Source organism: Gardnerella sp. c12Ub_1, from assembly GCF_055804375.1.
Genome location: NZ_JANUZC010000001.1, coordinates 1095755 through 1153425 on the forward strand (window position 1 = coordinate 1095755; position 57671 = coordinate 1153425).

Here is a 57671-nt window from a genome sequence, read left to right on the forward strand (position 1 = left end):
TACGCTCTTGTGTGATGAATTGATTGTTTCGGTAAATTAGAGGGGGTCAGATGGGCCGCGGACGACAGAAGGCAAAGCAACAGAAAATTGCCCGTAAGCTCAAATACCTGACGACCGATACGGATTACGACGAGCTTGCTAAAGAGCTTAATACTCACGAGCCTGGTCAAGGATCCTTCGATCCGTTTGAATCTGATAGCTACAAGAATGAGGATTATCTAGATAATCAAGATGATTCCGAAAGCTTATCTGTAGAAGATGATTCTAAATACACCAACACTAATGCTGGTAATGATAGTGTTGGTAGCTTGCATGATTCCGTTTCGAGTGGAGATGACGATTTAGACGACTACGCCGAGTGGGCTGCTCAGTCTGCCGCTCAGGCCGCTACTAAAGACAAGTCGTCTAGCAATTCTGGCGTTGTTCATCATCACATTCCTATGCCTATGCCTAGTTTTATGCATAAGAACAAGTAATTTTTGCACAAGAATTTGCACAAGAACGCTTAATTCTATATGTAGATAAGCATGTAGGCAAATACCCTTAGTTAGCATTAATTATTAAAAAGAGCTTTTGTAAGTTCGGGCAGCAAATTGCTTAAATCGTCTCGCTCTCCAACTGCGCTTATATTCCCAATTTGATGCTCGTAATCCCATTTTGTTATTGCGCAAGAAAGTCGCAACCAAACATCTGGGTCAAGTTCTATAACATCTGGCGGTGTTAAATTGTGCGGATCTGAATGTGGGCCTTCTAAGATTTTTACAGCCCCCCAAGGCGCCACTCTTACCTCTACAGCGCATCCTGGAGCTATATGCTCTAGCACATAAAGCGAGTATCTAACAGCCATTGCTTCATCGTTTACGCTAACGCCTATTTCGCTTGTGTTTATGCAGCACAAATCTTTTTTATTGTTCGTAGAATCTATTTTCATAGAATTTATATAAGATTTTGCACTATTTACCCACGTTTCAAACGATTTTTTAGCGCCACTTATATCCGCTTCTCGTATAACAGCCATATTTGAATTATCTCACGAATTATCTAAGTATTATTTGCGATTTTAATGTTGTTTTATAAAAGTCATATTGTGAATAATTATTAATAAGGGTTTGGGGTTGTGGTATCATCAACAATGAAAACGTGTGCATTGCCGCGTACCGTCTTGTTAAGTGCAATTTGGCGCGGCTACAACCAGCATAATCAAGGGTTGCTATTCGCACATTTTAGGTAAATATATTATTCACGGCACAAGGAGTCAAATATGACTAAACACGTCGCGCCTAAAGCCAAGACTACTGCGGCGGCATTTGCCAAAGAACTTCAAGAAAATCTGAAGTACACCCAGGGTGTCACCCCAGAACAGGCCACTACGGCTGATGTGTATGTTGCCGCTGCTACCGCTGTCCGTCGTCATTTGATGGACTCTTGGATGCAGACACAGCATGACATGATTAACGGAAACACAAAGGCTGTTGGCTATTTGAGCGCAGAGTTCTTAATGGGCAAGCAGCTTGAAAACGCTTTGCTTAACGCTGGCCTTACCGATCAGTTCAACAAGGCTGTTACAAAGCTTGGTTTTGAGCCAAAAGATGTTATCGATGCTGAGTATGAGCCAGGTTTAGGTAACGGCGGTTTGGGTCGTCTCGCAGCCTGCTTTATTGACTCGCTCGCCTCTATCGGCGTTCCAGCATTCGGCTACGGCATCCAATATCGTTACGGCATTTTTAAGCAGCGCTTCGACGAGCAGGGCAAGCAGGTAGAAACCCCTGATTACTGGCTTAGCAACGAAGAGCCATGGGGTCACGTTGACTACGGCAGAGATCAGCGCGTTAACTTTGGCGGCAAGGTTGTTGAAGAAAATGGCAAGCGCGTGTGGAAGCCAGATTGGGCTGTTCGCGCAGTACCAGTTGACTACATGGTTCCAGGCTACAATTCTGGTCGCGTAAACACTCTTCGCTTGTGGACTTCTAAATCTTACGACGAATTTGATTTGCTCACCTTCAACAAGTCTGAGTACTTGGATGCTGTTAAGCCACAGGTTGAAGCAGAAAACATTTCTAAGATTCTTTATCCAGAAGATTCCACTCCACAGGGCAAGGCTTTGCGTCTTGAGCAGCAATACTTCTTCGTAGCTGCTTCTATTCACGACGCTATTCGCGTGTTCTATCCTGGTCAAGATAAGCCAGATCTTACAACATTCCCAAGCAAGATCAACTTCCAGTTGAACGATACTCACCCAGTTATTGGTATTCCAGAGCTTATGCGCGTTCTTATGGACGAGTACGGCTACGATTGGAACACCGCTTGGGGCATTACCACCAAGACCTTCAATTACACTTGCCACACGCTTCTTCCAGAAGCCTTGGAAGTTTGGCCAGCCAAGCTTATTGGCGAACTTTTGCCACGCCACCTTGAGATTATTCAAGGCATTAGCGAGCAGTTCCGCAACGAGCTTCGCAGCAAGGGCGTTTCCGAAGATCAGGTTGAGCGTATGCGCATTGCTACCGACGCCGACGAAAATGGCGAAGGTGCTGTAGTTCGCATGGCTTACTTGGCTACCTACGGCGGCTCTTACGTTAATGGCGTTGCTGAGCTTCACTCTGAGTTGTTGAAGGATGTTACATTAAAGGACTTCTCCAGCGTTTACCCAGATAAGTTCAAGAATGTTACTAACGGCGTAACTCCTCGTCGCTTTGTGCGTTTGAGCAACCCACGCATGTCTGCTCTTATTACTGAGGGCTTGGGCACCGACGCATGGCAGGGTGATTTGGAGCTTCTTGAAGGTTTGAAGCCATTGGCTGACGATCCATCCTTCGTGAAGAAGTTCGCTAAAGTCAAGCAGGAGAACAAGCTTGCCTTCGTTGATTTTGCAAAGCACAAGTATGGCTTTGAAATCAACCCAGACACTATGTTTAACACCATTGTTAAGCGTTTGCACGAGTACAAGCGCCAGTCCATGAAGATCCTCCAGGTTATCTCCACATACGCTGGAATCAAGAATGGCACAATCGACGTAGACAAGATGCTTCCACGCACCGTGTTCTTCGGCGCTAAGTCCGCTCCAGGCTATGCTATGGCAAAGCTTACGATTCAGCTCATCAACAATGTTGCTCGCGTTGTAAACAACGATCCAGCATGCAAGGGCAAGCTTGCAGTGTTCTTCCCAGAGAACTACAACATTGAACTTGCTATGAACTTGATTCCTGCAACCGATTTGGATGAGCAGATTTCTCAAGCTGGTAAGGAAGCTTCTGGCACTGGTAACATGAAGTTCGCTTTGAACGGTGCTTTGACTGTTGGTACTCTCGACGGTGCAAACGTTGAGATTCGTGAACGTGTTGGCGCTGAGAACTTCTTCCTCTTCGGCATGACTGTTGACGAGGTTGAGAAGCTCTACGCTGAAGGCTACGATCACGGCGGCTCCCGCAAGTACTACGAGTCCGATCCTCGCTTGAAGACCGCTGTAGACATGGTTGCTGACGGCACATTCTCCAACGGCGACAAGAGCGTGTATGAGCCACTCGTCAACGATTGGCTTACTCACGATTACTTCATGGCAATGGCTGACTTTAGCTCTTACATGGATATTCAAGCTCAAATTGAGGAAACTTACCGCGATCCTATGAAGTGGGCACGCATGGCTGTGTTGAACGTAGCCAACTCTGGTTACTTCTCTTCTGATCGCTCTATCGAAGATTACCTCGATCGCATTTGGCACACTGGCGCTCTTCCAACTGCCGAATAATTATGTAAAAGCATTTTAATATTGCTTTAATAAAAGCTGTGACTAGCGTTTGTTGGTCACAGCTTTTTTATTTATAAAAATGACTAAAAAACGACTATCAAAATAAAAATAAGGTGTGAAGTTATGCACTACGAGTGCAATACTTCACACCTTATATAGCTAAAGATTTGAGTATAAGAATTTTAATTCTAACTAAGCCTCAACTGCCTTAGCTGCTTCAGATTCTTCCTTATCTTCTTTTTCTGCGCCTATGTTAATTGGCGAAGAGCTGTTCTCCCATGGCTGCTCCCATGGATCGTAATCAGGATTATGCTGCTTGTAAACATACAATGCTGCAATACCTGCGAGCAGTGCTCCAAAGAGCAGTGCAAAGAACTTCCAACCGCCAGAGGACCTGTTCTCCATGATGGCTCCTTTCGTTAAGCTGACCTGCTCGTCCAAGTCAACGTTTGTATCGAGTTTACTCGTGTATTCACTATAATAGTGATTTTTTTTAACACTTGCATCTTTTTATTATATTTTTATGCACAAAACACCATAAATCTTACAAAACATTTTTAATGACCATTATGGTTGCTACTTATGTATGCAAATTTGTGTATGCAATTAGATAATGTTATTTTATGAACAATTTTGACATAAACACTATTGTTAAGCGCTTTAAAACTAATTGCAAAACCGCAACGTATTCAATTATCTACATTTGCGTGTTTGTGTGGATTATTGAGATGATTCTTCACACTTTTTTGCCAAGCGCATATCAACTATTTGTTGAAAATACTGCTTTTGCGCCATTTTTGATTACAAAAGCAAGCTGGACTTGGTTTACGTCTATGTTTGTTCACGCGCCAGAACTTACGCACATTCTTTTTAACATGATTTGCTTGTATTCGCTTGGCGTAGAGCTTGAGAGATTCTTTGGTAAATGGAAGTTCTTTTTCTTATACGCTATTAGTGGGCTTGGTGGATGCGTTGCAACTCTACTTTACTCAAAGCTTACACAAGACTGGGTGATTGCAGCTTATGGGGCTTCGGGAGCGATTATGGGTCTTATTGGCGCTCTTTTGGTTGCGCAATGGCGACTTGGCGAAAGTGTTAATGGAACTTTAATTTGGATTGGCCTAACGCTTGCAATGCCTCTTTTGGTTCAAAATATTGCTTGGCAAGCTCATATTGGTGGAATTGTTACTGGAATAGTTCTGTCTGCTTTACTTGGCACTAATAATCCTCTTCTTAAAAAAGCATCTTTTAATGAGCGATTTGCTGTTTACTCTTTACTAATACTTATTGTTCTTCTGGCAATAAGCGCATTCTGTTTGCAATAAATAGCGTTAAATTACACGCGTGTAGTTCTCCACAATTGTGGACATAAATGTGCATAACCTGGGTATAACATGGGTATATCTAAATAAGTTATCCACATTGTTATACACAATCGTTGATAACTCTGCATTTTTAGCCATGTTAACAAGTGTATAAAAGTTATCCACATTTTTGGAAAATTGTGACTTTCTCTAAACCTTAATCAAAAATAGAATTATGCAATCTAACAACATTCACACAAAACAACTACAAGATCAAAATCAGCAAACTATTGATTTTATTCTTCAAAATCAAAACACAAACCCAAAAGAAGCTGCACTAAAAGCGTCTAATAACCCAAACGTGAATGTTGCTTTTGCTGTTAATCAAATAAGCGGAAAGCAGATTGCAAAAACAAAACTGCCAATGTGGTATAAAAACAATCAAGTTATTTACCCATCACATATTTCTATGGAACAGTGCTCGTCGCAAGAAACCGCGCAATATAAAGCACGCATCGCAAATCGTCTTATAAAAAACAACAATATTGATAAGTGCAAAACAACTCTAATCGACTTAACTGGCGGATTTGGAGTAGATTGCGCAATTATGAGCCAAGAGTTTTGCAAAGCCATTTGCGTAGAAACTCAAGAAGAACTATCGGCCATAAGCCAGCACAATATGACTGTTATGCGCTTAAACAATGTTCAATGCGTAAACTCAACAAGCGTAGAAGTGCTAGAAAAAGTAGACTACGTAACGATTATTTACATTGATCCTGCAAGACGAGATAAAAGCGGATCTAGAACGTACGCGATTAAAGATTGCACACCTAATGTTTTAGAGCTAAAACAACGCATGCTGCAAGTAGCAAAATTTGTGATTATTAAACTATCTCCAATGCTTGATTGGAGAAAAGCTGTTTGCGATTTTTGTGGAAATGTTAGTCAAGTACACATTGTTTCACACAACAACGAGTGCAAAGAGCTGCTTTTAGTATTAGACTCAAACATGCATTCGCATATTGAAGTTTATTGCGCAAACAACGATTCAGTAACCGTTTTTAACGCAAAATACAATCCAGACTTAAATAAAGTAGAAGAAGCGCAAGAGACGCAAGAATCGCAAGAATCACACATAAAAAGCGAGCAAAACTCAAATGATTCAATAAGAGATTGGAAAAACTGCGCTAAATATGCCTATGAGCCAAATTCTTCAATTATGAAGTCGGGATGTTTTAAGATTTTAAGCTCTAAATACAACGTGTTTCAAATCGCAAGCAACAGCCACGTTTTTATATCTTGCGAATATAAATCAGATTTTCCTGGAAACATTTGGAAAATAAATAATATTTGCAGCTTAAACAAAAAAGAAATCAGTAAAGCTCTTTCTAAAATAACTTACGCAAATATTGCAACATACAATTTTCCACTAAGCGTAAACGACTTAAAGAAAAGGCTTAAGTTAAAAGACGGTGGAAACACTAGGATTATTGCAACTACCGATTCTAAAAATAATCATGTTCTTATTTGTGCAAGCAAAGCGGAGTAATAAACACACAAAGCACGCATATAAAAATGGCTGCACGCTTATTACATGCAGCCAAAATCAAATATTATCTACAAGCTATATAAAGCTATCAAGCTATATACAAACTATCTCCAGCACATTGTCATTAAGAACCCAGCCATAACCAAGCATGCTGCAATCAAAAGATTAAACGCTCCAATTCCTGGAATTGGCAAAGCAGGATTCAAGTAATAAATAACAGCCCAGAACAAGCCAACAATCATAAGCGTGCAAAATAGTGGAACAAACCATCCAGCATTAGCTTTAGTGCCCTTAATGGACTCTTCAACTCTGCGAGTATTTTCTTCTTGACGCTTCATCATGCGCTGTATTTGCGGAGACAACGACTCTTTATCGGCAGTTGCGTTCAAAACAGCTTCAACCTGTTCCATAGGAACACCATACAAGTCTTCTTTAGAAGAGTTTTGAGATTCATCCACATCGGCAGATGAAGTGGTATTCAATTTATTCAATTCTTCGTCAGCCATAACAGTAACACTCCAATCAATCGGCTACACGCTATAATAATAGTTACACTCGAACGCAAGAAGAAGAATGGGTAATATGGCAAAACAAACAGGTAAACACGGCGCTAGAAAATCGCTGTTAGGAAGCGTTGCCGTTGCCCTAGCAATTTGTTTTACTGGTTACTTATTCGTTACTAATTTGCGCATAAATCGTACTGCATTTGTAACTTCCGATACGGGGCAAATGGTGGAAAGAAATTCTCAAAGAGCAAAATCTTTGAGAGAAGAGGTTAAAGAGTTAGATTCTAAAGTTAATCTTCTAAACAAAACGTTAACAAGCAGCGCAAGCGGGTCTGATTCTTCCGACGATACTGGCGCAAGCACAATACTTCCAGCAATACAAGGACCAGGAATTACTGTAACGCTAAACGATTCGCCACTTTGGAAAACGGCCGTAAACGGGTCTGGAAGCTCCGCAAACATAAATGACTATGTAATTCACCAACAAGATATAGAAGCCGTTGTAAATGCCCTATGGAAAGGCGGAGCGGAGGCTATAACAATTCAGGGTCAAAGAATCTTGTTTAATTCAGCTGTTGTTTGTATTGGAAATGTGCTTATGTTGCAAGGCCATCAGTACTCGCCACCGTATAGAATATCTGCTATTGGTTCAATAGAAGACATGATAGAATCGTTGGATAATTCTCCAGCAATTCAAACATATAAAGACTATGTCAGTACTTTTGGACTGGGATGGAAAGTGGAAAAAAGGGGAAACTTAAAGTTCTTAGAGTCGTCTGCCCTGTTGCAGCCTCTAAGGTTTGCTTCGGTTCCAAAAGATGCCGATATTATTGGAAATATTCCCCAACACCATTCCACCAAACAATAAAGGAGTAAAATGAAGCGTTCTAACTACAAGCACGAACGTAGCGAAGCCAAAACAACAAAGGCTAGCGCACTTTGGACAATAGCTGGCGTTGTTGGAGAACTTCTTATAGCTTTTGCAGTTGTTTGCGCATTGTACATTGTCTGGCAAATGTGGTGGACGGGCGCTCAATCCGAGCATGTACAGTTTGAAACCAGAGAGGCTGTTTCGTGGAAGAATCCTGCTGCTGGTAAAAAAACCAAGATTGCTCTTCCTCAAGTAGACGATCCTCCTAAATTGCAAAAAGTAAAGTATGGAGAACTTGTTGCTCGAGCATACATTCCTAGGTTTGGTAATCAATGGGAGCGCAATATTGTTGAAGGCGTTAGCCTAGAAATATTAAATAGGCGAGGACTTGCACACTTCCCTAAAACAGAAATGCCAGGAGAAATTGGAAACTTGGCTATTAGTGGTCACCGAAATGGTTACGGTCAGCCTTTAGCAGACGTTGACCGATTCCAAAAGGGCGATCCTATTATTATTCGTACAAAAGATTATTGGTTCGTTTATAAGTACGTTACTCACAAGATTGTTAGACCAGATCAAAGTGAAGTTCTTGATCAAGACCCAATAAATCACAGCAAGAATCCTAAAAAGCGCATGATTACGCTTGTTACTTGTGAGCCAAAATATTCAACTCCTGAGTTCCGCTTTATTAGCTTTGGCGAGTTTGATTATTGGGCTAAGGTTTCCGACGGTATTCCTAAAGAGCTTTCTACGGTAGATGCAAACGGTCAAGTTAAGTTTGTAAACAACGAACAGCAGTCCTTGGCTTCTAAGCTAGATTCACTTGTGCCAATTATGCTTATTGCTATGGTTGCGTACATTATTATCTTCGCTGCAGCAGCTATAGCTTGGCAGTGGCCTCTAAGACGTCAAATTCGAGCTGGATTAAAGCCAAAGCCAGAATTTAGCATTTTTGGCGGACTTATGCGCTTGCAGCCTGGTATTTTGCCAATAAGATTAGTTCTTTGTGCACTAATCTACGTAACAGCAATTGCAATTCTTATGCAATGGATATATCCGTTTGCTTCGGCAACAATTCCATTCTTAAGAGAAATGTCTGCATACACAACAACGATTTATTAAATCGCTACTAATAAGCTAGGAATCTATTAGTTTACAGTTTACTTGCCTAATTAGTTTTCTAGCTTATTAGATTACAAGCAGCTTATAAATCATTGGTTTGCTAGCTTATTAAAACAGCTTATTAAAACACAAACCTATTAATCTTAGTAGCTTACAAGTTAAATAGCTTACAAGTTAAATACAAAAACGCCGCCTAGCACCGTTAAAACAACGGCAAGCTAGGCGGCTTCTTGTTATTTATCACTATTGCTTGTTGTTGCAGAAGATGAGTCAGATGTTGAAGTTCTTCCAGGCTTTGTAGTTGTGTCTACAGGAGGCTGAGGAGTTTTTACAGTAAGCGTTATTGTAGAGCCTTTATCTATCTTAGACCCTTCCTTTTCCGACATACTATCAACAATATCGTCATCCGTAGCGGAGCCATTAGCAACAACCTTAAAGCCCTTTGCTTCTAGTATTTGCTTAGCTTGCTTTAATGTTGATGTTCCAAGAGCAATATGAGGAACTTCTACCTTAGGCTTTCCTTTAGAAACATACACAGTTATAGTGCTATGAGGCTTTACGGCAGCTCCAGAAGACGGATTCATTTTAGTAACCGTTCCTTCTGCAACAGTATCGGATTCTTCTTCTACGGTATTAACAGTAAATCCAAGATTTTGCAATTCGCCAGTAACAACGTCTTTAGATTGTCCAACCATTCCATCTGGAACCTTAGTTAAGCCAGAAGAAATGTACAAAGTTACCATTGAACCTTTATCTGCAAACGAATCTGCAACTGGGTCAGTTCTAGTAACATGATTCTTTTTAACGTCTGTACTATCTTCCACTCTAACGTTAGAAATCTTAAATCCTGCACGTTCAAGAGCTTTTCTAGCTGCTTCTTGCGACTTTCCAGTAACATCTGGAACCTTTGTTGATTGAGGACCAATAGAGAACCAAACGCTAACTCTAGATCCAGAAGCAACCTTTTCTCCACCTTTAGGAGATTGCTTGGTAAAAGTACCTTCTGGCTTAGTAGACTTATCGTCTTCCAAAATATCTGGAATAAGACCAAGCGCGCGAAGCTTTTCTTTAGCAGCATCTTGAGTTGTAGTTTCGCTAAATGTTGGAACAACAATATCTCCAGCTAGCTTACTGCGATTTAGCATAAATAGAATTCCGCCAACAACGATTGCGCAAACAATCGCAGACACAACAGAAGCAATAACAATGCGCTTGCTTCTTTTTGCCTGATTTGCAGCGCGCTGAGCTGCTCTTGTGTTGTAGCCCGTATTTTGATACGCATCAAACTGGCCTGTAATCGCTCCAAAACTTTGAGTAGATGCAGTGTCTGCCGCTCCCATAGCTTGAGTTGCCGCATTCTGCTCCGCCTGCTTTCTTGCGCGCATATTAGCTAAATCTGTTAGCGGATTAAATGCTGCTGCAACAGGAACACCGCCGTTCATAAACGCTAATATGTCGTTCTTAAATTCAGCAGCCGTTGCGTACCTATTCTGCCTATCTTTTGCCATTGCTTTTGCGCAAATCTTATCCCACATTGAAGGAAGACCTGGAACAAGCGTGCTTAGAGGAGTTGCAACTTCTGAAACATGCTGATACGCGATTGCAACTGCAGAATCGCCAGTAAAAGGCGGCCTTCCAGTTAGCATCTCGTATAAGACGCATCCTGCAGAATACAAGTCAGATCTCATATCTACCTGTTCTCCACGCGCCTGCTCTGGAGACAAATATTGTGCAGTTCCAACAACACCTTGCGATTGTGTCATTGTTGTTGCAGAATCGTCTAACGCTCTTGCGATTCCAAAATCCATAACCTTAACAATGCCCTGCTCGGAAATCATAATGTTTCCAGGCTTAATATCTCGGTGAATAACGCCCATTCTATGCGAATACTCCAGGGCGTTCAAAACTCCAAGCATAACCTGCTCAGAATCACGCTGGCTTAAAGCACCATTCATCTTAAGAATATCGCGAAGCGTTTTTCCTTTAACATATTCCATAACAAGATACGGCAAATGCTCTTCTACGCCATTGTCGTCTACAACAGACTCTTCTCCAGAATCATAGATATTCACTATGTTTGGATTATTCATTTGCGCAATAGAATGTGCTTCTCGGCGGAAACGAGACAAAAAGATTTCGTCATTTGCCAAATCAGAACGCATGATTTTAACAGCAACGGTACGACCCAAGCGCTTATCTTCTGCGACTCGCACTTCGGCCATTCCACCGCGGCCAATCAATTCACCTAATTGGTACCGTCCATTCGCTAATGAGGTAGGCATTGTGTTACTCATTGCTGCTCCTTGCGGTCGTTATTATTCAAAATGTTAATAATATTAACTTGTGTTTTTGGAACACTTCTAACGCTGCGTTTAATGCGCTGAGCATTGGAAGAATCTATTGTGTTTTTATTGTTAAACGCTGTTTGCTGATCCAAAAGTCTTCGTTCAATTTTTGCAAGCACTTTTGAAACAACAAGAGCATCTTTAGGTCTATCTTTTGGATTCTTAGAAAGCATTGACATTACAAACTGTCTTAATTGAAGGTCAACACTATCTGGAAGAGGTGGAACAGGGTCATTAACGTGTGCGGCTGCAATATCTACAGGCGTAGTTCCAGTAAATGGCCTATGTCCACAAAGTCCTTCGTATGCAACAACTCCAAGAGAATAAATATCGGACTGGGCAGTTGCTTGCTCTCCTTGAGCTTGCTCTGGGGAAATATATTGAGCTGTTCCAACAACCATTCCATCTTGAGTAATCTGCTCTTGGTCGCTAGAGTACGAAACGCCAAAATCTGTTATCTTTACGCTTCCCGTTTCGGAAACCATAATATTTGCTGGCTTAACGTCTCTATGAATAACACCGTGGGAATGTGCAACAAAAAGACCTCTTGCAGTTTGAATAAGTATAGGCAGCAATCGCGTTGGCTCAACAGTTTTTTCTTTATGATATAAGTCTGCTAAAGACTTACTAGGAACATACTCCATAATCAAAAAGCCAATGCCATCATGCTCGTAGTAGTCAAATAAAGCTGCAATATTTGGGTGAGCAAGATTGGCTGAATTATGCGCTTCTGCTCTAAGTCTACGCAATTTAGCTTCAACATTGCTTGTATCGGTTCTAAGCGCTTTAACGGCAACAATCCTGCCAAGCTGTATATCAAAGCCCTTCCAGACTTCCCCCATGCCTCCTTGTGCAAGTCTTCTATCTAGTCTGTATCGATGATGAACTAACTGTCCTTCAACAAGTTTCATTGCTTAAGCGCCTCCTTCATCACCTGTCTCATAATTGGCCCTGCTGTAAGCGTTCCATACGTACTAGCATTGTGAATAACAACTGCTACAGCTATTTTAGGATCTTGTGCAGGAGCAAATCCAATAACCCACCCATTAATAGCTTGATTTCTAAACCCAATTTGTGCTGTTCCCGATTTTGCTGCAACAGCAACATTTGGCAAAGAAAGATTTTGATTACTTTTTACAACTACACTTTGCATCATAGCATTGAGTTTTGCAGCACTTTGTGCGCTTAAAGCTTGACTCATAACGGTAGGCGTTGTTTGAGAAATAACAGACAAGTCACTAGACCTTACGCAATCAACAAGCGTTGGCTTCATAAGTGTTCCATTATTTGCAATAGCAGCTGCAATCATAGCATTTTGAAGAGGAGTAACCCTAGCATCTCCCTGACCAATTGACTGAAGAGCAAGTTTATCTTGCGTAGGCTTTTGATTAAGCAAAGACGCAACAACCCTCATTGGGAATCCTGTTGAATCAGATCCGTCTAAAGTAAATGAGCTAAATAATCCAAACTTTTTAGCCTGCTTAACAATCGCATCTGCTCCTAAAGAAACTCCTAGTTGTGCAAATGCAGTATTTGAAGAATAAGCTAGAGCATCTTCAAAAGATATTTGACCATTCAATCCGCTAGCGCTTGGAACAACATTTGTAAGATGAGTTTGCGTTCCTGGAAGAGTGTACGAAGATCCAGCTGGAATCGAAGTATTTAAATCATATTTTCCAGTTTCTAGCGCAGTTGCCGCAACAACCGTTTTGAAAGTAGAACCAGGAGCATAAAGTTCAGATATTGAATGATTTAGCATTGGATTATATATGTTAGATATAAGATCCTTATATGCTCTGTTTACTAAAGAAACATTGTGAGATGCAAGAGAAGAAGGATCGTAGCTAGGCGTACTAACCATTGCTAGTATTCTTCCAGTTTTTGGCTCTATTGCAACTAAAGCGCCATTCTTGTCTTTTAGCAGATTGTATGCAAGAGTTTGAAGCTTAGTGTTAATAGATGTTTCTATAGAAGCACCTCTGTTTTCTGCTCCTGTAAATAGAGACTTAAACTTTTGAAGGAATAGCGCGTCGGATTCTCCACTTAAAAGCTGATTTCTAGAAGCCTCTATTCCTCTATCTGCTCTTTGACTTATTGAATAATAACCCGTTATTGGAGCATAAGCAGGGCCGTTAAAATATGACCTTTGATACACGAATGCATCTTTAGATGGATCTGATTTCGCTAAAACAGTTCCATCGGATGCAAGAATTGCTCCTCTTGGAGCGCCAAATTCGTGATATAGCGCGCGCCTATTTCTAGGATCAGAATTTAATTCGTTTGCTTTTATAGATGTTATATACGTGCTAGAAATACATAAAACAACAAACAACACAATTACTGCACTAAAAAGCTGCTTCAAACATTTATTCATAAGATTCACCCCCATCTTCTTTAAGATTAGAGGAGTTAAGATTAGAGGACTTATTTTCTCTTTGCTTAAGCTCTCTTTCCCTAAGAGCAGCTAAAGCTTCGTATTGGAAAGTATCAGACGATATAGCAGCCTCTGGCTTATTAGCAGCATTAGATATAACAATCAAAATAGATGCAAGCACATAGTTTGCAACTAGAGAAGAACCACCAGCTGCCATATAAGGCATTGTTAAGCCAGTAAGTGGAATAACAAGCGTGATTCCGCCAACAACAGTAAATACTTGGAACGCCATTGTAAAAACAAGACCAGATGCAAGAAGCTTTCCAAAACCGTCTTTAATCTTCATAGCAGTAATCATGCCCGACGCAATAATAATCATGTAAAGAATTAAGACTATAAACAAACCAGTTAATCCTAATTCTTCCCCAACCGAAGCGTAAATAAAATCGGAATTAGCAAGTGGCGTTAAAGAAGGATGACCTTGGCCTAATCCTGTTCCAGTTATACCTCCTGCAGCAAGGCCGAATAATCCAGTAACAATTTGAGCAGACCCGCCTGGGAATCTGTTGTAAATAACTGGGTCGTATGGGTTAAGCCAAGCGTCAACTCTGTATTGAACGTGTGCAAAAAGCTTAACAGCAACTAAACATCCAATTATAAATGCTATAAAGCCTATTGCAAGCCAGCCTTTTCTTCCAGTTGCAACGTAAAGCATAGAAACAAACATTGCAAAGAACATTAATGATGTTCCTAAATCGTGTTGCACAACAAGCACACACATAGAAGCAGCCCAAACAAGCGCTATAGGACCCATATCTTTGAATCGTGGAAGATGAATTCCAAAAATCTTTGTTCCACCAACTGCAAGTCTGTCTCTATGATCAAACAAGTATGCTGCAAAGAAGAAAGCTAAGAATAGTTTTGCAAATTCTCCTGGCTGAATAGTGTGGTTTCCAAAACCAATCCAAATTCTCGCTCCGCCAATTTCCTTACCGATTATTGGAAGCATTGGAGATAAAAGTAGAACAAGACCAATCACCATGCTAACGTACGAGAATCTTCTAAGAATCCTATAATCTTCTAGAACCATCACAAAAATTATGGATAATACAAGAGCAACACAAACCCAAATAAGCTGTTTCATAGCAACATTAGTGTTGTGCTGTTTATCTATTCTTGCAATCATAACAGTTCCAATAGCTGTAAGAAGAAGAATACAAGGGAGTATTACCTGACTAGAATAAGGCTTTTTTACAATCAAAACGCCCCACAAAACAAGGTATAACGCCGTTGTTAAAACAAGCATACCAACATAGTTTGCTGGAACGAATCCATCAATCCTTAGAAACATTTGTAAAAATGCTATTGAAGATATAATTACAGAAAACAGCAACAAAGATATTTGCTTAATGCGCATACTAAACATGTTCACGAGGTTTTACCTCCTGAATCATTGCTTGAATCTACAACTCCACTATTATTTCCGTCTTTATTATCTGAATTAGAAATAATACTTTTTGGCTTATTACCACGCTTCTCGCTTTCTCGAGCGCGCATTTCTCTTCCAATTAGCCTTGCATGACCTCTTGCTTCTTTAAGACTGCTAAAACTAATACCTTCATCAAGCTGATCTTGCCAAGACTTATCCAAATTCTTGACTTTAATATTTGTTTCTTCAATCTGGTGTGAAAGCTCTAATCCAAATATGTTAGTAGGAACACCTTGGTAAATAACTACTTTGCCGTTTCCCTTGCCAATGTAGTATTGCTTTTGAGTCCAAGAATAAACAAGATAAGCTCCACAAGCAACAATCGCACACACAACAAGCGTTGCAAAAGCAACACCTATTCTCATCCATCTTCTTCTAATTCTATTTGCTTTGTGTGCTTCTGCCTGTTCTCTTTTTACAGCACGCTGAACATCTGGATCCCTAGGATCTGTTGATATTCTACCGTTCTTCTTTTTTACAATAGGAATCTCGTTTGTGTCTGTAGATCTTAGCTCTTCTTCGTTTCTTAAATGCGAAGGCTGCACAAGACGAGTGGTTTCTACAATTTTCTCATCTTTTTCCGCCGATTTTGCGTCTGTTTGTATAAGAGCAGCAGCTCTTTGAGCAGGAGAATCCTTACCTTCACGCAATGGCGGCGTAGAAGAAACAGCCTTATTAACAATATCTGCTATAGACTCTAAATCTTTGCTTGCAGCACCGCCAATTAATGGAGTTTGGTGAGGCAAGTCAAAAGCATCTGCGTCTAGTGCCAAAGTTGCATCCGCTATAACAGCAGTCGCATTATCTGTGCTTCCTGCTTTAAGTGCCATAGAAACAAGTTTTTGAGCACACTCTTCTTGATTAGATACAGTGCTCATAACTTCTTGAATTGTGGAATCTTCTAACACTCCACACACACCATCCGAGCACAAAAGCCAACGATCAGAAGGGTGTGCCTGCCTAATAGCAATATCTGGCCTTGGGTCAATATCAAAATCACCTAAAACGCGCATAACAACATTTCGCTGCGGATGATTTCTTGCTTCTTCTGGCGTAATGTGACCCGTGTCTATTAAATGTTGAACGTAACTATGGTCGCAAGTCATTCTTATAAGATGATTATCTCGCAACAAGTACGCTCTAGAATCACCCAAATGTGCAAGAACCCAGTAACCATTTACAAGAGATACGGCTGTTACTGTTGTTCCCATTCCAGCAAGTCTGCGCTCTCTTTTGGCTTTGCCAACAATTGCGTCGTGAGCAGCCATAATCGAGGTTTCCATCATTGAAGAAACAGCTTTTACATCATTTGGCCTTGAATCTTGCTCAATGTGAGCTAAAGACCTAATTGCGATTGTAGAAGCCGTATCTCCTCCAGCATGACCGCCCATACCGTCGCAAATAGAGGCCAATCTTTCTCCAGCAAACGCAGAATCTTGATTATTGCTTCTAACAGTACCAACGTCGCTAACAGCTGTTGAATACATAAACAACGCTTTGTCTATAAAATAGGCCTTATTTAAGCTGCTTTTTTCACTTTTTACAGCATTATTTACTGGATTATTATTTGCATCGCTGCTATTTGCAGACTCACTACTTACAACGTTTGCAACACTTGCAACGCCATTACTTACAGAATCAACTTGATCTTGCTGCTTTTGACTACTTGTTTTATCTTCAATGTTTGAATCGAATTGCGCCATTTACTTACCTCAATTCAAACATTGTTGCTCCGATTCGCACAGACTTGCGCGGAGGCAAAACAACAGGTTCATTAACTCTACTATGACCTATCATAGTTCCGTTAGTGCTACCTAAATCTTCAAGAACCCAAGAATTTACAGATTGATTAAAATACACGCGCGCGTGATGAGAAGAAACAAACTCGTCATTTAGAACAACCGTATTGTTTGCAGATCTTCCAAGAGTTACGCCAGAAGGCTCCAACGGGAATGACGAACCAGCTAAAGGACCATCAATAATAACAAGCAAAGTTGGCATTTCAGCTTGATTATTCTTCTCTAAATTAGCAGAAGCAATATTGTTATTTCTTAAAGATTCATCATTAGAAGGATTTGGTCTGCGATGAGACTTATTCTTCCAAGCTTTAGACTTTTTAGGACTAAAAATTTCAATATCTTTTCGTAAAGATCGAACAGCAAACCATACGAATACCCACAAAAGTACTAAAAAACTGTACTTAAGTATAGCAAAAGTCAACTCGGTTAATATCATGCGTGTACTCGTATCTCTTTACGTATTCGTCTACTACTCCTGATCTTGATCCGAAGCCCAATAAAGAATACGGGTGCGCCCAATAGTAATAGTGTTTCCATCTAATAGCGTTGCTGCTGGAGTTTGATGACCTTCAACATAAGTACCATTAGTGGATCCAAGATCCCTAGCAATAACACCATCTGGTGTAACGTCTATTCCAAGATGTCTACGAGAAATTCCAGGATCATCAATAACAATATCGCAACCAGAACCTCTGCCTAATATTGTGCGATCTTTTGTTAACAAATACCTATTCCCATTAATCTCCAGCATTGGATGATTTTCTGACTGCTCTTGAGTTGTTACAGGAACAGCGTTTCCTGGAACAGAATCAGAAGTTAAATTGAAATCACCTTTGGTAAGATCAGTATCTTCTTCAAAAATAACTGCAACTGGGCCAACAAAAGCATAATGCTGACTTTTTGCATATTGTGTAAGATTATCCGCAAGCTCATTTGCTAAAGCTTCACTACCAAGCTGATCAAAGTCTGGAGTACTAAGCTTAAAGTGATACTCATTTGGTGCAACCGTACGATCGCGATCAATTGGCATAGACTGGTTATCAATTTCTCGCTCTAATGCACTAGAAAGATCAACAGGTTGCAAGTCTTTAGACCCGAATTTTGCGAAGACTCCATTCATTGCACCTTCAACGCTCTTCTCAAGTCTGTCAAGCACGCTCATTGTAAACCCTTTCTACCTTTTCCTCATATTACTCGTCACCTCGTACGGTGTACAAATCACATCTAAATACCAAACATGCGTTTGCTAAATTTATTTACATACTTGTTTATATACTACATTTTTACAAAATTATGCAAAATAAACAAATAAAACTTATAAACCAATTTAATATTACAAGTTTATTATATATTTCTAAGTGTAATCTTTAATTATGAATCAAAAAAATAAGCTTTACGAATTTTTAGAAAAAATAAAGTTCTATATAACTAATAATAAGAAGTGTTCTACTGTTATACTTCTTGCGATTTTAGTTCCTTTAATTGGAAAACTTTTGCTTGTTAATAGTGCAGAAAGATCTTTTGAAGCAGGAATCGTAGCATTTTTCCACAACTATTCTCCGTCTTTTATAATGGCTCTTTCTAAATTGCTTGCAATAGTTTTTTCTACAAAATCATGCATTGTTATACTTTTTATTTTGGCTGTTATTTCTTATTTTATAAAACGAGATTGGCGCATAACTCTAATACAGCTTGCGACTTGCCTTTTGCCAATGATTTATATTTTTGCTGTTAAATTCATAGTTCATAGACCTAGGCCATTTATTGGTGTAAAAATTAAAGTTCCACCAGATCCAAGTTTTCCAAGCGGTCACACTGCAGCAGCAGTAGCTATTTGTTCAATGGCTCTTATGATTATTTATATTGCAAATAAGTCTTTCTTAAGGCTTGGATTAATCGTTAGCATTATTATTGTTGCTGTTGTTGCAATTTCTAGACTTGTTGTTGCAGCACACTTCCCTAGTGATGTTTTAACTTCTGCAATAATGTACCCAATACTTGTTTTGTCTATTCTTAATCTATCTAAAAGTAATAGTTTTATTTACAACAAAATATTAAGAAAATTAAAATAATATAGATATCAAATAGACATCAAATATTAAATAGCAGAAGGGATTTTATATGTTTAATGGTTTTAAAAAATTTATTGCTCGTGGCAGCGTAATCGACATGGCGGTTGGTGTTGTTATGGGCAGCGCCGTAACTTCCGTTGTTACTTCGATTGTTAAAAACATTATTAATCCGCTTATAGCAATAATTTTCGGAAAGCCAGATCTTGATGGTGTTTTAACAATAACAATAAATGGTGCAACAATCTCTTTTGGTGCAGTTATTGGATCAATCTTAAACTTCCTTATTGTTGCTGCAGCTGTTTATTTTTGCATTGTTCTTCCTATTAATAAGTTAAGGGAGATTGGTCTTCCTTTCTTACAATTTGAAAAAGAAAAGAGTGATGAAGAAAAACGCAAAGATCGCGAAGAAAAAATGATTAAAATTTTGGAAGATATTCGAGATCTATCTTATAAAAAATAGTTTGTTTAATGATTTTTATAAATGATTTTTATAAAAACTAATCCCCACTAATCTACTTAAAGTTTAGTGGGGATTAATTTTATGAGATTAAATTATTAATTATAAGTGCTTTTGCTTTAGTCATCACCAAGAGTTAAGTGAATTCCACCAACTAATGATCCAACAACGTTATAAAGCAAAGATCCAATTGCAGATAATAATGTTGCAATAACTATTTCTACAACAGAAAAAATTATTACAGCACTTAAAACAGTTGGCAAAGAAAAAACGTCTGCAAGGTTAAAACCGTTGCTATTTAAGCCTGTTGATGAAACAATCTGTGTTACTTGATCAAAAACACCAATCATGTTTAGAAATAGCCAAACTAATCCCGCTGCAATAACTTGTATTATTCCGCCAGCAACACTTAGCAAAAATGTTACTTTTGCAACACTCCAAGCATCTACTCTAACTAGGGAAAGACTCATCCTTCTAGCTCTTGGTTGAGTAGATTTTCTAACGCTATACGCATTAGAAGAAGACGTAGCTGTTGCACCTACTGTTCTTGGAGAACTAGTATTAGATTCTCCACTAACTTTGCTATTGGATGCTTCAAAATCTTCACTCATCTAAGTTCCTTCCAATAGTTTTTTCTGATGATTCTTCATTTTGAGTTTCATCATCATCTCTTTCCTCGTTTCGAGCAATCGAGATGATTTCATCACCCTTATCTGGCTTTGCTAAAGTCACTCCTTGAGTGGTTCTACCTGTGCGCTTAACTTCGTTAACGTCGGAACGAATCACTTTACCAGACTTCATAATTGCCATTACTTGATCTGTTTCTTCAACAATCAAAGCACCAACCAAAGAACCGCGGCCTTCTGTAAGCTGTACCGCTTTAACACCGTAGCCGTTTCTTCCTTGCAAACGATACTCTTCAATAGCTGTACGCTTAGCAAATCCTTCGTTTGTAACAACAAGAAGATCTTTGCTTGTATCTACCGACACAACATCCATATCCAGCAGTTCGTCGCCTTCTCTAAATCTCATGCCTTGAACGCCTGCAGTTTGACGGCCCATTGGTCGAAGTTGCTCATCATCTGCTCTAAACTTAAGGCTCATACCAAGTTTAGAAACAAGAATAATGTCATCTTCTGGGTTGCACAAAGCTGCACCAATCAGCTCGTCTGTTGGCTCCCCAGTTTCTTCGTTTGCCATTAGTCGAACAGCAATCAAGCCACCTTGTCGTGGAGAATCATATTCTTGCAAAGCAGTTTTCTTAACTTTTCCAGAACGAGTTGCCAAAACCAAATACTTTGCTACATCATAATTTTGAATTGACAATACCGCTTGAATTGTTTCTCCAGGAGTAAATTGAAGAAGATTTGCAACATGCTGACCTTTAGAATCTCTTGATCCTTCTGGAAGCTCATATGCTTTAATGCGGTAAACGCGTCCGCGATTAGTGAAGAACAAAAGCCAATTGTGAGTAGATGTTAAGAAGAAGTGATCTACAACATCATCTTCACGAAGCTTTGCGCCCTTAATACCCTTACCTCCACGGTGTTGTGCGCGATACTCGTCTGCTTTTGTACGCTTAATATAGCCTGCGCGAGTAACTGTTACAACAACGTTTTCTTCGGCAATAAGATCTTCAACGTTCATTTCTCCCGAGAATGGAAGAATCTTAGTTCTGCGCTCATCTCCATATTTTGCTACGATTTCGTCAAGCTCATCGCCAACAATCTTGCGCTGACGCTCTGGGCTTGCAAGAATATCGTTGTAATCTTCAATCTTGCGCATTAATTCTTCATGCTCGTCGAGAATCTTTTGACGTTCCAAAGCTGCGAGCCTACGAAGTTGCATTGCAAGAATAGCATCTGCTTGAACTTCATCAACATCAAGCAAATTCATCAAACCAGTGCGAGCTGTTTCAACATCTTTAGAAGATCTGATTAATGCAACAACTTCGTCAATCATATCCAAAGCTTTTAAGTAGCCTTGCAAAATATGATCTCGCTCTTCTGCCTCGCGCTTTAAGTAGCGTGTACGCCTATCAATAACTTCAAGCTGATGACTTACCCAATGACGAATAAACGCATCCAAGCTCAAAGTTCTAGGAACACCATCAACAAGCGCAAGCATGTTAGCGCCGAAAGTTTGCTGCAATTGCGAATGCTTATACAAGTTGTTCAAAACAACTTTTGGAACAGCATCTCGCTTAAGAACAAGAACCAAACGCTGACCAGTACGGCCAGACGTTTCATCGCGCATATCTGCAATGCCTTGAATCTTACCGTCTCGCACAGCTTCTCTAATAGAAGCAGCTAAACGATCAGGATTAACTTGGTATGGAAGCTCAGTAACAACCAAGCACATACGTCCCTTAATTTCCTCGGTATTAACAACAGCGCGCATTGTAATTAATCCGCGACCAGTGCGGTACGCTTGCTCAATTCCCTTGTGGCCTAAGATTGTTGCTCCAGTAGGAAAATCAGGCCCTTTAATTCGCTGAATTAATGCTTCTAGAAGCTCGGAATTACTGGCATCTGGGTGATCTAAAGCCCAATGTACGCCATCGGCAACCTCGCGCATATTGTGAGGTGGAATATTAGTTGCCATACCAACAGCAATACCTGCAGAACCATTAACTAAAAGATTTGGGAAACGAGATGGCAAAACTGTTGGCTCTTGAGTTTTTCCATCGTAGTTTGGCAAGAAATCAACAGTATCTTTGTCAATATCTCGAACCATTTCCATAGCAAGAGGCGCCATACGGCATTCTGTATAACGCATTGCTGCTGCAGGATCATCACCTGGGGATCCAAAGTTTCCTTGACCATCAACAAGCAAGTATCGCATTGACCAAGATTGAGCCATACGAACCAAAGTGTCGTAAATAGCAGAATCACCATGAGGGTGATACTTACCCATAACATCGCCAACAACACGAGAGCACTTGTTGTATCCGCGATCTGGCCTATATCCGCCATCGTACATTGCGTAAATAACGCGACGATGCACTGGCTTTAAGCCATCTCGAACATCTGGCAAAGCACGCTCAACAATAACAGAAAGTGCATAAGCAAGATAGGATTCGCGCATCTCTTGTTGCAAATCCATATGCTTTACGCGAGCACCCTTCATTAAGCCATAATCCGTATTATCTGCTTCTTGCGGGCTTTGTGGCTCCATTGAACCGTCAGGTAACTGATCTGGCTCTTCGCTATTATTAGCGGCATTTATTTCGTCTACCACTGTAATTCCTTTTTATTAGCTTTAAGTTTATTTGCTTTAATGCTTTTACTGACAATTTTTAACAATTTTTAAGCGTCAATAAATCTTGCATCGTGAGCATTACGTTGAATAAAGAGCCTACGAGGTTCCACTTCGTCTCCCATAAGCATTGAGAAAGTTTCATCAGCTCGAGCAGCATCTTCAATATGAATTTGCTTTAGGATTCTGTGCTCAGGGTCCATTGTTGTTTCCCACAATTCCTGATAGCTCATCTCACCCAAGCCCTTGTATCGCTGAATGCCTTCGCCTTTAGGAAGTTGTCTGCCTGCAGCTTTACCTTCTGCAAGAACTCTGTCTCGCTCTGCATCCGTATAAACAAAATCATGCGCACCCTTGCTCCACTTCAAGCGATAAAGAGGAGGCATTGCAACGTAAACGTAGCCTGCTGTAATCATTGGTCGCATATAGCGGAAGAACAGTGTTAAATTCAATGTAGCAATATGAGCACCATCAACATCAGCATCAGCCATAATAATGACTTTGTGATATCTAACTTTACTTAAGTCAAAATCTTCACCATAACCGCCACCAACAGCAGTGATTAAGGATTCAATAGTTTCCGACTTCATCATTCTGTCGATTGATGCGCGCTCAGTATTCAAAATCTTACCGCGCAATGGCAAAATTGCTTGCGTAATAGGATCTCGTCCTTGAATTGCGGAGCCACCTGCGGAATCACCCTCCACTATAAACAGCTCGCATTCTTCTGGATTATTAGACTGGCAATCCTTCAATTTATCTGGCATTCCAGCAGTTTCAAAGATTGACTTTCTACGAGTATTTTCGCGAGCTTTCTTAGCTGCAAGACGCGCACGCGATGCTTCAATTGCTTTTTGAATAATGTTCTTTGCTTCACTTGGATGAGCGTCGAACCAATCTCCAAGCTTTTCGGTCATAACTCGCTGAACAAAAGTCTTAGCTTCGGAATTACCAAGCTTTGTTTTAGTCTGACCTTCAAACTGTGGAGTTGTAAGCTTTACGGAAACAACTGCTGTTAAGCCTTCTCGAACATCGTCTCCAGAAAGATTAGTATCTTTTTCTTTTAATATGTTCTTTTCTCGAGCATAACGATTTACAAGAGATGTAAGCGCAGCACGGAATCCTTCTTCGTGAGTTCCACCTTCTGTAGTAGAAATCGTATTTGCAAAAGTATGCACCGCTTCCGAATATGCAACAGTCCATTGCATAGCGATTTCTGCAGAAATACCAATCTCAAGGTCTTCTGCCTCAAAATCAATAACATCTGGCTCTACTGGAACAGCTTTACGAGATTTAACTAAGTAATCAACGTAATCTTTAATTCCGTGATCATACTTGTAGCTAACGCTTTGATGCTTTTCTTCGCTAATTGATTCATTTTCTCCAGTGACTTCATCCCCTGCTTCATCGGGTTTACGCAAATCGGTTAGAGAAATCTTCAATCCCTTGTTAAGAAAAGCCATTTGCTGGAATCTAGATCGCAAAGTTTCAAAATCGTACGTAGTTGTTTCAAAAATTGCGCCATCTGGCCAGAACGTTACAGAAGTTCCCGTAGATTCACCATCTTCCATTGGCTGACCTTTTTTAAGAGGAGCCGTTGGATGCTGATCTACATACGTTTGAGTCCAATGGAATCCTTGACGACGAACTTCGATTTCTACACGCGTAGAAAGAGCATTAACAACAGATATGCCAACGCCGTGCAAGCCGCCAGAAACAGCGTATCCGCCGCCGCCAAACTTTCCGCCAGCGTGAAGCTTAGTCATAACTGTTTCAACACCAGAAACACCTTCGCCTGGTACTTCGTCAACTGGAATACCACGTCCATCGTCCACAACTTTTATTGCATTGTCTGGCAAAATTGTCACTTCAATGTGAGAAGCATAACCAGCCAAAGCTTCATCAACTGAATTATCTACAATCTCGTATACAAGATGATGCAATCCTCTAGGGCCAGTTGAACCAATATACATACCTGGCCTAATTCGAACTGCTTCCAATCCTTCTAGAACTCGAAGATCACTAGCATCATAATGTTCAGGAGAAAGTGAATCATCTAGCTGAGCATCATCTAGTTTATGTTCTTCAACAGAATTTTCCATTGAATTATCTTCAGTGTTTAACACTTTAGATCCCTTCCCGTATTACCTCATGCCAAGAGGCATTTACGAGGTCTATACACGCTAGAAAGCACAAAAAAGGGTCTTCTAGCGATTTAACTATATTACATAACATTCTACACATGCATAATGACCGCTCTTTATTAAGAGCCATTATTAGTGATTCTTAATATTAAACCTACTGTTTATTGATTTTTTGCCTGTTTTTTGCAAAGATGGGCCAACTATTTTGACTTCTTTAATATTAATATTCTTAGAATATTCAAATATTTTTTTCTCAAGCATAGGCTTGCAATAGCTAAGTTGCGTATACCAAACATTTGATTTTGTTCTAACAATTAAAACGCCATCTTTTATTTTGTCTATATAACAATTCAATGATGCGCTTTTTCCAACTATTTTCCACCAATCTTCGCGCATTTTTGCTATAGAAAGTTGCTCATTCCAATTGTTTTGATTAGCAAAATTTGCAAGTAAAGAATAAAGATTTTGTGGATCTCTACCAGGTTTTCCAAAACTTTCTAAAGCTTTATAAGCATTCTGCTCGTTAACTACCTTTTTTATTGCTTTCTTTTTAATAGGCGTAAAAATTAGTTCTGGAAGCTTTCTTGTATCTAATTTTAGTATTTTATTTACGGGAATTTTCATCTAATATCCCCTAAGTCAGTAGATTTATTTTGGTTATTTTCAATATAATCAACACTATTTTTACGACTATTAACAATATTTTCCAATAAAATTTTATGATTAATATCAATATTGTTTTCTAAAGATTTAGAATCATCTTCATTTTGATCTTTTGCTATTTTAGACACATCAATAATCGAGTTTTCTAACACACTTTTATCTTTTGGTATATCACTTAAAGACGCAACAGTAATAAAAACTTGATCTTGATTTTTTGCAAATTCTAAAATTTGTTTTCTTCTAAACTCGTCTAATTGTGCAAAAACATCATCTAAAATAACAATAGGTTTTTTCCCATTCTTTTTTTCTAATGACTTAAATAAAGCCATTTTTAACGCTAATGCAAGAGTCCAAGATTCACCGTTTGAAGCGAATTCTTTTGCATTATAATTATTAAGCAATATAGTAAAATCGTCTCGATGAGGCCCTATTAGATTGTATCCTCTTGCAACTTCTCCATTATAAATTCTTTGAAAATGCTCACTAATCGCAAGCCTAATAGAATTATCATTATTTTCTTCAAAATCGTTTTCGCTAAAATCAATCTCACTAAAAGAAGGATTATATTCGATTGAAGCAAAATTAGATGAGTTAGAAAGATGTTTAACAATATTTGAAAAAACATTATTAAGTAACTCTATTATTTGTTTGCGTAATTTTGTAAGAATTATTCCAGTTTCAATAAACTTAGCAGTCCATACTTCTAAATCAGAAACCGTATTGTAATTATTCATTGAATTTGGTGAATAATTATTAGATAAACTTTTTAATAGTGCAGAACGCTGCTTTGCAATATGATTATATTCTTGCAAAATAGGCAAATAGTTTGGTATTAATAATGCTCCAGCTTGATCAATAAAAGTTCTTCTAACAGTAGGATCTGAAACAATCAAATTTTGGTCTCTTGGAGTAAAAGAAACACAAGGAACTAAGCCAACTATATCTTTCATATATAGAGATTTTTTACCATTAATCCTTGCTCTATTAGCACCCTTTAGATTAATGCTTAGCTCAAATGTTGTTTCGTCTAAATCATTTGAACTATCTAAAGTATTGCTATTGAAAGTATTGTTAAAATCCTTAACATTTGCACGTATTGTAGCGCAATTATGATTTATCTCTATTAATGGCATTAAAGAAGATACTCTATGACTTGTTCCCGTTGAAATAACTTCTAACGATTCAACAATATTAGTTTTACCTAAACCGTTTGAACCTAATAGAATATTAATTTTTGGGGAAAAGTCGAATACACAACTACTCCACGAGCGAAAATGGTCTAATGCAAGCTTTGAAACATACATTTATTTGGCTACGTTATTCGTTTACATTTATTAGTTTTAAGGATGCATTGGAACAACAAGATATCTGTAATTCATGGATTCATCTCCATCTGCTTCTTGTTGACCGTTAAATTCAACAGGCTTAACAGCAGACGTGATTTTAGCGTGAATAAATGGCTCACTAATAGCGCTTAATCCTTCAATCAAGTAGTTAGGATTAAAAGCAACAATAATATCTTGACCATCCATATCTATGTCAATAATTTCTTTTGCTTTAGATTCACTGTCGTTTCCAGCACTTAGAGTGAGTTCATCTTCCGCAAAAGACATGTAGATTGGAGCATCTTTTTCTGCAACAATAGCAACGCGTTTAATTGCGTTAATAAGCATTTGTCGATTAATAATTGCGTGAATAGGATACTCGTCAACAAAAAGACGATCTACAGAAGGAAATTCTCCATCAATAAGTTGAGAAGTGCTAACTCTTCCAGAATTTTCAAATCCTAGAATAGAAGGTTCTTGCTCGTTTAAGTTAATAACAACATTTTGATGTTCGTCAACAGAGCGCGAAATATCTTTAAGAATGCTTCCCTTAATAAGAGTTGAAGTATTTATATCGCTATGTTCTGGAGTCCACTTAAAAGTGGAACGAGCAAGACGATATCTGTCAGTAGCTGTAAAAGTAACAGTATCGTCTTCAAAATGAGCATGAATTCCTGTTAGAACTGGCCTATCTTCTTCTCTAGAAACTGCTACAGAAGCCTGATTTACAGCCTGAACAAAAGTAGGAGCATCTACTTGACCAAGTTTTGAAGGAATTTCTGGTAAATCTGGATATTCTCCTTCTGGCATAAGTTGCAAAGTAAATGTTGACTTTCCAGAAGTAATTGTAAGAGTTGTTTCGTTAGAAGATAAATATGTTTTTTCTGCTGGCAAAGATTTTGTTATATCTGCAAGTAGTCTGCCTAAAACGAGCACACTCCCTGCTTCATCTACACCCGCATCAACGTGATGACGACTAGAAAGTTGATAGTTAAATGCGCAAAGCTGCAAAGTTCCGTCTTTTGCTTCTAGCTTTAAGCCAGCAAGAATAGGATTTGCTGGACGATTATCTATAACGCGAGTAGTCCAAGATAGTGCGTCTGCAAAAGAAGCGGAATTAACTTCAACTTTCATATTTCCTCATTTCAGTAAAACTGTGTTTATTCTATCTCATTGGCTAATGAAAATCTAATTTAGAAATAAGTGCTAAGCGTTAATAAAAAATATTATTATTATTCAAAAATAAAGTAATAATAGTAATAAGCAATGTGGAAATGTTAACATCTGACTAGAAAAGCTTTGTTAAAGCCATTATCCACATAAGAAAAATGTGGATAACCTATGGGCAATTGTGTGCAAAAAGAGTCGAGTTATCCACATTCAAAGCTATTTTTTCATTAATCCACATTTTGAGCGGCTTTATAAACAGTTTATTCACTTTTTTAACGGCGTTTTCCACCACTTATCCGCAGGGTTTAACCACATTTGTGACTAACTATGTGGATAACTTTTTTTATTTTAATTAACAGAGTTGTATAGATTTGTGTAAAACTACTTTTTATTCGTAGGATTTTGCTTTAATCGAACAGTTAATTCCATAACATAGTTATAGATTTCCTGCTTTTCTTGCATCTCTCCGCTAATGCGCGTATAAGCATGCATAACAGTCGTGTGATCGCGGCCGCCAAAGACTTCGCCAATATCAACAAGACTCATACTTGTCATTTCTCTAGCTAAATACATTGCAATTTGACGTGCCAAAGCAACATTCTTAGTTCTAGATCTGCCAACAATCTCGTCAAAAGTCATATGGAAGTACTTAGCAACTTGACCAATAATATCTGTTGGACGAATTTCAATATCGGAAGCAAAGAAGTCTTGTAAAGCTTGTTCTGCCAAGGCTTTGCTCACAGGTTGATTACTTAAAGATGCAACGGCTGTAACTCTAGTTAAAGCACCTTCAAGCTCACGGATATTCTCTGTAAAACGCTCCGCAATAAGGTCTAGAACATCGCTAGGGACGTTAGAATTATTCATTAATGCCATCATTCTTAGAATGGCTATTCGGGTTTCTAAATCAGGCGGCTTAATATCAACAGTTAAGCCAGACTCAAATCTAGAAATAAGTCTTGATTCAAATCCTCTAAGATTTTTAGGAGCAACATCAGAAGCAATAACAATTCTTTTACTTGCTTGATAAAGAGCATTAAAAGTATGGAAGAATTGTTCCAGAGTTGCTTCTTTTCCTCCCAAAAACTGAATGTCATCGATTAAAAGAACATCAACTTCGCGGAAGCGCCTATTAAAATTAGCGATTTGACCCTGATTTTGACTTGTGTTTTGTAAAGCCTCAATAAATTCGTTAGTAAATTCCTCGCTTGTAATATAACGAACCTTAAGTGAAGAATCCTTAACAAGAGCATAATTGCCAATAGCATTAAGCAAATGTGTTTTACCTAAACCAGATCCGCCGTAAATACATAAAGGATTAAAGTCTTTTCCAGAGCCTTCTGCAACAGCTAAAGCAACTGTGCGCGCAAAACGATTAGAATCTCCAGGAACAAAAGTATCAAAAGTTGCGCAAGTATTTAAGTGAGTAACGGGATCCCTTTTTATTGAAGAAGGAATTTTTGCTTGCGGATTATTAATACCAGAATTAATACCAGAAACATCTAAACCAGTGTTTTGCATGGTATTTAAGCCGGTTGCGTAGTCAAAATCTTTTTGAATAGGAGTATTGCTAGATGAACCAACATTTTCAACGCTATTAGTGTTTACAAGATTGTTAGTATTTTCAACAGATTGTGCGCCAAAATTTGATTTTACGTTCTCTAAAGAGTTGCTTTTAGAAGAAGATAAGTCTGAATTAACGTTTGTATTTTCTTCTAAAGATGTTGAAAATACTCGGGAAGTCTCGTTTACATTTTGATTAAGATTGCTTAAATCGGAAGTGCTGTTAGTGGCATTGATGTTAGCGGCTGCACTGTTAGTTGAAGTATTGTTATTTTCTGATTGAGAAACAATCTTAAATGCTGGAAACATATCTTTTCCAGTACAAATTTTTAATGATGTAAGAAGAGCTGAACTAAGCTCATTTTGCAAAGCTTGCTGTGTTTCTATATTAGAGACGCAAAGAACAATAGTAGTTCCAAAAATCGATTCAGGTTTTACGCTTTCAAACCAGCTTTTATCGCGGTTGCTTAAAAGGGCATTATGACGCAATACTGCAAGGGTATTTGACCACACAATAGTGGCTTGCGCATTTGGATCGCTAAAAGAATCCGTCATGCTACACCCCCATAAACTTGCAGAAACATTTATTCGATTCTTTACGCTTAGACAAAACAGATATGCAAAACAGAGATACATATCCATTCGCGCGCGTAAAGAGTGCTAGTAGAATATGTTTACTCCGACCCTAAGAAGTTATCCACAGCCTCGCGTGTTGAAAATACTTAATTGTGAATAACATGTGTGTAATTTGTGGATAAGATAAAAGCTTTTAATCCACATTTTTCAAGACTTTTACAAGTTGTTTGATTTAGTGAAAATGGTACAGAAAATTTTACGGTGTTGAAAAATTTGACTTATTAAAGCGTACTTATAAACACGTTTAATCAAAAGTTTTTTGACTATTGGTGAGGGGTAATAGTAATTTAGTATAGCTTGACTCATACGGAGCCGTGCTTTTGCATGGCTAAATACAGGAGCGTTAGTTATGAAGAGGACATTCCAGCCTAACAACCGTCGTCGTCACATGAAGCACGGCTTCCGCGTTCGCATGCGTACGCGTGCTGGCCGCGCAGTGATTAATCGTCGTCGCGCCAAGGGCCGTAAGACACTATCTGCCTGAGATGGGGCGCGTCGTAAAGCATGGATAGGCTGAAAAGCCATCGCGATTTTGTTGCGGTGCTCAAAAAACGACGCAAGGTGTGTTCACGGGATATCGTCGCGCATTACAACATGCGTGGCGGTATAGCCGTGTTAAACGCGCTTAACGAAGGCGAAAAAACAAGTCTGAATCAGATTGCCACGGGTCGTGATGGTAATACACCCGCGGCATTTTGTGGTACCTTAAATCAGCCTCAACAAAATGAAGCTGACTTAAGGCTAGGGCTTGCTGTATCTAAAAGCGTAGGAAAAGCTGTTATTAGAAATAAAGTAAAAAGACGCTTTAGAGTAATAGCAAAACAGCATCAATCGTTACTTCCAAATGGTTGTGACGTAGTTCTAAGAGCTAAATCTACTGCTGCTAGTGCATCGTTTGAATCATTAAATGAGCAGGTTAAAAAGATTTTTGAGAAAATAACCAAAATTGTTCAAAATCAAAGCCAGCAAATAGCGCAAGAAGAACACCAAGAATGCCAACTAAATCAACCATCAGAATCGTTGAAAATCGGCGAAAACAACAATAAGTTGGTTTAAGGAATAGTGATACAGCTATGAATAGCAGAAAAAGTGTTGTAGCGAATTTGATTATAAAAGCGATTCGCTGGTATCAACGCGCGATTTCTGCTAATAGACCAGCTTGCTGCCGATACTACCCAACTTGCTCAAGATACGCTATTGAAGCAATTAGCCGCTATGGAGCGTTTAAGGGCGGTATCCTAGCTGCTTTGCGACTATTGCGCTGTAGACCATGGACCAGCTGCAGTATTGACGATGTACCACGCAAATATTCAATTTTTTATCGTTGCGCTTGGTCCAAAGCGCATGAAGAGCCACGGTTAACTCCCTTGGCTGATCAAGACAAGGAAAACTAATGTTTAATCAAGACCACTTTTTACTTGATAATGGAATTTGGGGATGGTTCTATAAAATCCTTACGCCAGTTGAGTGGCTTATGACTCAAGTAATGGCGCTTTTCCACAAGCTATTTGTTCTTATTGGAATGAATGAAATTGGATTCTCCTGGGTTCTTTCAATCGTCTTTCTTGTGCTTGTTGTGCACGCGTGCATATTCCCTGCCTTTATAAAAAGCATTAAAGGTATGCGCAATATGCAAGCGATCGCTCCTAAAATGAAGAAAATTCAGCAAAAGTATAAGGGTAAAAACGATTCTGCTAGCAAAGAAGCCATGCAGCGAGAAATGATGAAGCTGTATCAGGAGAATAACGCAAATCCTGCTGGAAGCTGCCTGCCAATGATGATTCAAGGCCCAGCATTTATGAGTATTTGGTATACGCTTTCTGTGATTCCGTTCATTGCTCGTGGAAAGCATGCTTCTTTGGGTGCTTTTGATGTTACTACAGCACAGCAATTCGTTAAAACGCATGTGTTTGGTGTTGGTGTTTCCGACACGTTTATGACGGTTCAAGCAGGCGGAAAAGTTGTTATTGTAATCTTTGTTATATTGATGTGTGCTGCAATGTGGTACATGCAATTTAACAATATTCGTAAGAATCTTCCGCCAGAATCGAAGCAGGGTTCCCAGTACACAATGCAAAAACTTATGATGTGGGGATTCCCATTAATCTATGTTTTCTCTGCATTTGCTCTTCCATTTGCAATGCTTGTTTATTGGCTTGTAAACAACATTATTAATATGCTTCGCTCTATTTGGCAGGTGTATGCCTTCCCAACCCCAGGATCTCCTGCAGCAGAGGAAAAAGAAAAGCGCGATTACAAAAAAGAATCCGAGCGCCGAAAGCGCGAAGGTTTGCCTTCTATTGAAGAAGAAAAGCTTCAACAGGCTCGAGAAGAAGCTAAGCGCAGAGAATCCGAAGGGTTCCAACGTAAGCAGCCTAATCGCAAGCGAAAAACAAGTAAATAATGTAAAAACAAGGTAAATGTGAATTTATTTATTAGATTTATTAAAATTATTAAAATAATTTATAAATTTGGATTTATCTTCAGTTAAACTGTACACAGAATTGTGATTCTTGACATTTATTGAAATTAAGGAGTATGTAAATGGCACAAGACGAGACCAGGAGCATTGACCAGCTCAATGAGGAAGCTGATATAGCTGCCGATTACTTAGAAGGACTTTTAGATATTGCTGATTACGAAGGTGATATTGAAATGGGAGTTCGCAACAATAGACCAATGATTCAAATTGTTGCAGACGACGATTCAGATATTAAGCATTTGATTGGTAGAGATGGAGAGGTTGTTGATGCTTTGCAACAATTGAGCCGTCTAGCTATTCAGCAAAAAACTGGTGAAAGATCGCACTTAATTGTAGACGTTGATGGGTTCCTTAAGCGTAAGCGTCAACATTTGCGAGATATTGCGTTGGATGCTGTTGATGAAGTTCGCGAAACTGGCGATTCTGTTGATTTGAAGCCAATGAATTCGTTTGAGCGTAAAGTTATTCACGATACAGTTAGAGAAGAAGGCTTAAGGTCTAGGTCTCATGGAGAAGAACCACACCGCTACGTTACTGTTTATATGCCTGCAAGCGCCATTGAAGACGATGATTTAGATGAAGATGTGGATGTAGACATGGATGATGTAGACGTAGAGTTGGACGAAGAATATACAGAGTAGCAATTAGCTTAAATAAAAAGTAACACAATAGAACAAAAATGTTTTATTGTGTTACTTTTTGTTTGAGGGGCTGATTTGCGGAAAAGATTTTAGATATGGAACAGGCTGACAATTTACAAAACAATGTAGATGAAAACAATGTAGATGAATTAGACAACTCCCCTTTGTTGAGTGAAGTTTTGGGCAATGCTCTTGATAAATGCAAGATGTTTCACGTGAAACTTAAGAAAGAGGGATTAGTTCGCGGCCTTGTTGGTCCTAGAGATATGAATATTCTTTGGGAAAGGCATATTCTAAATTCTGCTGCGGTTGTTCCATTTGTTAAAAAAGCAGTTGAAAAGTCAAGTAAGAAATCTATTGCAGACGTTGGAAGTGGCGGAGGTTTTCCAGGAATTGTTGTAGCTGCGTGTTTGCCTGATTGCAAAGTAACATTAATTGAGCCAATGGAAAGACGAGTTCTTTGGTTAAAAGAATGCGTAGAGGTTATGAGCCTAAAAAATGTTACAGTTTTTCATGGAAGATCAGACGAAGTTATTGCTAAAGTTAAGTCTCACGAAATTCCAGCCTTTGACGTAGTTACATGTAGAGCTGTTGCACCTATGACAAAATTGGCTGGATGGACCATTCCACTATTAGGCAAGAATGGCCAACTAATCGCGTTAAAAGGAAAGTCTGCACAAGCGGAGATTGATAAAGCTGAAAAGATGATTAAAAAAGTAAAAGGGTTAAATCCTAGAGTAGTTGATGCCCCTGTTGCTAAAGGCCTTCAATCAACAAGTGTTGTAATAATTGATAAAGGCTGATTTATAAAGGCTGATTTAAGTTTTGTGATTTAGTTCTGTACTTTTATGCGCAATTATTTTGTTGCGTTAACTTTCATTGAATGTTTCACGTGAAACTGAATAAAAATGTTATATGTTTCACGTGAAACTGTGTGTTTTTATAATATTTTTGTAGTATTTTCTGCAATTTTTATGGTGTTTTATGTCCATAGAAGAAAGGAAACTTGAAAATACTACGGTTAAATTGGTTAAGTTTGGTAATTTCCCATAGGTGGGCGGGTGGTGTGAATGGTGGAATCAGCAGAAGATACAATTAAACGTATTTTTGGGGATTCTGGATCTTCCTTGGGCAGTGAGTTGGCAGATATAACCAGTCGCTTTCACGCCATTGATGGCGTTGTGTTCCCTAAGCCGAAGACTACACGTTTTATTGCGGTTGCGAATCAAAAAGGCGGAGTTGGAAAAACCAGTTCCGCTGTGAATTTGTCGGCAGCAATGGCTGTTGGCGGCTCGAAAGTTTTATTAATTGATATGGATCCGCAAGGTAATGCTTCTACGGCAATGAATATACCACATTCTTCCGCAGATCCTTCTATTTATGATGTTATTGAAGGAAGAAAGACCATTGCTGATGTTAAACAAGAGTGCCCAGATATTGCAGGGCTAGATGTTGTTCCAGCTTCGATCGAGTTAAGTGGTGCTGAATTAGAAGTTGCTCAAATGGAAGATAGGAATAATCTTCTTAAGAATGCAATTGATGAGTTTTTAAGCTCTAGCAGCGAACATTACGATTACGTTTTTATTGATTGCCCACCTTCTCTTGGTCTTTTAGTAATTAATGCAATGTGTGCTGTGCACGAGATGCTAATTCCGATTCAAGCAGAATACTATGCGCTCGAAGGATTGGGTCAGTTGATTAGAACAATTGGTTTGGTTCAAAAGCACTATAATCCTGCGCTTGTTGTTTCTACAATGCTTGTAACAATGTTTGATAAGCGAACTCTTCTTGGTAGGGAAGTTTTTCAAGAAGTTAAAAATCATTATCCAAATATTGTTCTTAATACCACTATTCCGCGAACTGTTAAGATTCCAGAAGCGCCAAGTTTTAATCAAAGTGTTATAACCTACGATCCGCATGGAACAGGTGCTGTGTCTTATAGAGAAGCTGCATTTGAGATAGCTAATAAGTCTGATGTAATTTTGTCTGTTATTGATTCAAAAAGAGAGGGTAATTAGTGATGAGTGCAAGTAAATCGCGTTTGGGGAAAGGATTGGGAGCATTATTCCCTGCACTTCCTGGAGAAGATAGTTTAGATGAGTTTGCTAACAAAAAGATTGAAGATGTTTCACATGAAACATTAGAGAGTAATGACACTTCGAGCACTGTTTCACGTGAAACAGACAGTAAAATCGTAGATAAAAATACGCAAAAAAATGTTTCACGTGAAACCAAAATCTTCGCTAAGATATCTACTAAAGTACCAAGTGTAGATAACGCAATTTCCCCGCATTTAAGCCAAAAATTGGGGGAAAATACTTCCGTTTCACGTGAAACAGTGCCGTCAATCGCTAGCAAAAACAAGCATTCGGCAAAGCGAACTTCTATGCCGTCAATTGATGACGTTACAAGGCCAATTGACTTTTTCTTTGGTGATTCTGCTTCTAAGTCATTTGTTTCTTCAAAGCAAAAGAACGAAGATAATGATAAAAATAAAGTTGTAGAAAAAATATCGCAAGATAAACAAACAAGCCAAACGCAAGAGCTAAAGCCTATTGAAGGTGGGTATTTAGAGTATTTAGATCCAAGTGATATTATTCCTAATGCTCATCAGCCACGTACAATTTTTGATGAAGAAGAACTTCAAGAATTATCTGCTTCAATCAAAGAGGTTGGAGTTTTGCAGCCGATTGTTGTGCGAAAAATTAAGGATGTAAGTAAAGATGATTTACACAATGCTCATTATGAGTTAATAATGGGCGAGCGAAGGTGGAGAGCAACGCAATTAGCAGGTCTTAAAAAGATTCCAGCGATTGTTAGAACCACTTCGGATGAAAACATGCTTAGGGATGCGCTTTTGGAGAATTTGCACAGAGTTGCATTAAATCCGCTAGAAGAAGCTGCAGCTTATGCTCAAATGATTGATGATTTTGGACTTACGCAAATTCAGCTTTCTAAGTCCGTTTCTAAGTCTCGTCCGCAAATCGCAAACACCTTGCGACTTTTGAATTTGCCAGCCAGTGTGCAAAAGCATATTGCGTCGGGAGTGCTTTCTGCAGGTCACGCTCGTGCTCTTCTTGCATTAGCTTCTACAGAAGAAATGGAAGCTCTTGCAAAGCGCATTATTGCAGAAGGTTTATCGGTTCGCAGTACGGAAGAAATTGTTTCGATTAAAGTAGACAATGGAGACGATTCTTCTAGAAGAACTAGAGTTAAAAGAAACAACAAGTGGGTGTCTTCTCCAATTAGAAAGCAGCTTGAAGATAGATTCTCCACAAAAGTGGCCATTAAGGGAAGTGAAAATCACGGAAGAATCGAAATAGTATTTTCTTCTCCAGAAGAACTGCATCGAATAGTCAATATTTTAGTAGATAAAAAAGATTAATAATAAACCCCCAATAAGCTGTTAATACAACTATTGGGGGTTATTGTTTCACGTGGAACAAAAAATTATTGTTCGTTCAAATCAGTTAAATCGTTCAAATAGGCTTGTGCATCAAGGGCCGCGCGGCAGCCCATGCCAGCAGCAGATATTGCTTGCCTATATACGCTATCTACAACATCGCCAGCAGCAAAAACGCCAGGAACTGAAGTTTTAGTAGATGCTCCTTGCACAGCAATAGTACCGTCTTCATTAAGATCTAAAGCACCATCTAAGAAACTTGTAGATGGGGAGTGTCCAATAGCAACAAAAATGCCGCTTGCCTCAATATTTTGAGTCTCGCCGGTTTTAACATTCTTAACAGTTACAGATTGTGCATCTCCATCCACGCCGTTTACAGAGCAAACAACAGAATCTAAAACAAAATTGATTTTGCTGTTTTTGCGCGCGCGGTCAACCATAATCTTAGATGCGCGGAATGAATCACGCCTATGAATAAGCGTTACGCAAGAGCCAAAACGAGTTAAGAAAAGCGCTTCTTCGAAAGCAGAATCACCGCCGCCTACAACAACAATAGGCTTTTCCCTAAAGAAGAATCCGTCACAAGTTGCACAATAAGAAACACCGCGGCCCGAGTACTCCTGCTCTCCTGGAACACCTAATTTGCGCACTTGTGAGCCCGTAGAAACGATTACAGCCTTAGATGTATAAGTTACACCATCATCTGTTGTAACCGCTTTTAAATCGCCATTAAAATCTACAGAAATAACATCGTTAAGCAAGATTTGTGCTCCGAATTTTTCTGCCTGTTTTTGCATTGCTTCCATTAGGTCTGGGCCTAAAATGCCGTCTGCAAATCCTGGATAATTTTCCACTTCGGTAGTGTTCATAAGCTGCCCGCCAGGTGTTAGCGCTCCAGCAATAACTAGAGGGCTGTAGCCGGCGCGCGCTAAATACAAAGCAGAAGTGTACCCAGCAGGACCAGAGCCAATAATAATTACGTTTTTTTGTACAGTTTTCATAAAATATTCCTAATATTTCTAACAGTTTTAATATTTTTTAGTAAATTCTAACGTAGTTTATGTATAGCCCATTCATTGGTATAGACCCTTGTGGAACCCACAAGATAAAGTCTTGCGCTGTTATAGGCTTTTTGAACTTTACATCTGTTACTCCGCTAGCGTCAAAAGTAAAGTCTGCAACTTTTTCTCCAGCGCTAGGATCGTTCTTGGAATTTGCAATCAAATACCCATGTCCGCCCGAAGAGCGAATCGAAACAACAAATCTGTATGCTTCTTGAGGCTGAGTTAAGTGCATGTAGTAGCCGTAGCCGCGCTGATTGCCCGTATCTTCCAAGAATTGCTGAATATCTATAGGGTAAGGCGTGTTGTTAGTAGGCATTTTAGGCGGTGGTACTTGCTTTACTTTCTTGCGTTTATTTTGTTTCTTATGCTTGTTTTTAAAGATTTTATTATCCTTATTGCTCTTATTCTTTTCGCCAGCCTTCTTTTCGCCAGCCTTACTCGTATTGTTCTTATTTGGTTGCTTTTCTTTAGATGAATCGCTTTTATCTTCCGAAAGAACACCTTGACTTCCAAAAGGCACATTTTCAACACTTTGCGAATCCCAAGAATTAGATTTTGCAAAGTTTGATGGCGCTTCGTGAGAGTTAAAAAGACTATGCAAAGATATTGCAAAAACAACAACTACCAGCAATGCAACAATGCCAATAGCTAAGACTTTTGTAGAAAGTCCTCCAAAAATCTTTGCATCTGCAATGTCTACATTGTTTTGACCAGAAGATTTCTTTGCTTTTAAGTCGTCTTGATGCTCGTGAGGCTGGAAGCTAGGAGGCATGGATGAGTGAGACAATAATCCAGTATTTTGGCTGCTATAATCGCCATATTCCTCGTTTTCTAGCTCCTCTTCTCGCAACGCTCTAGCGGATTCTTCGCCAGGAGCAACAAAACGCCCATTGCTGTCTACAACAGGCACTCTTCCTGTTGATTCGGCTTCTAATGGCAAGATTTGCGGCTTAGAAAGCAACTCCGTGTGCCTTGTGTTACTGCTTAGAAGGTCTTCAAAGTCGAATCTTCTAGGCATTAGTGGCGAAGATAAGTCATCTTTTTGTGAATAATCGTTTCCAGAAGTTAGCGAGTCTAAAGCGTTTAACGCGCTTTTATTGCCATTTTCTTTTGCGTACGAGTCGTTTGTAGAATCATTGCCAATGTTTGTATTCTTGCTATTCTCGTTATTTTTATTATTTTTATTTTCGCCAACCTTATTCTCTTCGCTTGCTTGCGATTTATCGGTTGAATAGCCAGGGAAACTTGTGTATGTTGAAGACAAATTGTGGAAAATTGAATCATCGGCGTCTAGCTCAGTTGGAGCTAAAATATTCGCCATTTCTGCTGCAGCAATATCGTGGAAGTCGTAGTCTGTTCCAGTTGAATCGGACTCTGGTAAAGAATCAAGTTTTTTCTCAGAATTATCACCATTTCTTTTTAGCAAAGCGCTCAATGCACCAATGGTTTTGCTTGCATTTTTAAGACCAGTATTTTTAGCGTTTTTGCCAAACTTGTTAGGCTTTTCGTCTTCATTTTTTATTGATAAATCACTTGAATCTAAAATACCAATAGATTCTTGACTTGATAATTGGTTTTCAAGCAAATCTTCGTTCTTAGATAATCCTTCTGGAAAATCAACAAGATCTTCGTCTTTGCAAGGTAAAAGTAGTGCTTTTTGAATAGAAGATTCGCTTGCATCGTTGTTAAGAATAATATCTTTTTCGCTAAGCTTTTTAACAGGAGTATATGTGCCTAAGAGTGCCAGAAGCTCCCCAATAGATGCCATTGGAATAATGCTTGAATCCTTAGCAGAAGAAAGGCCTCTTTTGCAAATCATAACAAATTCGCCAGGAACGCCGTCTGCAAGTCTAGAAACGTTAAAAACTGTGTTATTTTGCTTGTATCCTGTACGAGTAAGAAGAGCATATAAAAGTGCGGAAAGCTGATGTGTTGCAATGTTTTCTATACTTTGTGGCAAGTCTTTAGACTGTTCTTCGTTTTTGTTTTGATTGTCGCTCTTGTCTTGCGAATCCTGTGCGTCTTGCTTATTTTTAGTATTCGGCTTATCTTGTTTGTCTTGCGAATCTTGCTTTGAATATTCAACAGTAACGTCTTTTAGTAGAGGGCTTATTGGCGCGCAAGCTAGCTCTACTCCATTATTTGTGATTCTTACTGTGTTTGTTGAAATAGCATAATGAGTTATTCCAGATGCAAGAAGTTTGCTAAGTGCATTTGCTGCTTCGGCAACAATAGAGCGTATAGCTTCGTAGCTAAGTGTAGAGCTATGTGATTTTATGTAGTCGTCTACAGTTATTCCAGAATCCAACTCAGTTATAATAATTGCAACGTCATCTATGTTGTGAATTTTTAGAACTGGCGTAAATTTGCGGATTCTAGATAGTGCAAGAGTAGAAGATATTGTGTTTACTTCGGGAAGGAATCTACGGTCGCGCACAATAAAGAGCTGGCAATCTCTAGCAAGTATGCGGTCGCTAGCTTTCCATACTTGAACGCCTGCTTCTTCTCGCAAAGGTGATATTAGAGCATAGCGATTAAGTATAATATCTCCCAACTGAGGTTTCATCTACTCCCCGGCTTCCTACATGAGTAATGAATATGCGTAAATAATAAATCCCATCAATTATTGTAATTGAAGAATTTAGTAAAACGCTCCTTATTTTGCAATTATTGTTGTTTATTTATTTTGATTTAATTATTGCTCACTGTGTTGATTTATGATTATCAACTTGTATTGTGACGATTATTGTTGACTATTGTGGCCTTTTATTGCACATTATGCACTGTTTTTGCCTATTTTTGAACGAACAATGCGAGACGAATTATTTTTGTTGCCATTTTTGCCGCTGCTTTCGCTGCTGTTTTTGGCATTACTTTTTACATTACTTTTAACAGCATTTGCGCGCTCAAGATTTAGCAAGAACGACCATTTTACGCCGATTTTTTTAAGAATTGGATTAATAATAATCGCCAATTCGCTTGTTCTTAAAAGCAAAAGAGTAGATACGTAAACGATTACAAGAATAATAGTTATAATTGCGCAAACAAAAATCGCAAGCAACCATCGATTAACACCACGAAGCTTTGGTGAATCTAAAGAAATCCACTTGTAAATAAATTCTCTAGTCAAAATTCCAACAACAATAGAAACAATCGAAGCCGCAATCACCTTTATGTGAGTAACAATAAGCTGCTTATCGTCTAAATTATTGTTAAAACGAGACCTAATCATTTTAACAAGCGCAGGGAAAGTAAGAATGTAGCTAAATGATGCAGCTGCTGCTAAAGCGCTAACCCAGTAGTTTGGTGGAAGGAACTTTATGCAAGAAAACACAATAACAAGCTCTACGCAAAGTTGCGCTGCACAAAACATAAATGGATGCTTTCCGTCTTCAAAAGCGTAGAATGTGCGTTGAATAATCAAATAGGCGCTAGATAGTGGCAAGCCAATCGAAAGCATCATAAGCGGATCCGCCATTAAGTATGCTTCTTTTATGCTAATTGAAGGCAAAAGAGCCAAAGAGATAGGCATTGGAATAACAATAAAAGCAACGCTAAAGAAGCACATTAAAATGCTAACGCTTCTAATGCAGGAGCTTAAATCTGCGCGAACTGTAGATAAATCGTGTTGTGCAATCGACTTGGAGATCTTTGGAAAAACAGCGGTTGCAACCGATACAGCTATAAGCGAATATGGCAGAATAAACATTGTGTATGCGTTTTGAAAAGTGGCGTTTCCTGCAACATCAAATTGGCTTAATCCCAATGTTTCTTCGGCTATAGAAGGTGCGCTTGTTGTTATGTGAGTTGTAGCCATTGTAGAAAGCTGACTAACAGCCACTATTGCAAAACTCCAAGCTGCAACAGGTCCCATAGAGCGCAAGCCAATGCCACTAATGCCAAAACTTGGCTTATACTTTAATCCGATTTTTTTAAGAGGAATAAACAAAACAAGTGCTTGAGCTGCAACGCCTAAAGTCCAAAAGCCTGCAGTTAAAAGCATTGTAGTGTTGTTCCAAAAATGCGCAGGCTGTCTACTTGCCTTTCCAAAAATCGCAATAAACACGCCAAATCCCGTGCAACTAACAATGTTTGCAGCAACCGAGCTCCAAGCATACATTGCAAATTTGCCTTTAGCAGCCAGAACTTGGCCGAGTACGGTATAAAGGCCGTAGAAGAATATTTGAGGCATACACCATAGCGTAAAAGCGTTTGTAAGTGCAATCATTGCTGGGTTTGATCCAACGTAAAGCCATGTTAAAACAGGTGTGGCAATCGCCATTAAAGCGGTTACGCCTAAAAGCAGAATAATAGCAAATGTTATTAGCTTATTTAGCCTATTTTTTGCATCTTGTTTTTCTAGAGTCTTAACGATTTGTGGAACAAGAACAGCATTGAAAATTCCGCCAGAAACAAGCGTATAAATAAGCTGAGGAATCATAGACCCAGCCTGGTAAGCGTTTGCTGCCAAACCAGTTGTGCCAAGGGCTGCGGCGAGCAAAATTGTTCTAATCTGGCCAGTGATTCTAGAAGCGGCTGTGCCGCTTGCCATTATAATCGAGTTGCGGCCTACTGAATTCATTCGTCTGGATCCTTTTTACGATTAAACTGCCTGAAAAGCCCAAAAGCTCCAAGTGCAAAAGCAAATATTATAATAATCGTACCGCTTTTATCGCTGATTTGCAGCGTGCTTGTGATTGCCGTCTCTTTAGTGCTACTAAAAACGTTGTGGTTTCTATCTTCTAGAGCAAAAGTGGCTTTAACTTTGCTAGATGTTGTAGATCTAAGTGGCAAAATCACCTGGGATTCGCTATTTGCTGCGATTTTAACTGGTGTTTTTCTTCTAGTTACTATTTCCATAGAATTGGTATACGCAGTTAAATATACGCTAATCGGGTATGGGTTTGTGTTGCTGATTGTAATCGGCATGGTTGCTGTTTCGCTTACAAGAGTAACGTCTTTTGGAGGAATAATATTTATTCCAGAAATGAGCATTTTAGCCAAATCGTGAGTGCCGTTTTTGGTTTGTGTCTGCGATTCGCTAGCGCTACTGTTTGATTTGCTAGCACTATTTAACGTATTATCTAGCTCTCTTTGAGCCATTGCGTCAAAAAGTTTAATAAGATTTTCACTCCAGATTTTGCTATTTTGATTAATTTTTAGCTTTGCGTTTTGCTTTGCAAGAGATTGAGCATCTGATTCGCTGGTTTTATGGTTATTAAGCTCATTTTGATCAAGAATGCTGTTTATAAATTGGTTTACTAGCATTCTATCGGAAGCTAGTTGGCTAATCTTAGCTTTGCTTGCGATTAATGATTTTCCTTCGATTGCACTCGCCTTAGGAACTGGGCTATATCCAAGGTGCTCTTTAGTAATCGCTTTTGAGTGTGTTAAAGAATTTATATCTAGAAGACTAATCCAAGGCGATTTTTCTAGAATGCTTACAACTGATTCAATTAAAGGTATAGAAGAATCTGGGCTAAACGTTAGTAGCAAATGCCTAGGCATATAAGGCTGTTCCATCTGGTAGAAGGCGCTTTGTGCTGCAAGTCTGTTTAGAAGTCCTGCGCTAGTAGTTTCTGCTGCCGATTGAGCGCTTGTAAAATGTCCATTTATTAATTCGTTAAGCGTTTCTTGGCAAGAAAGCACTTTTACGCTTCCCGAAGATGTTTGAACCTCGTAAACACCATTTTTTGCGGCAAAACGGTTTGCTAGAGGGTCGAATCCGCTAGTGGCCACTACTGTTTTGTATCCGTTTGCGGCAGCCTTCTCTAGTGCGCGTAGAGTCCATTTTTCGCCTGTTTGAAAAGCGTAGGAATCAAGATTTAGTGGCTTTGTTGTTGAATTTTCTAATACAGATGATTTTTTGCTCCAAGAATCTGAGTCAATTCCAGCTAGTTTATAAGAAACATGATTTTCAGATTCCGCATACCTGCTTATGTTAAAACCGTTATTTTGCATAAATACGGAAGGCGTAAATGTTGGTTCACTAAATTTAAGAGTGTTTGGGTCTGCTATTGTTTGCAACTTTGGATGCTTTTGAACAAGATTTATCAAAGAAGTAATGCGCTTAATGCTGCTTTTACTAAGTCTGATTTTTCTGTTAGTTGTGGAGCCTGTTGTAGAGCCTGTTGTAGAGCCTGTTGTAGAGCCTGACAAATCTTCTTGCGATTCACTAATGGCGTTAATAGAAGGAGAAATATTGTGCTTGCTAATGTTAAAACGCCAATCGGAAGATTTTGCGATTATTGGCATTAGTAAAGTCACATTAATTGGTGGAGTCTGAACGTTTTTAATGCCAATATTTGCTCGAGTTACAAACGATTTAACAGAATAATAATGCTTAAAATCTAAAGAAGAATACGTTATTGAAACAGGTTTTGGACCCCAATAAATAATGTTTGAAAGATTTTGACTGTTTGCATCAACGTCGATTTGCGCGCTATAGGATTTTCCGCTTTCAAGCGCTGGAACACTAACTTCGCCTATTAGTTGAGGCGTTGGAATCCTAGACTCGGCTTGGCTCCATTTTTGCAAGTCGGTTCTAGACATAAAAGTGTACCAAGGGTTAAAAGTGACTTGAATTTTGCCTTCTGGAAAATCTTTAGAACTGTTGTTTTTAAGCAGAAGACTAATGTGGTATCCGCTTTTATCTGTAAGAATCGAAGTTGACTTTACGATTTTTAGCGAGATTCCTTTGGATTTTGTGTTATACAAAGAGTAGGAGCTTAGGGAAGACTGATTAGCATACGCGATTTTTGGTGCGAAGAAAAATGGGAAAATCGCAAGCAAGAGTGCCATTAGAACTGTGGTTACGCAAAGTCTTAAAAACGCGTTTTTTTGCGACTTACGCAACTGGTTTTTTGAAAAATCAATCACATTAATCACGTTAGTAACGTTAATCACGGTTTTGCCGCCTATTCGCCTTTTTAGCATACATCCATGCTATTTTTCGTTCGTTTGGGTAGCTCAAAATGTCGTTAAGGTTCTTAAAATCAACCCAAATCGCGTCTTCTGCTTCGTGATCTGGGTCTCCAAGAACAGATAATTCGCCGCTAACATACTTAAGCGCAAAGTGGTGAACAAGTTTATGCACACGCTGGCTTGTTCCAGTAAACCAGTAGTCGATAGTTGCAATTGAATCAACAACTTCGCCAAGAATACCCGTTTCTTCGCGAATCTCTCTAACTGCTGTTTGTTGCGGTGTTTCGCCTTTTTCAATATGGCCTTTTGGCAAGCACCATTCCATGTGTCCACTTCGCGAATGTCGTGCTATAACCGCGACACGCCCAAGAGAGTCAAAAACTAATCCTCCAGCGGAATATTCTCGAACAATAGGCAAATCCTGTGCGTCTAGAGAAGCAAAAGTTTTAGGGCCGTCATTAACTCTTCTTTGAGGCATTAATGCAGGAGAAGGAGCATTAATAGAAGATATTTGCTGCCTGGATTCCGTTATATTAACATGAATGTTTTCAACAGTGTAGCTGCCTGAAAAGCCCGAAATATCAACAAAAATCGACTCCTCTTCTTCGGCTTGTTGCGGTTGAATTTTGCTTTTCATTCTAGCAACATCAAGAGGAGTGACTCGGATGCTTGGAGTGTTTTGGGTATGATTATCCGAGGCTCTGGCGAGCATGCGTCTTAAGTCTTTCGGAGTAACCATACACTCCACCTTACTCAATCCGCTGTGCATTGGGGTAACGGTATGCTGGAATGTAGTTTGATTTTTGCTGAAAGGGTGTTTTTAAGCGTGTCTGTGAACTTTGAAGTTTGGCCAGAAGCCATAGAGTTGGGTAAATTATTTGCCGATCACAATTACGAGTTGGCGCTTGTTGGCGGTCCTGTGCGAGACATGCTTTTGCATAGAGTTTCGCACGATCTTGACTTTTGCACATCTGCTAAGCCAGAAGAGTTTGAGTCACTTCTTAGGTCTTGGGGTCATGACGGTTTTTGGGACATGGGTCGAAAGTTTGGCACGCTTGGAGCTTTGAAGCGCAGAAAAGACGGAACCGAAGTAAAAGTAGAGATAACAACTTACAGATGCGATGCTTATAATCCAGATTCCAGAAAGCCAGAAGTAAAATATGGCGATACTTTGGAAGGTGATCTTTCTAGACGCGATTTTACTGTAAACGCAATGGCTTTGCGCGTGCCAAGTCTAGAATTTGTGGATCCATTTGGCGGAGCAAGCGACTTATCTAAAGGTATTTTGCGAACTCCGGTAGACCCACGTCAATCTTTTGACGACGATCCTTTAAGAATGATGCGTGCTGTTCGCTTTGTTGCTCAACTTGGTTTCACTATTGAAGCAAGCACGGCTGAGGCCATTTTGAGCATGGTTTCTAGATTAGATATTGTTTCTGCGGAGCGCGTTCGCGACGAAATAACAAAGATGCTTCTTTCGGCAAATCCGCGCGCAGGAATTGAAGCAATGGTTGATTCTGGTATTGCAGATAGGGTTTTGCCAGAAATTCCTGCTTTGCGCTTAGAAATCGACGAGCATCACAGGCATAAGGATGTTTTTGAGCACACAATGATGGTTCTTGAGCGCGCAATAGCGCTTGAAACAGATGACGAAGGTGCGGTTCCTGGGCCAGATTTAACTTTGCGACTTGCTGCTCTTTTGCACGATATTGGTAAGCCGCGCACTAGAAAGTTTGAAGACGGCGGAAAAGTTAGCTTCCATCATCACGATATTGTTGGAGCTAAAATGACTCGAAAGCGCATGAAAGCTTTGCATTTTGACCATCATATTATTGACGATGTAAGCGAGCTTGTGAATTTGCATTTGCGATTCCACGGCTACGTAGACGAGCCTTGGACGGATTCTGCAGTTAGAAGGTATGTTAAGGATTCTGGGCATTTGTACGAGCGTCTAAATCGCCTAACGCGCGCAGATGCTACTACTCAAAACAAGCGCAAGTCGCTTATGTTTGAGCATGCGATGGACGAGATGGAAGATCGCGTACGCGAATTAAAAAAGCAGGAAGATTTTAACGCAATTCGTCCAGACTTGGATGGCAATGAAATCATGAATCTTCTTGGCCTAGAGCCTGGACCGATTGTTGGGAAGGCATACAAGCACATGTTGGAATACAGACTAGATAATGGTCCTGTAGAGCACAGTGTTGCTGTTGAAGAGCTTAAAAAATGGTACGAAAGTCAAGCTGAATAAAGCGAATCACGCAAAGCGTCTATATAAGCGTCTATACAAGCTAGAATACTACTGAATAGGCTTGTGGTTTGCAGCTTTTGGAAGATTCTTAATTGTGTTATACGCTGCGCAGCCTCTAATCTCGTTAATCGTAGCTCCAGCAGCAGGAACGTCGGTTTTAGGACGAAGATTGCTAAAAGTGGTTCCTAAAACAATGTCAATAAGCTTATCTTGACGGTCGTCCATGCGCAAAATAGCGTCCTTAAAATTGGCAACTAGTGTATAAGCTTCGTTAATCGACTGTTTTCCAAAATAGATTGTTGTGCGCTTAACGCGTGTTTCGCTATTTCCAACTTCGATTAAGTTAAAACCGCGATTTCTAAGGCCTTCCCCGACTGCTCGCGCGAATCCGCGGAATTTTGTTCCATTTAGAACGCGTATAGAAACAGCACGATTATCTATATAAGACGCTTTATTTTCGTCTTTGTTTTTTACAGCACAAGGCGCTTGAACGCCATAGTTTGGGTCGACTTCTGGAGTTCTAGGAGCACCAATTCCAAAAAGATGAGATTGCACAATAAGAGCTAGAACAAATGCAATTGCAACTCCGATTGCAACAGACGATAGCACAAATCGTTTTCTTTGATACATGAACTCTCTTCGGGCTAGTCGCTCGTCGTAAAACTGCGTCATGCTAACTTCCGATCTGTGCTGTGTGCTTGTATTGTGCGCATTGTGCGTGCATATGCGTATGCATAAGTGTTAGCTATTTTACTTACTATGCATGACGGCGTTTATAAGCGTATTTTAACTGTTAAAAGTTTTAGACAGAGCTAAAAATTCGTCGCAAGTTAAAGTTTCGCCTCGTCTTGTTGAATCAATCTTAGAAAGTTCGTAGGCTTCTTTAGAAACAATGCTCTTTAGTGCTGCGTTTAGCGTTTTTCTTCTCTGCTGGAATGCCGCATCAATAATCTTAAACACTTTTTCTTTTTCTTGCTCGCTGCCTTTTGGATTATCGTTTCTCTTAAAGTACACTAGCGCGGAGTCAACGTTTGGAGCAGGCCAAAATACGTTTCTGCCAATCAAACCAGCTTTTTGAGCAGTACCGTACCATGCCAACTTTACGCTTGGAGTGCCATACGTTTTATTGCCAGGCTGCGCGCATAAGCGATCTGCAACTTCTTTTTGAACCATTACAAGAAAGCTTGTAAGATTATCGAATTTTTCTAAAAGAGTAAGAATAATCGGTGTTGCAACGTTGTATGGAAGATTTGCAACAAGCGTAAAGTGCGCCGCTTTTGCTAAATCGGGAACGTCTTGAGCATTTACCTCTAACGCGTCTTTAAGAATCACATTAAACCGTTCTAAAGCATTAGGCATAAACTCTTTAACAGTTTTTGGCAAACGCTTAGCAAGATGCGGATCTATTTCTACAGCAGTAAGATTTGCGCCCGCTTGAAGAATCGCAAGTGTAAGAGAGCCAAGACCAGGGCCTACTTCCATAACAAAATCGTTTGAATTAATTTTTGACGCAGCAACGATTTTTTTAACTGTTCCTGGGTCAATAACAAAATTTTGACCAAACTTTTTTGTAGGCGTAATGCCCTCTTGTGCTGCGATTGCGCGAATATCAGCTGCTCCAAGAAGACGGCCTTGTTGATTTTCAATATTATCTTTCGTCAATTTAATACCATCCAAACTTTAATACCATCCAACTTCTTGTGAATGCTTCCATGCTTCGCTAGGATTTCCGTATTTACTTCTAATGTAACTAAGGCCCCACGTTATTTGTATTGACGCGTCTTCGTGCCAGTTTGCTCCCGCGCTCGCCATTTTATCTGCTGGAAGTGATTGCGGAATTCCGTACGCGCCAGAGCTTTTATTTTCTGCGTTCCAACGCCAATTCGATTCTTTTGTCCACAATTTAACAAGATCTTCCCACATTGCTCCAGTCCAACCAAGTTGTGCGCATGCTGCTTGAGCATAAAGTTTTGCTTGTTCGGGCGTTGCATGAACCATGCCGTTTGGGTTATCTGCAGGAGCTGGGGCAGGTGCGGGGGCAGGTGTTTGTTTTATAGCTTGTGAAGTTTCATCGGTTTGCTTAGAATTTTGCTGATTGTTGTTATTATTTTGTTGAGTATTTTGATTTTGCGCGCCCTGTTGTGCGCTCTTGTTTTGTGTATTTTGTTGATTCGTGTTTGTTTTTTGCGATGGAGTTTGATTAGTTTGACTATTTGGTTTCTTGTTTTCTTCTTGTTTATTGATTCGTTTGCTTGGCTTAGATTCGTTTTGTGTTCTAGGAGTATACTTTGCGCCAATTGCAACAATTTGATCAATCGACGGCTTAACAATTGACTGCTTTATTAGCGTTGCACTTTGAGCTTTGCCATCCACATAAGTCACGTTATACAAATCTATGCGCTCGCCATTTGCGCCAGCTTGTTTAATAACTCTAGCTCCGATTGCAAGACTTGAGTCGTTTACGTTTATAGTGCTAAATGGAATAACAACGTTTCTAGATTCTTTTCCATGCGTTACTCTAAGAATGCGAAGCAAAGTTTTTCCATTTTCTTCGCTAACAGTTACTTGGTCTTCTTTTCCTAAGACTATTCCTAAAGAATCAAGAATTGAGCTTGCTGGCAGTGTTCCGTCTGGAACAACTCTTGTTTTGTTATCGCAAATAACTGTGACTGGTCCTTTTTTGTTTATAGAAAGTCCACCAGTAAGCTTGTTATAAATGTTTTGCAAATTAACAGTTATTTTTGCAGCATGATCTGCGTTTGCTTGGAAGAATCCGATTAATTGATCAATGCTTGTTGCAACAGTCCAAAATGGTATTGTTACACCGTCTACTGTAATGGATGTTTGATAAGCGCTTCTAACGGTAACAGTTGCGTGATCTGCTAACATGTCTCCCGAAGTACTAATAACTTGGTCGTGTGTTTTAACTGGTACTTTTTGTTCTTGTAGAAGTCTTTGTGTAGTAGATGCATAAGTTGTTACTACTTTAGTTTTGCCGTTTATGATTAAAGCAATAGATTTACGCGCAGAAAGTGCAAAAATCCCAGTGCTAGAAATAACAAGAGCTAGAACGCATATAAAAACGCGTAGTCTTCTCATTATTACAAACCGCTGAGGCGTCCATCTGCGTGCCATTCAACCTCACTTTCAATGCAAAACTGAATTTTAATTATAGCAATGATTACAATCAGCCAAAAATAAGACTATAAGCATATGATCTAACTCATTAAAAATACGTTAAGAAGAATCAGTCTTAAATTATAAAACTATAAAACTATAAAAGGTAAAGGGGGGCAGGAGAGAAGGGGATTTGTCCTGCCCCCATGAGGAGGAGCTGGTTGGGGGACGCTCCATCCTCATGCTCGGAAACCCTGAGTTGGGGGAAGGTTCCCGAGAACTTACTCAAGCGAAGTAATCAGCATAAAGTATTTTTGTAAGCTTTACGATTCATCATAAAATAAATCTATTTATAATTTATTATCTTATTATTGTTATTGTAAATTTACTAAAAACTTTTTATATGCTTATGACTCATAATATGCATACAAGTGGATTTTTATAATTTAGACCGTTTTTGTTATGCAAAACGCCTATAAAATGGAGCCTCCTGCCGGGATCGAACCGGCGACCTGCCGCTTACAAGGCGGCCGCTCTGGCCATCTGAGCTAAGGAGGCGAGTTCTTGCACGCTAGTTAAAAATCTTCGCGAGCAAAACATTGATTAGTGTATCAGCACCCGTTGCCAAGTGCAACTTTTGGAACCAACACACTAATCAACAAGAACTAGTCAAGAGGATTTGGCTGATCTTTATCTGTTACCTTTGGCATAACACCTTCAACTCCAACCTTAGACTTGTCTAATCCAATAGACTTAAGAATTGCATCTGGAGTACTAAGCTTATTCTTACTAACCGCAACCATATCTAGCAACTTTCCGTTGATAGTGGTTGTTGGCGTTGTCATAGCTCCCTTATTCGCTCCACTAACATTCCACAAAGCCTTGCGATTTGGTGTATCGGCATTAATAGCGTTTTGCCAATCAAGATAATTTCTGTTGAATGCTTTGTTTGCCACTTCTTCGCTAACGCCCGCGTTTATGGCTTGCTCAATCAGCTTTTTGTTGCTAACAGGCTTGTAGTCGTCGCCTTCTTCTGGCTGGAAGTCTTCTGCAAAAATGTTGTTAATAAATTGAAGTAAGTGCGAAGGATTGTCGTCGTTAGAAGAAATGTATGCGATTGCGCCAGTTACGCGTGTTGAATAGTGGTCGCTAGAAATTCTATCCAAGAACGACATTGGGTGAATCTCAAGGTTGATTTGGCCGGCTTTCATCATTGCAATAAGCATTTGATCGGAATCGCGATTAAAATTACCGCATCCTGGGCACAGAGGATCGGCATAAACCGCTATAGTCGGAGCGTTTGGAGCCGTTGTGTTATAGCCGTTTTTGCTGATTAAAATTCCGCCTTGTTCGTTTGCGTACTTAGGCTTTTGATTAGTCGTAAGATTTTTAACAGCTCGTCTTGCTTGTTGAGCTTGCTCGACATTCTTTTGATTTTGCGCATTAGTGGCGTTAAGAGCTGTAATTCCAATTGCTGCAATCATGCCAATTAAAATGACAACAACAACAATTCCAACGATTGTTTGTTGGCGTAATTCTTTAGCTTTGCGCGCTTGAAGATTTTGATTTGATTGATTTTGCGCGCTTTTGCTACTGTTAGGCATGCCTATCCTTCCCCTGATTTTTACAAATAACATACATAAGTAAATTAATCTAAAAGAATAGTTTAGATTACGGTATCAACGGGCTTAATCGCCATCGGTTGCTTGCGATTTTCCCGCGCCGCAAATGGCCCCTGCTCCAACGGCGAATATTTTAGTTTTACCTAATATAAAAGAAATAATCCATCCTGCAATAAATCCAATAATGTATCCAATTGAAGTTGGCGAACAAATATCTGGAGTGTATGTTGGTAAAATCACGCTAATTGACCAAACTTGAACTTTGATTAATTGGCTAGATGCGTGGATTAAAATTGGGTACACGTATGCTCCAATAACTCCTGCTATTGCAAGAGTTATAACTTTTTTAATCGAGTATGCTATTGCTTTAATAAAATGCCACGGTATGCTAGCGATTCTTATGAATACGTCTTTTCCGCCAACGGATTCGTTCGCGCGTTTTCTGCGTACGCTTGAGCAAACATTGTATCCGATTGTTGCTGTAATTAGCATAAAAATAAGATTTGCTGCAAGCGCATCTATTGGAGAAATCGCAGCTAGTAAGCTTGCAAGAGTAAGGAATATAGCCGACGCCACTCGCCCGCGAAATAAGTATTTATTTACATTTGGATGCGGATTTTCGTCTGTATTGGGCAGCACAGCAATTTCGGGCGCTTGTTCTGGATTGTTTGCGACTTGTTCCGTCTCTGCAACTTGTTCTGGGTTGTGCGCGTAGACTTTGGTAATAGATGTGCTAGTGGCGTCTAGCAAAGATGTTGGCGCGGAATCTATTAAATCCGATTCTGTAGAGTGTAATAAAGTTGTGTTGTCAACATTCTTAGAACCCCACATTTTTCTAGGGTTTTCTGGAAGTTTTTTTGTTTGAAAAGTCGTGTTAAAATCGTGAGTTTTGGCATTATTAGGTACAGTTTCTCCACTAAAGCTGTTCTCAAAAGGGTAGCTTGAATCCTGCCAGTCTGTAGGGTTCATGGCATCTTGGAAAATTGCGTTTTCAAGCTGTTCTGGAGTGCATCGCTCGCTTCTTTTAGGATTCAATGCGCTTTTGAACGCTTGCATTGTTCTTATTGGAAGGCCATTAAGATTTGCGTTCCCAGATGCTGCTCTTTCTAAAACTGCCATTATTGGCTTGGTTCCAAAAACAGGCTTTCCTGTTGCTGCAAAAGCTAAAACGGCAGCTACGCTCCACCAATCTGTAAGTTCGCTCGATTCTCCGCCTTCGATGATTTCTGGGGCAATAAATCCTGGTGTTCCCATTACAAGGCCAGTACGCGTAACATGCGATTCGCCCTGCCCCATAGATATTCCAAAATCAACTAAAATGGGGCCTGTAGTGGAAATCATTATGTTTGTAGGCTTAATATCTCGGTGAATTATGCCAGCACCATGAACAGCTTTTACGGCATCGATTAGTTTGTGCGCAAGTCGTTCTAAATCGCCACCAACGTATGGGCCGTTAATTGCAACGTCTTCTTTAAGATTGTGGCCGTCAATAAGTTCTGTGACTATAAAAGCGATTGAAGCATCAAGCTCCATGTCTACTATTGAGCACACGCCTTCGTGGTGTATTTTTTGCAAAGCTAGAGCCTCGCGCCTAAGTCTAAGTCTCGCTTGCTCTTGCGGATTGCTAACTTCGGCAGACTCCAAACTATCATCTTCGTTTTCTAGCATTGATGCGCGCAAAATCTTCATTGCGTAAAAATGGCCGCCGTCGTCTTGCACTCGCCAAACGGAGCCCATGGCGCCGCCACCTAGTCGCTCAATCAGCGTGTATCCGCCAACATTTTGGCCAGAGCGCAAGTCAAACATGCTCACATCTTCCATAATGCATTATGTTAGTGTGCAGCTATGCCAATTTGTTTTTTAACACTAAACACGCGATTTTATAAACAAATGTTTATATATCTACTGTAAAAGTAATCATGTTTATAAGCCTTTGTTTATGAGTGATTTTTATACTCGACACGCCGAAGTGTTAGAAAATACTGTAATTTTGCTGTTTTTACTGAATAAACATGATATATTAAATCATGGCTCAACGAAGAGAACCTTCAATGAACCATGTAAGTAAATGTGGACGATTGACGCCGCCGATGTAGGACTTGGGGTCTTGAGTGCACACCCTTCACAACGGATCGTTCGGCACGTACCTGCCGATGAAAGGAAAATATCATGGCAGAAGTTGTATTTGATCATGTAACTCGAATCTACCCAGGCAACGATAAGCCTTCGGTTGATGATTTGAACATGACTATTAAGGATGGCGAGTTCCTTGTACTCGTTGGTCCATCTGGTTGCGGTAAGTCCACAACGCTGCGAATGTTGGCTGGCTTGGAAGAGGTTAACAAAGGTCGCATTCTTATTGGTGGTCAAGACGTTACTACAATGCAGCCAAAAGATCGCGATATCGCAATGGTGTTCCAGAACTACGCATTGTATCCACATATGACTGTTGCAGACAACATGGGCTTTGCTCTTAAGATTGCAGGCGTAAACAAGGAAGAAATCCGCAAGCGCGTTGAAAAAGCTGCTGAAGTTTTGGATTTGACTGAGTACTTGGATCGTAAGCCAAAGGCTTTGTCTGGTGGTCAGCGTCAGCGTGTTGCAATGGGTCGCGCAATTGTTCGTGAACCAAAAGTCTTCCTTATGGATGAGCCTCTTTCTAACCTTGATGCAAAGCTTCGCGTACAGACTCGTACGCAGATTGCAGCATTGCAGCGTCAGCTCGGCGTCACTACCCTTTACGTGACCCATGATCAGACTGAAGCTTTGACAATGGGTGACCGCATTGCTGTTATTAAGCTTGGCGTTTTGCAGCAGGTTGGCGCTCCAACCGAGCTTTACGATCGACCAGCAAACGTGTTTGTTGCAGGCTTCATTGGTTCCCCATCTATGAACATTAACCAGCATCCAGTGGTTGATGGCAAGGCTCAAATTGGCGAAGATTCCATCACTCTTCCAGCAGAAGCTGTTGATAAGCTTACGGAAGAAGATAAGGGTCAGATTATTGTTGGCTTCCGTCCAGAAGATGCAAGCTTGGCAACTTCCGACGATCCAAACGCCTTCTCCTTAAAGGTTGTAAACGTGGAAGATCTTGGCTCCGACGGTTACATCTACGGAAACATCATCACCGATGGATCTCCAGAAGAAGCATCTACAATGATGAGCGATCAGAACAAGCTCACAACGATTCGCGTGAACCCACGTGCGCTTCCAAAGGTTGGTGACGTTGTAAAGATTAAGATTGATCCATCCAAGATGCACCTGTTTGCACCTTCTACAGAGTTGCGTTTGAACTAGCGTTTTCTTGGGCACTTGCTTTTGCTTTAAGTGCCCAAGATTTCTGTATAAGGGTATGGCGGGGTTCGCTAGGCGAGCCCCGTTTTCGCATGATTTAGCTTATTTTAGTTTGTAGCTATATTTGCATTTATTCACATTTGGTTATTAGCGTTCATCTTTACGGGTAGACTAGATTTTATGGAATGGAACGATACTCCTTCAATGGATCCGCGTGCTGCGCAAGCAACATCGGTTTCTGCGCTTAGTGAGACTGTATCTTCTGCGGAACCGCCAGCATTGAAGATTACTGCTGCAAGCTCTAATCCTCAAATGTTTATGCTTCCGTGGGAGCTTCCATTATCTCAATGGCCTACGAATCTTTTTGTAAACTTGCCGCGCGGTATCTCTAGGCACGTTGTGCGTTTTGTGCACGTAGGCGACGAAGTGTACGCAATGAAGGAGATTACTCGTCAAGTCGCTGAGCGCGAATATGAGCTTTTAAGACGTTTGCGCAAGCTGGAACTTCCAACAGTTAAGCCTATAGCGGTTGTTGCTGGTAGAAAAGATAAGAATGGTGAGCCGCTTGAAGCAATGCTTGTTACTCGTCATCTTAAATTCTCACTGCCTTATCGAGCACTATTTGCTAGAACTTTGCGCCCAGATACTGCGGAGCGTTTGATTGATGCGCTTGCTGTGCTTATGGTTCGCTTGCATCTTTCGGGATTCTATTGGGGAGATGTTTCGCTTTCTAACGTTCTATTCTTGCGCGATGCCGACGCGTTTACTGCGTTTTTGGTGGACGCGGAAACTGGAGATTTGCACGGAAGCCTTACCGAAGGTCAGCGAGAATACGATATTGATTTAGCTCGCACAAATATAATCGGCGAATTAATGGATTTGAGTTCTGGCCAGCTTTTGCCTGGAGAAGTTGACGAAATTAGCATTGGAAACAGGCTTGTAGACAGATACCATTCGCTTTGGAGCACGCTTACAGACGTAGATAAGTTTAGCCCAGACGAAATGTGGCGTATTGAGCGCCGCGTGAATCGTCTTAACGAGCTTGGATTTGACGTAGACGAGCTTGAGATGAAGACTTCCGAAGATGGACGAAGAGTTTTGGTTAGACCGCGAGTTGTGGACGCTGGATACGCTTCTAGAAAGCTTTTGCGTTTGACTGGCTTAGATGTGCAAGAAAATCAAGCTCGTAGGCTTCTTAACGATTTAGATGCGTATCGCACTTCTACATGGCGTCAAGGCGAAGAGCTGGAGATTGTTGCTACAGACTGGATGCGCGAAGTGTTTGAGCCTACTGTTCGCATGATTCCGCCTGAGTTTAGGTCGCAAATCCAGCCAGCGCAGTTCTTCCATGAAGTTTTGGATCATCGTTGGTTTATGGCAGAGCGCGTTGGGCACGACGTTTCTATGCAAGATGCAGTAACAAGTTACATTAAGAACGTTTTGCCTCAATACAAGATGGATAAGCGCGTTTTGGCTGCGATTAATGCGGATGCGGATTCTGGCGTTGTAGATGACGAGTACACGTATTCCACGCCTGCGCCTGCAGCTGCTCCTGCCGCTGCAGCGAGTGATGACGATGACGAGTACGATCAAGACGCAAGTGTTTGGGCAAGCTGAGCTTTTGTGAGCTTTTGTGAGCATTTTTGTTTTGCTAGCGTTTTAAGAGATTCCTTACTTTGCATCTGTTTTGCATCTGCTTTACTTTTGTTTAGTGAAGTGTGGAATTATTCTCTTTGAAATGTGGAATAATTCGTATTTATTTTAGGAATTTTGTTAATTTCTTTTGTGAATGGTGATAGAATTTTCTTGTTAGTTGTCAATGATTGCCAACTAATCATAGTTATTTATCAATTAATCAAGGGAGATTATTATGTTAAAAGGTGTAGATTCTATAATTCCTCCAGCATTGCTGAAGGTTCTTTGCGAAATGGGCCATGGAGATGTTTTAGTATTGGCCGATGGAAATTTTCCAACTGAGTCTGTAGGAAAAGACGCTATAGTTGTACGCTGCGATGGTCATGGAACTTCGGAATTGCTAACTGCAATCTTAAAGTTGATGCCACTCGATCAATACACCGATAAGCCAGCTACACTTATGGAAGTTGTTCCAGGAGACCCTTGCGAAACTCCAATCTGGAAAGAATATGAAGATATTATTGCTAAATACGATAAACGTGGAGCAAGCACTTTAGGAACTCTTGAAAGATTTGCGTTCTACGATGAGGCAAAGAAGGCATATTGTGTTGTTGCCACGGGTGAGCGTGCTCAATACGCTAACATTATGCTGCGTAAGGGCGTGGTGTTTGCTGGAGAGTAGCGTAAATAGGTAAATAAGTTCATATTTATATGCTATTTATCTGTTATTTGCTTGTTATCTGTTTGTAGAGATATAGAAATCTAAGTGTTATAGCATAAAAGCACTGCATGCAACAAGATGATTTGGAATTTAAGAACCATCTGCTACGTGCAGTGCTTATTTTG

The 57671-nt window shown here is 39.8% G+C and carries 47 protein-coding genes and 1 tRNA gene; 20 read left to right on the plus strand and 28 right to left on the minus strand.

Features of this window, described 5'->3' with window-relative positions; genetic code table 11:
- Positions 1-50: 50 nt before the first annotated feature.
- A complete protein-coding gene (locus NYP65_RS04200; RefSeq protein WP_473410664.1) occupies positions 51-476 on the plus strand; it encodes a DUF3073 domain-containing protein in 426 nt (141 codons plus the stop codon).
- Positions 477-553: 77 nt separating this feature from the next.
- Here NYP65_RS04200 and NYP65_RS04205 read toward each other — a convergent pair whose 3' ends face one another.
- Positions 554-1018 (minus strand): sterol carrier family protein, encoded by a 465-nt coding sequence (locus NYP65_RS04205; RefSeq protein ID WP_101889468.1) that lies wholly within the window; start codon positions 1016-1018, stop codon positions 554-556.
- A gap of 243 nt (positions 1019-1261) precedes the next feature.
- Between NYP65_RS04205 and NYP65_RS04210 the strand changes: the two genes are divergently transcribed.
- The gene (locus NYP65_RS04210; protein WP_016801869.1) at positions 1262-3745 is read left to right on the plus strand and encodes a glycogen/starch/alpha-glucan phosphorylase; all 2484 of its coding nucleotides are present in this window, start codon (positions 1262-1264) and stop codon (positions 3743-3745) included.
- 192 nt (positions 3746-3937) lie between these two features.
- Here the strand turns inward: NYP65_RS04210 and NYP65_RS04215 are convergent, their stop codons facing one another.
- The gene (locus tag NYP65_RS04215) at positions 3938-4150 is read right to left on the minus strand and encodes a hypothetical protein (RefSeq protein ID WP_004131212.1); all 213 of its coding nucleotides are present in this window, start codon (positions 4148-4150) and stop codon (positions 3938-3940) included.
- Positions 4151-4368: 218 nt separating this feature from the next.
- Between NYP65_RS04215 and NYP65_RS04220 the strand changes: the two genes are divergently transcribed.
- Both NYP65_RS04220 and NYP65_RS04225 read left to right on the plus strand, forming a co-directional pair.
- Positions 4369-5070: a rhomboid family intramembrane serine protease gene (locus NYP65_RS04220; RefSeq protein WP_018639895.1), complete on the plus strand. Its 702-nt coding sequence runs from the start codon at positions 4369-4371 to the stop codon at positions 5068-5070.
- Between the two features lie 214 nt (positions 5071-5284).
- Positions 5285-6598 carry a THUMP-like domain-containing protein gene (locus NYP65_RS04225; protein ID WP_473410665.1) on the plus strand — a complete coding sequence of 438 codons (1314 nt, stop codon included), beginning with the start codon at positions 5285-5287 and terminating at the stop codon, positions 6596-6598.
- 104 nt (positions 6599-6702) lie between these two features.
- On the opposite strand, the gene crgA is transcribed toward NYP65_RS04225, so the two are convergent.
- Positions 6703-7104, minus strand: coding sequence for a cell division protein CrgA (gene crgA / locus NYP65_RS04230; protein WP_004131207.1), 402 nt, complete (start codon positions 7102-7104; stop codon positions 6703-6705).
- A 76-nt stretch (positions 7105-7180) separates the two neighbouring features.
- Here crgA and NYP65_RS04235 point away from each other — a divergent pair, with 76 nt between their 5' ends.
- Positions 7181-7972, plus strand: coding sequence for a DUF881 domain-containing protein (locus NYP65_RS04235; RefSeq protein WP_004131206.1), 792 nt, complete (start codon positions 7181-7183; stop codon positions 7970-7972).
- A 9-nt stretch (positions 7973-7981) separates the two neighbouring features.
- On the plus strand, positions 7982-9097 hold the full coding sequence (locus tag NYP65_RS04240; protein WP_020758522.1) for a class E sortase: 1116 nt from the start codon (positions 7982-7984) through the stop codon (positions 9095-9097).
- Positions 9098-9330: 233 nt separating this feature from the next.
- Here NYP65_RS04240 and pknB read toward each other — a convergent pair whose 3' ends face one another.
- The 7 genes from pknB to NYP65_RS04275 are packed head-to-tail and all read right to left on the minus strand — an operon-like array spanning position 9331 to position 18266.
- On the minus strand, positions 9331-11391 hold the full coding sequence (gene pknB / locus NYP65_RS04245; RefSeq protein ID WP_020758523.1) for a Stk1 family PASTA domain-containing Ser/Thr kinase: 2061 nt from the start codon (positions 11389-11391) through the stop codon (positions 9331-9333).
- Positions 11388-12353 (minus strand): serine/threonine-protein kinase, encoded by a 966-nt coding sequence (locus NYP65_RS04250; protein ID WP_004131203.1) that lies wholly within the window; start codon positions 12351-12353, stop codon positions 11388-11390. Before NYP65_RS04250 ends, pknB begins: the two co-directional genes overlap by 4 nt.
- Positions 12350-13816 (minus strand): peptidoglycan D,D-transpeptidase FtsI family protein, encoded by a 1467-nt coding sequence (locus tag NYP65_RS04255; RefSeq protein ID WP_032835980.1) that lies wholly within the window; start codon positions 13814-13816, stop codon positions 12350-12352. The genes NYP65_RS04250 and NYP65_RS04255 overlap by 4 nt, the downstream gene beginning before the upstream one ends.
- On the minus strand, positions 13809-15248 hold the full coding sequence (locus NYP65_RS04260) for an FtsW/RodA/SpoVE family cell cycle protein (protein WP_004132379.1): 1440 nt from the start codon (positions 15246-15248) through the stop codon (positions 13809-13811). The genes NYP65_RS04255 and NYP65_RS04260 overlap by 8 nt, the downstream gene beginning before the upstream one ends.
- Positions 15245-17008: a PP2C family protein-serine/threonine phosphatase gene (locus NYP65_RS04265; RefSeq protein WP_018639881.1), complete on the minus strand. Its 1764-nt coding sequence runs from the start codon at positions 17006-17008 to the stop codon at positions 15245-15247. Before NYP65_RS04265 ends, NYP65_RS04260 begins: the two co-directional genes overlap by 4 nt.
- Positions 17009-17012: 4 nt before the next feature.
- Positions 17013-17540 carry an FHA domain-containing protein FhaB/FipA gene (locus NYP65_RS04270; protein WP_004131195.1) on the minus strand — a complete coding sequence of 176 codons (528 nt, stop codon included), beginning with the start codon at positions 17538-17540 and terminating at the stop codon, positions 17013-17015.
- A gap of 33 nt (positions 17541-17573) precedes the next feature.
- Positions 17574-18266: an FhaA domain-containing protein gene (locus tag NYP65_RS04275; RefSeq protein ID WP_018639878.1), complete on the minus strand. Its 693-nt coding sequence runs from the start codon at positions 18264-18266 to the stop codon at positions 17574-17576.
- A 211-nt stretch (positions 18267-18477) separates the two neighbouring features.
- Here NYP65_RS04275 and NYP65_RS04280 point away from each other — a divergent pair, with 211 nt between their 5' ends.
- Both NYP65_RS04280 and mscL read left to right on the plus strand, forming a co-directional pair.
- Positions 18478-19176 (plus strand): phosphatase PAP2 family protein, encoded by a 699-nt coding sequence (locus tag NYP65_RS04280; protein WP_018639876.1) that lies wholly within the window; start codon positions 18478-18480, stop codon positions 19174-19176.
- 49 nt (positions 19177-19225) lie between these two features.
- Positions 19226-19636 carry a large conductance mechanosensitive channel protein MscL gene (gene mscL / locus NYP65_RS04285; protein WP_018639874.1) on the plus strand — a complete coding sequence of 137 codons (411 nt, stop codon included), beginning with the start codon at positions 19226-19228 and terminating at the stop codon, positions 19634-19636.
- A gap of 116 nt (positions 19637-19752) precedes the next feature.
- Here mscL and NYP65_RS04290 read toward each other — a convergent pair whose 3' ends face one another.
- From NYP65_RS04290 to dnaA, 7 genes are all read right to left on the minus strand, one after another.
- Entirely contained in the window at positions 19753-20244 is a 492-nt protein-coding gene (locus NYP65_RS04290; RefSeq protein ID WP_004131188.1) for a DUF3566 domain-containing protein, read from the minus strand.
- Entirely contained in the window at positions 20237-22873 is a 2637-nt protein-coding gene (gene gyrA / locus NYP65_RS04295) for a DNA gyrase subunit A (protein ID WP_004131185.1), read from the minus strand. The genes NYP65_RS04290 and gyrA overlap by 8 nt, the downstream gene beginning before the upstream one ends.
- Before the next feature lie 68 nt (positions 22874-22941).
- Positions 22942-25017 (minus strand): DNA topoisomerase (ATP-hydrolyzing) subunit B, encoded by a 2076-nt coding sequence (gene gyrB, locus NYP65_RS04300; protein WP_004131183.1) that lies wholly within the window; start codon positions 25015-25017, stop codon positions 22942-22944.
- A gap of 150 nt (positions 25018-25167) precedes the next feature.
- Positions 25168-25659, minus strand: coding sequence for a DciA family protein (locus NYP65_RS04305; protein WP_004131181.1), 492 nt, complete (start codon positions 25657-25659; stop codon positions 25168-25170).
- Entirely contained in the window at positions 25656-27002 is a 1347-nt protein-coding gene (recF, locus tag NYP65_RS04310) for a DNA replication/repair protein RecF (RefSeq protein ID WP_004132375.1), read from the minus strand. The genes NYP65_RS04305 and recF overlap by 4 nt, the downstream gene beginning before the upstream one ends.
- Before the next feature lie 36 nt (positions 27003-27038).
- Complete coding sequence (dnaN, locus tag NYP65_RS04315; protein WP_473410666.1) at positions 27039-28157, minus strand: DNA polymerase III subunit beta; 1119 nt, start codon at positions 28155-28157, stop codon at positions 27039-27041.
- Between the two features lie 417 nt (positions 28158-28574).
- Complete coding sequence (dnaA, locus tag NYP65_RS04320; RefSeq protein ID WP_415684588.1) at positions 28575-30398, minus strand: chromosomal replication initiator protein DnaA; 1824 nt, start codon at positions 30396-30398, stop codon at positions 28575-28577.
- Between the two features lie 343 nt (positions 30399-30741).
- Between dnaA and rpmH the strand changes: the two genes are divergently transcribed.
- From rpmH to NYP65_RS04360, 8 genes are all read left to right on the plus strand, one after another.
- Positions 30742-30876: a 50S ribosomal protein L34 gene (rpmH, locus tag NYP65_RS04325; RefSeq protein WP_004114029.1), complete on the plus strand. Its 135-nt coding sequence runs from the start codon at positions 30742-30744 to the stop codon at positions 30874-30876.
- Positions 30877-30896: 20 nt separating this feature from the next.
- Entirely contained in the window at positions 30897-31448 is a 552-nt protein-coding gene (gene rnpA, locus NYP65_RS04330) for a ribonuclease P protein component (protein ID WP_004131172.1), read from the plus strand.
- Positions 31449-31465: 17 nt separating this feature from the next.
- Positions 31466-31786, plus strand: a complete 321-nt coding sequence (yidD, locus tag NYP65_RS04335; RefSeq protein WP_004131171.1) for a membrane protein insertion efficiency factor YidD — start codon at positions 31466-31468, stop codon at positions 31784-31786.
- Positions 31786-32796: a membrane protein insertase YidC gene (gene yidC, locus NYP65_RS04340; RefSeq protein ID WP_473410667.1), complete on the plus strand. Its 1011-nt coding sequence runs from the start codon at positions 31786-31788 to the stop codon at positions 32794-32796. Before yidD ends, yidC begins: the two co-directional genes overlap by 1 nt.
- Positions 32797-32936: 140 nt before the next feature.
- Positions 32937-33515, plus strand: a complete 579-nt coding sequence (locus NYP65_RS04345; protein WP_004131169.1) for a Jag family protein — start codon at positions 32937-32939, stop codon at positions 33513-33515.
- A gap of 95 nt (positions 33516-33610) precedes the next feature.
- Positions 33611-34318 carry a 16S rRNA (guanine(527)-N(7))-methyltransferase RsmG gene (gene rsmG, locus NYP65_RS04350; protein ID WP_004131168.1) on the plus strand — a complete coding sequence of 236 codons (708 nt, stop codon included), beginning with the start codon at positions 33611-33613 and terminating at the stop codon, positions 34316-34318.
- Between the two features lie 267 nt (positions 34319-34585).
- Positions 34586-35533, plus strand: coding sequence for a ParA family protein (locus NYP65_RS04355; protein WP_004131167.1), 948 nt, complete (start codon positions 34586-34588; stop codon positions 35531-35533).
- Positions 35534-35535: 2 nt separating this feature from the next.
- Complete coding sequence (locus NYP65_RS04360; protein WP_101889480.1) at positions 35536-36900, plus strand: ParB/RepB/Spo0J family partition protein; 1365 nt, start codon at positions 35536-35538, stop codon at positions 36898-36900.
- A gap of 65 nt (positions 36901-36965) precedes the next feature.
- Here NYP65_RS04360 and trxB read toward each other — a convergent pair whose 3' ends face one another.
- The 5 genes from trxB to NYP65_RS04385 form a co-directional block, all read right to left on the minus strand.
- A complete protein-coding gene (trxB, locus tag NYP65_RS04365) occupies positions 36966-37919 on the minus strand; it encodes a thioredoxin-disulfide reductase (protein WP_115761435.1) in 954 nt (317 codons plus the stop codon).
- Positions 37920-37956: 37 nt separating this feature from the next.
- Positions 37957-40548 carry a protein kinase family protein gene (locus NYP65_RS04370; RefSeq protein ID WP_473410668.1) on the minus strand — a complete coding sequence of 864 codons (2592 nt, stop codon included), beginning with the start codon at positions 40546-40548 and terminating at the stop codon, positions 37957-37959.
- Positions 40549-40758: 210 nt separating this feature from the next.
- On the minus strand, positions 40759-42564 hold the full coding sequence (gene murJ / locus NYP65_RS04375) for a murein biosynthesis integral membrane protein MurJ (protein ID WP_004131159.1): 1806 nt from the start codon (positions 42562-42564) through the stop codon (positions 40759-40761).
- Positions 42561-44918 carry a DUF6049 family protein gene (locus NYP65_RS04380; protein ID WP_473410669.1) on the minus strand — a complete coding sequence of 786 codons (2358 nt, stop codon included), beginning with the start codon at positions 44916-44918 and terminating at the stop codon, positions 42561-42563. The genes murJ and NYP65_RS04380 overlap by 4 nt, the downstream gene beginning before the upstream one ends.
- Entirely contained in the window at positions 44881-45645 is a 765-nt protein-coding gene (locus NYP65_RS04385) for an NUDIX hydrolase (RefSeq protein WP_032815375.1), read from the minus strand. The genes NYP65_RS04380 and NYP65_RS04385 overlap by 38 nt, the downstream gene beginning before the upstream one ends.
- Before the next feature lie 42 nt (positions 45646-45687).
- On the opposite strand from NYP65_RS04385, the gene NYP65_RS04390 reads away from it, so the two are divergent.
- Positions 45688-47157 carry a CCA tRNA nucleotidyltransferase gene (locus NYP65_RS04390; protein ID WP_473410670.1) on the plus strand — a complete coding sequence of 490 codons (1470 nt, stop codon included), beginning with the start codon at positions 45688-45690 and terminating at the stop codon, positions 47155-47157.
- Positions 47158-47205: 48 nt separating this feature from the next.
- Here the strand turns inward: NYP65_RS04390 and NYP65_RS04395 are convergent, their stop codons facing one another.
- From NYP65_RS04395 to NYP65_RS04420, 6 genes are all read right to left on the minus strand, one after another.
- Positions 47206-47829, minus strand: a complete 624-nt coding sequence (locus tag NYP65_RS04395; protein WP_060785781.1) for a LytR C-terminal domain-containing protein — start codon at positions 47827-47829, stop codon at positions 47206-47208.
- Positions 47830-47943: 114 nt separating this feature from the next.
- A complete protein-coding gene (gene rsmA, locus NYP65_RS04400; protein WP_473410671.1) occupies positions 47944-48834 on the minus strand; it encodes a 16S rRNA (adenine(1518)-N(6)/adenine(1519)-N(6))-dimethyltransferase RsmA in 891 nt (296 codons plus the stop codon).
- Positions 48835-48837: 3 nt separating this feature from the next.
- Positions 48838-50292 carry an aggregation-promoting factor C-terminal-like domain-containing protein gene (locus NYP65_RS04405; RefSeq protein ID WP_473410672.1) on the minus strand — a complete coding sequence of 485 codons (1455 nt, stop codon included), beginning with the start codon at positions 50290-50292 and terminating at the stop codon, positions 48838-48840.
- A 463-nt stretch (positions 50293-50755) separates the two neighbouring features.
- Positions 50756-50832 (minus strand) — tRNA-Thr (locus NYP65_RS04410).
- A 107-nt stretch (positions 50833-50939) separates the two neighbouring features.
- The gene (locus NYP65_RS04415; protein ID WP_004131134.1) at positions 50940-51878 is read right to left on the minus strand and encodes a DsbA family protein; all 939 of its coding nucleotides are present in this window, start codon (positions 51876-51878) and stop codon (positions 50940-50942) included.
- Positions 51879-51962: 84 nt separating this feature from the next.
- Entirely contained in the window at positions 51963-53717 is a 1755-nt protein-coding gene (locus NYP65_RS04420) for a serine/threonine-protein kinase (protein WP_473410673.1), read from the minus strand.
- A gap of 348 nt (positions 53718-54065) precedes the next feature.
- Between NYP65_RS04420 and NYP65_RS04425 the strand changes: the two genes are divergently transcribed.
- From NYP65_RS04425 to NYP65_RS04435, 3 genes are all read left to right on the plus strand, one after another.
- Positions 54066-55193 (plus strand): ABC transporter ATP-binding protein, encoded by a 1128-nt coding sequence (locus tag NYP65_RS04425; RefSeq protein ID WP_018639842.1) that lies wholly within the window; start codon positions 54066-54068, stop codon positions 55191-55193.
- A 177-nt stretch (positions 55194-55370) separates the two neighbouring features.
- Positions 55371-56807, plus strand: coding sequence for a DUF4032 domain-containing protein (locus NYP65_RS04430; RefSeq protein WP_115794095.1), 1437 nt, complete (start codon positions 55371-55373; stop codon positions 56805-56807).
- Between the two features lie 253 nt (positions 56808-57060).
- On the plus strand, positions 57061-57507 hold the full coding sequence (locus tag NYP65_RS04435) for an RbsD/FucU family protein (protein ID WP_004131125.1): 447 nt from the start codon (positions 57061-57063) through the stop codon (positions 57505-57507).
- Positions 57508-57671: the final 164 nt, after the last annotated feature.

Excerpts from the sequence above, each read along its gene's own strand:
- NYP65_RS04200 (WP_473410664.1), top strand. The coding sequence starts at position 51 with ATGGGCCGCGGACGACAGAAGGCAAAGCAACAGAAAATTGCCCGTAAG.
- NYP65_RS04205 (WP_101889468.1), bottom strand. The coding sequence starts at position 1,018 with ATGGCTGTTATACGAGAAGCGGATATAAGTGGCGCTAAAAAATCGTTT.
- NYP65_RS04210 (WP_016801869.1), top strand. The coding sequence starts at position 1,262 with ATGACTAAACACGTCGCGCCTAAAGCCAAGACTACTGCGGCGGCATTT.
- NYP65_RS04215 (WP_004131212.1), bottom strand. The coding sequence starts at position 4,150 with ATGGAGAACAGGTCCTCTGGCGGTTGGAAGTTCTTTGCACTGCTCTTT.
- NYP65_RS04220 (WP_018639895.1), top strand. The coding sequence starts at position 4,369 with ATGAACAATTTTGACATAAACACTATTGTTAAGCGCTTTAAAACTAAT.
- NYP65_RS04225 (WP_473410665.1), top strand. The coding sequence starts at position 5,285 with ATGCAATCTAACAACATTCACACAAAACAACTACAAGATCAAAATCAG.
- crgA (WP_004131207.1), bottom strand. The coding sequence starts at position 7,104 with ATGGCTGACGAAGAATTGAATAAATTGAATACCACTTCATCTGCCGAT.
- NYP65_RS04235 (WP_004131206.1), top strand. The coding sequence starts at position 7,181 with ATGGCAAAACAAACAGGTAAACACGGCGCTAGAAAATCGCTGTTAGGA.
- NYP65_RS04240 (WP_020758522.1), top strand. The coding sequence starts at position 7,982 with ATGAAGCGTTCTAACTACAAGCACGAACGTAGCGAAGCCAAAACAACA.
- pknB (WP_020758523.1), bottom strand. The coding sequence starts at position 11,391 with ATGAGTAACACAATGCCTACCTCATTAGCGAATGGACGGTACCAATTA.
- NYP65_RS04250 (WP_004131203.1), bottom strand. The coding sequence starts at position 12,353 with ATGAAACTTGTTGAAGGACAGTTAGTTCATCATCGATACAGACTAGAT.
- NYP65_RS04255 (WP_032835980.1), bottom strand. The coding sequence starts at position 13,816 with ATGAATAAATGTTTGAAGCAGCTTTTTAGTGCAGTAATTGTGTTGTTT.
- NYP65_RS04265 (WP_018639881.1), bottom strand. The coding sequence starts at position 17,008 with ATGGCGCAATTCGATTCAAACATTGAAGATAAAACAAGTAGTCAAAAG.
- NYP65_RS04270 (WP_004131195.1), bottom strand. The coding sequence starts at position 17,540 with ATGATATTAACCGAGTTGACTTTTGCTATACTTAAGTACAGTTTTTTA.
- NYP65_RS04275 (WP_018639878.1), bottom strand. The coding sequence starts at position 18,266 with ATGAGCGTGCTTGACAGACTTGAGAAGAGCGTTGAAGGTGCAATGAAT.
- NYP65_RS04280 (WP_018639876.1), top strand. The coding sequence starts at position 18,478 with ATGAATCAAAAAAATAAGCTTTACGAATTTTTAGAAAAAATAAAGTTC.
- mscL (WP_018639874.1), top strand. The coding sequence starts at position 19,226 with ATGTTTAATGGTTTTAAAAAATTTATTGCTCGTGGCAGCGTAATCGAC.
- NYP65_RS04290 (WP_004131188.1), bottom strand. The coding sequence starts at position 20,244 with ATGAGTGAAGATTTTGAAGCATCCAATAGCAAAGTTAGTGGAGAATCT.
- NYP65_RS04305 (WP_004131181.1), bottom strand. The coding sequence starts at position 25,659 with ATGAAAATTCCCGTAAATAAAATACTAAAATTAGATACAAGAAAGCTT.
- recF (WP_004132375.1), bottom strand. The coding sequence starts at position 27,002 with ATGTATGTTTCAAAGCTTGCATTAGACCATTTTCGCTCGTGGAGTAGT.
- dnaN (WP_473410666.1), bottom strand. The coding sequence starts at position 28,157 with ATGAAAGTTGAAGTTAATTCCGCTTCTTTTGCAGACGCACTATCTTGG.
- dnaA (WP_415684588.1), bottom strand. The coding sequence starts at position 30,398 with ATGGATATGTATCTCTGTTTTGCATATCTGTTTTGTCTAAGCGTAAAG.
- rpmH (WP_004114029.1), top strand. The coding sequence starts at position 30,742 with ATGAAGAGGACATTCCAGCCTAACAACCGTCGTCGTCACATGAAGCAC.
- rnpA (WP_004131172.1), top strand. The coding sequence starts at position 30,897 with ATGGATAGGCTGAAAAGCCATCGCGATTTTGTTGCGGTGCTCAAAAAA.
- yidD (WP_004131171.1), top strand. The coding sequence starts at position 31,466 with ATGAATAGCAGAAAAAGTGTTGTAGCGAATTTGATTATAAAAGCGATT.
- yidC (WP_473410667.1), top strand. The coding sequence starts at position 31,786 with ATGTTTAATCAAGACCACTTTTTACTTGATAATGGAATTTGGGGATGG.
- NYP65_RS04345 (WP_004131169.1), top strand. The coding sequence starts at position 32,937 with ATGGCACAAGACGAGACCAGGAGCATTGACCAGCTCAATGAGGAAGCT.
- rsmG (WP_004131168.1), top strand. The coding sequence starts at position 33,611 with ATGGAACAGGCTGACAATTTACAAAACAATGTAGATGAAAACAATGTA.
- NYP65_RS04355 (WP_004131167.1), top strand. The coding sequence starts at position 34,586 with ATGGTGGAATCAGCAGAAGATACAATTAAACGTATTTTTGGGGATTCT.
- NYP65_RS04360 (WP_101889480.1), top strand. The coding sequence starts at position 35,536 with ATGAGTGCAAGTAAATCGCGTTTGGGGAAAGGATTGGGAGCATTATTC.
- trxB (WP_115761435.1), bottom strand. The coding sequence starts at position 37,919 with ATGAAAACTGTACAAAAAAACGTAATTATTATTGGCTCTGGTCCTGCT.
- NYP65_RS04370 (WP_473410668.1), bottom strand. The coding sequence starts at position 40,548 with ATGAAACCTCAGTTGGGAGATATTATACTTAATCGCTATGCTCTAATA.
- murJ (WP_004131159.1), bottom strand. The coding sequence starts at position 42,564 with ATGAATTCAGTAGGCCGCAACTCGATTATAATGGCAAGCGGCACAGCC.
- NYP65_RS04380 (WP_473410669.1), bottom strand. The coding sequence starts at position 44,918 with ATGCTAAAAAGGCGAATAGGCGGCAAAACCGTGATTAACGTTACTAAC.
- NYP65_RS04385 (WP_032815375.1), bottom strand. The coding sequence starts at position 45,645 with ATGGTTACTCCGAAAGACTTAAGACGCATGCTCGCCAGAGCCTCGGAT.
- NYP65_RS04390 (WP_473410670.1), top strand. The coding sequence starts at position 45,688 with ATGCTGGAATGTAGTTTGATTTTTGCTGAAAGGGTGTTTTTAAGCGTG.
- NYP65_RS04395 (WP_060785781.1), bottom strand. The coding sequence starts at position 47,829 with ATGACGCAGTTTTACGACGAGCGACTAGCCCGAAGAGAGTTCATGTAT.
- NYP65_RS04405 (WP_473410672.1), bottom strand. The coding sequence starts at position 50,292 with ATGGCACGCAGATGGACGCCTCAGCGGTTTGTAATAATGAGAAGACTA.
- NYP65_RS04415 (WP_004131134.1), bottom strand. The coding sequence starts at position 51,878 with ATGCCTAACAGTAGCAAAAGCGCGCAAAATCAATCAAATCAAAATCTT.
- NYP65_RS04420 (WP_473410673.1), bottom strand. The coding sequence starts at position 53,717 with ATGGAAGATGTGAGCATGTTTGACTTGCGCTCTGGCCAAAATGTTGGC.
- NYP65_RS04425 (WP_018639842.1), top strand. The coding sequence starts at position 54,066 with ATGGCAGAAGTTGTATTTGATCATGTAACTCGAATCTACCCAGGCAAC.
- NYP65_RS04430 (WP_115794095.1), top strand. The coding sequence starts at position 55,371 with ATGGAATGGAACGATACTCCTTCAATGGATCCGCGTGCTGCGCAAGCA.
- NYP65_RS04435 (WP_004131125.1), top strand. The coding sequence starts at position 57,061 with ATGTTAAAAGGTGTAGATTCTATAATTCCTCCAGCATTGCTGAAGGTT.